This is a genomic window from Paenarthrobacter nitroguajacolicus (assembly GCF_007786235.1).
GTDB lineage: Bacteria > Actinomycetota > Actinomycetes > Actinomycetales > Micrococcaceae > Arthrobacter > Arthrobacter nitroguajacolicus_A.
In genome coordinates, this window is the sequence record NZ_VNFK01000017.1 from 1 (window position 1) to 56,269 (window position 56,269).

The 56,269-nt window shown below is 63.4% G+C and carries 52 protein-coding genes and 1 tRNA gene (1 of these 53 cut by a window edge); 26 read left to right on the forward strand and 27 right to left on the reverse strand.

Translation table 11 applies throughout. From position 1 onward, the window contains the following. The first annotated feature begins 134 nt into the window (after positions 1-134). Both FQP90_RS18160 and FQP90_RS18165 read left to right on the forward strand, forming a co-directional pair. Positions 135-629: an SRPBCC domain-containing protein gene (locus FQP90_RS18160; RefSeq protein ID WP_144652471.1), complete on the forward strand. Its 495-nt coding sequence runs from the start codon at positions 135-137 to the stop codon at positions 627-629. Then, entirely contained in the window at positions 622-1,143 is a 522-nt protein-coding gene (locus FQP90_RS18165; RefSeq protein ID WP_144652472.1) for a GNAT family N-acetyltransferase, read from the forward strand. The genes FQP90_RS18160 and FQP90_RS18165 overlap by 8 nt, the downstream gene beginning before the upstream one ends. A gap of 24 nt (positions 1,144-1,167) precedes the next feature. Here FQP90_RS18165 and FQP90_RS18170 read toward each other — a convergent pair whose 3' ends face one another. Both FQP90_RS18170 and FQP90_RS18175 read right to left on the reverse strand, forming a co-directional pair. Next, complete coding sequence (locus FQP90_RS18170) at positions 1,168-2,190, reverse strand: LacI family DNA-binding transcriptional regulator (RefSeq protein WP_144652473.1); 1,023 nt, start codon at positions 2,188-2,190, stop codon at positions 1,168-1,170. Positions 2,191-2,210: 20 nt separating this feature from the next. Further along, positions 2,211-3,956: a glycoside hydrolase family 13 protein gene (locus FQP90_RS18175; RefSeq protein WP_144652474.1), complete on the reverse strand. Its 1,746-nt coding sequence runs from the start codon at positions 3,954-3,956 to the stop codon at positions 2,211-2,213. Between the two features lie 212 nt (positions 3,957-4,168). Between FQP90_RS18175 and FQP90_RS18180 the strand changes: the two genes are divergently transcribed. The 7 genes from FQP90_RS18180 to FQP90_RS18210 all read left to right on the forward strand — a co-directional run bounded on the left by FQP90_RS18180 (position 4,169) and on the right by FQP90_RS18210 (position 14,117). Then, positions 4,169-5,467, forward strand: coding sequence for a sugar ABC transporter substrate-binding protein (locus tag FQP90_RS18180; RefSeq protein WP_144652569.1), 1,299 nt, complete (start codon positions 4,169-4,171; stop codon positions 5,465-5,467). Positions 5,468-5,565: 98 nt separating this feature from the next. Then, positions 5,566-7,203, forward strand: a complete 1,638-nt coding sequence (locus FQP90_RS18185; protein ID WP_144652475.1) for an ABC transporter permease subunit — start codon at positions 5,566-5,568, stop codon at positions 7,201-7,203. Continuing rightward, positions 7,203-8,135 carry a sugar ABC transporter permease gene (locus FQP90_RS18190; RefSeq protein WP_144652476.1) on the forward strand — a complete coding sequence of 311 codons (933 nt, stop codon included), beginning with the start codon at positions 7,203-7,205 and terminating at the stop codon, positions 8,133-8,135. The genes FQP90_RS18185 and FQP90_RS18190 overlap by 1 nt, the downstream gene beginning before the upstream one ends. A gap of 2 nt (positions 8,136-8,137) precedes the next feature. After that, positions 8,138-10,072: a glycoside hydrolase family 13 protein gene (locus FQP90_RS18195; RefSeq protein ID WP_144652477.1), complete on the forward strand. Its 1,935-nt coding sequence runs from the start codon at positions 8,138-8,140 to the stop codon at positions 10,070-10,072. Between the two features lie 130 nt (positions 10,073-10,202). Beyond that, the gene (locus FQP90_RS18200; RefSeq protein WP_144652478.1) at positions 10,203-11,648 is read left to right on the forward strand and encodes an FAD-binding oxidoreductase; all 1,446 of its coding nucleotides are present in this window, start codon (positions 10,203-10,205) and stop codon (positions 11,646-11,648) included. Positions 11,649-11,915: 267 nt separating this feature from the next. Then, positions 11,916-13,127, forward strand: a complete 1,212-nt coding sequence (locus FQP90_RS18205) for an MFS transporter (protein WP_244296839.1) — start codon at positions 11,916-11,918, stop codon at positions 13,125-13,127. Between the two features lie 501 nt (positions 13,128-13,628). Continuing rightward, positions 13,629-14,117, forward strand: a complete 489-nt coding sequence (locus tag FQP90_RS18210; protein ID WP_144652480.1) for a pyridoxamine 5'-phosphate oxidase family protein — start codon at positions 13,629-13,631, stop codon at positions 14,115-14,117. 56 nt (positions 14,118-14,173) lie between these two features. Here the strand turns inward: FQP90_RS18210 and FQP90_RS18215 are convergent, their stop codons facing one another. From FQP90_RS18215 to FQP90_RS18240, 6 genes are all read right to left on the reverse strand, one after another. Further along, positions 14,174-15,403 carry an amidohydrolase family protein gene (locus FQP90_RS18215; protein WP_144652481.1) on the reverse strand — a complete coding sequence of 410 codons (1,230 nt, stop codon included), beginning with the start codon at positions 15,401-15,403 and terminating at the stop codon, positions 14,174-14,176. 36 nt (positions 15,404-15,439) lie between these two features. Next, complete coding sequence (locus FQP90_RS18220) at positions 15,440-16,462, reverse strand: ABC transporter ATP-binding protein (protein WP_144652482.1); 1,023 nt, start codon at positions 16,460-16,462, stop codon at positions 15,440-15,442. Positions 16,463-16,470: 8 nt separating this feature from the next. Then, positions 16,471-17,523 carry an ABC transporter ATP-binding protein gene (locus FQP90_RS18225; RefSeq protein ID WP_144652483.1) on the reverse strand — a complete coding sequence of 351 codons (1,053 nt, stop codon included), beginning with the start codon at positions 17,521-17,523 and terminating at the stop codon, positions 16,471-16,473. Then, positions 17,520-18,521: an ABC transporter permease gene (locus tag FQP90_RS18230; RefSeq protein WP_144652484.1), complete on the reverse strand. Its 1,002-nt coding sequence runs from the start codon at positions 18,519-18,521 to the stop codon at positions 17,520-17,522. Before FQP90_RS18230 ends, FQP90_RS18225 begins: the two co-directional genes overlap by 4 nt. Positions 18,522-18,602: 81 nt before the next feature. After that, positions 18,603-20,327, reverse strand: a complete 1,725-nt coding sequence (locus tag FQP90_RS18235; protein ID WP_144652485.1) for an ABC transporter substrate-binding protein — start codon at positions 20,325-20,327, stop codon at positions 18,603-18,605. A 67-nt stretch (positions 20,328-20,394) separates the two neighbouring features. Next, positions 20,395-21,372 carry an ABC transporter permease gene (locus FQP90_RS18240; RefSeq protein WP_244296841.1) on the reverse strand — a complete coding sequence of 326 codons (978 nt, stop codon included), beginning with the start codon at positions 21,370-21,372 and terminating at the stop codon, positions 20,395-20,397. Positions 21,373-21,588: 216 nt separating this feature from the next. On the opposite strand from FQP90_RS18240, the gene FQP90_RS18245 reads away from it, so the two are divergent. Next, positions 21,589-23,055, forward strand: coding sequence for a chlorohydrolase family protein (locus tag FQP90_RS18245; RefSeq protein ID WP_144652486.1), 1,467 nt, complete (start codon positions 21,589-21,591; stop codon positions 23,053-23,055). A 52-nt stretch (positions 23,056-23,107) separates the two neighbouring features. After that, positions 23,108-23,791 (forward strand): GntR family transcriptional regulator, encoded by a 684-nt coding sequence (locus tag FQP90_RS18250; protein ID WP_244296843.1) that lies wholly within the window; start codon positions 23,108-23,110, stop codon positions 23,789-23,791. A 63-nt stretch (positions 23,792-23,854) separates the two neighbouring features. Here FQP90_RS18250 and FQP90_RS18255 read toward each other — a convergent pair whose 3' ends face one another. The 5 genes from FQP90_RS18255 to FQP90_RS18275 all read right to left on the reverse strand — a co-directional run bounded on the left by FQP90_RS18255 (position 23,855) and on the right by FQP90_RS18275 (position 30,549). Continuing rightward, positions 23,855-25,270: a DUF4032 domain-containing protein gene (locus FQP90_RS18255; RefSeq protein ID WP_144652488.1), complete on the reverse strand. Its 1,416-nt coding sequence runs from the start codon at positions 25,268-25,270 to the stop codon at positions 23,855-23,857. Beyond that, a complete protein-coding gene (locus tag FQP90_RS18260; RefSeq protein WP_144652489.1) occupies positions 25,267-26,862 on the reverse strand; it encodes a beta-N-acetylhexosaminidase in 1,596 nt (531 codons plus the stop codon). The genes FQP90_RS18255 and FQP90_RS18260 overlap by 4 nt, the downstream gene beginning before the upstream one ends. 111 nt (positions 26,863-26,973) lie before the next feature. Further along, the gene (locus FQP90_RS18265) at positions 26,974-28,056 is read right to left on the reverse strand and encodes an ABC transporter ATP-binding protein (protein ID WP_062070492.1); all 1,083 of its coding nucleotides are present in this window, start codon (positions 28,054-28,056) and stop codon (positions 26,974-26,976) included. 206 nt (positions 28,057-28,262) lie between these two features. Continuing rightward, on the reverse strand, positions 28,263-29,060 hold the full coding sequence (gene otsB, locus FQP90_RS18270) for a trehalose-phosphatase (protein WP_144652490.1): 798 nt from the start codon (positions 29,058-29,060) through the stop codon (positions 28,263-28,265). Beyond that, positions 29,050-30,549 carry an alpha,alpha-trehalose-phosphate synthase (UDP-forming) gene (locus FQP90_RS18275; RefSeq protein ID WP_144652491.1) on the reverse strand — a complete coding sequence of 500 codons (1,500 nt, stop codon included), beginning with the start codon at positions 30,547-30,549 and terminating at the stop codon, positions 29,050-29,052. The genes otsB and FQP90_RS18275 overlap by 11 nt, the downstream gene beginning before the upstream one ends. Positions 30,550-30,725: 176 nt before the next feature. Here FQP90_RS18275 and FQP90_RS18280 point away from each other — a divergent pair, with 176 nt between their 5' ends. From FQP90_RS18280 to FQP90_RS18290, 3 genes are all read left to right on the forward strand, one after another. Next, the gene (locus FQP90_RS18280; protein WP_144652492.1) at positions 30,726-31,604 is read left to right on the forward strand and encodes a DsbA family protein; all 879 of its coding nucleotides are present in this window, start codon (positions 30,726-30,728) and stop codon (positions 31,602-31,604) included. Between the two features lie 159 nt (positions 31,605-31,763). Beyond that, a tRNA-Thr gene (locus FQP90_RS18285) sits at positions 31,764-31,840 on the forward strand. A 159-nt stretch (positions 31,841-31,999) separates the two neighbouring features. Beyond that, a complete protein-coding gene (locus FQP90_RS18290) occupies positions 32,000-32,461 on the forward strand; it encodes a GNAT family N-acetyltransferase (protein ID WP_144652493.1) in 462 nt (153 codons plus the stop codon). A 180-nt stretch (positions 32,462-32,641) separates the two neighbouring features. Here the strand turns inward: FQP90_RS18290 and FQP90_RS18295 are convergent, their stop codons facing one another. Both FQP90_RS18295 and FQP90_RS23670 read right to left on the reverse strand, forming a co-directional pair. After that, positions 32,642-33,133, reverse strand: coding sequence for a DUF2306 domain-containing protein (locus FQP90_RS18295; protein ID WP_144652494.1), 492 nt, complete (start codon positions 33,131-33,133; stop codon positions 32,642-32,644). Positions 33,134-33,212: 79 nt separating this feature from the next. Then, a complete protein-coding gene (locus FQP90_RS23670; protein WP_244296845.1) occupies positions 33,213-33,479 on the reverse strand; it encodes a hypothetical protein in 267 nt (88 codons plus the stop codon). A 280-nt stretch (positions 33,480-33,759) separates the two neighbouring features. Here FQP90_RS23670 and arr point away from each other — a divergent pair, with 280 nt between their 5' ends. Next, positions 33,760-34,170 (forward strand): NAD(+)--rifampin ADP-ribosyltransferase, encoded by a 411-nt coding sequence (gene arr / locus FQP90_RS18305; protein ID WP_144652496.1) that lies wholly within the window; start codon positions 33,760-33,762, stop codon positions 34,168-34,170. A gap of 507 nt (positions 34,171-34,677) precedes the next feature. On the opposite strand, the gene FQP90_RS18310 is transcribed toward arr, so the two are convergent. The 6 genes from FQP90_RS18310 to FQP90_RS18335 all read right to left on the reverse strand — a co-directional run bounded on the left by FQP90_RS18310 (position 34,678) and on the right by FQP90_RS18335 (position 41,609). Continuing rightward, positions 34,678-35,571, reverse strand: a complete 894-nt coding sequence (locus FQP90_RS18310) for a glucose 1-dehydrogenase (RefSeq protein WP_144652497.1) — start codon at positions 35,569-35,571, stop codon at positions 34,678-34,680. Between the two features lie 264 nt (positions 35,572-35,835). Beyond that, positions 35,836-36,915 carry a LacI family DNA-binding transcriptional regulator gene (locus FQP90_RS18315; RefSeq protein ID WP_144652498.1) on the reverse strand — a complete coding sequence of 360 codons (1,080 nt, stop codon included), beginning with the start codon at positions 36,913-36,915 and terminating at the stop codon, positions 35,836-35,838. A gap of 38 nt (positions 36,916-36,953) precedes the next feature. Further along, positions 36,954-37,859 (reverse strand): carbohydrate ABC transporter permease, encoded by a 906-nt coding sequence (locus FQP90_RS18320; RefSeq protein ID WP_144652499.1) that lies wholly within the window; start codon positions 37,857-37,859, stop codon positions 36,954-36,956. Further along, the gene (locus tag FQP90_RS18325) at positions 37,856-38,737 is read right to left on the reverse strand and encodes a carbohydrate ABC transporter permease (protein ID WP_144652500.1); all 882 of its coding nucleotides are present in this window, start codon (positions 38,735-38,737) and stop codon (positions 37,856-37,858) included. The genes FQP90_RS18320 and FQP90_RS18325 overlap by 4 nt, the downstream gene beginning before the upstream one ends. 48 nt (positions 38,738-38,785) lie before the next feature. Continuing rightward, positions 38,786-40,123 (reverse strand): ABC transporter substrate-binding protein, encoded by a 1,338-nt coding sequence (locus tag FQP90_RS18330; protein ID WP_144652501.1) that lies wholly within the window; start codon positions 40,121-40,123, stop codon positions 38,786-38,788. 49 nt (positions 40,124-40,172) lie between these two features. Continuing rightward, positions 40,173-41,609 (reverse strand): GH32 C-terminal domain-containing protein, encoded by a 1,437-nt coding sequence (locus FQP90_RS18335; protein WP_144652502.1) that lies wholly within the window; start codon positions 41,607-41,609, stop codon positions 40,173-40,175. Between the two features lie 160 nt (positions 41,610-41,769). Between FQP90_RS18335 and FQP90_RS23795 the strand changes: the two genes are divergently transcribed. From FQP90_RS23795 to FQP90_RS18350, 4 genes are all read left to right on the forward strand, one after another. Then, positions 41,770-41,892 carry a hypothetical protein gene (locus FQP90_RS23795; RefSeq protein WP_280115991.1) on the forward strand — a complete coding sequence of 41 codons (123 nt, stop codon included), beginning with the start codon at positions 41,770-41,772 and terminating at the stop codon, positions 41,890-41,892. A 47-nt stretch (positions 41,893-41,939) separates the two neighbouring features. Further along, positions 41,940-43,502, forward strand: a complete 1,563-nt coding sequence (locus FQP90_RS18340; protein ID WP_144652503.1) for a glycoside hydrolase family 32 protein — start codon at positions 41,940-41,942, stop codon at positions 43,500-43,502. 68 nt (positions 43,503-43,570) lie between these two features. Next, positions 43,571-44,179, forward strand: a complete 609-nt coding sequence (locus FQP90_RS18345) for a dihydrofolate reductase family protein (protein ID WP_144652504.1) — start codon at positions 43,571-43,573, stop codon at positions 44,177-44,179. A gap of 141 nt (positions 44,180-44,320) precedes the next feature. Further along, complete coding sequence (locus FQP90_RS18350) at positions 44,321-45,988, forward strand: RecQ family ATP-dependent DNA helicase (protein ID WP_144652505.1); 1,668 nt, start codon at positions 44,321-44,323, stop codon at positions 45,986-45,988. A gap of 21 nt (positions 45,989-46,009) precedes the next feature. Here FQP90_RS18350 and FQP90_RS18355 read toward each other — a convergent pair whose 3' ends face one another. Further along, complete coding sequence (locus tag FQP90_RS18355) at positions 46,010-46,939, reverse strand: NAD(P)H-hydrate dehydratase (RefSeq protein ID WP_208760038.1); 930 nt, start codon at positions 46,937-46,939, stop codon at positions 46,010-46,012. Then, entirely contained in the window at positions 46,917-47,693 is a 777-nt protein-coding gene (locus FQP90_RS18360) for a histidine phosphatase family protein (RefSeq protein WP_144652506.1), read from the reverse strand. Before FQP90_RS18360 ends, FQP90_RS18355 begins: the two co-directional genes overlap by 23 nt. Before the next feature lie 133 nt (positions 47,694-47,826). Between FQP90_RS18360 and FQP90_RS18365 the strand changes: the two genes are divergently transcribed. Further along, positions 47,827-49,128, forward strand: coding sequence for an NAD(P)/FAD-dependent oxidoreductase (locus FQP90_RS18365; protein ID WP_144652507.1), 1,302 nt, complete (start codon positions 47,827-47,829; stop codon positions 49,126-49,128). Here FQP90_RS18365 and FQP90_RS18370 read toward each other — a convergent pair. After that, entirely contained in the window at positions 49,100-49,846 is a 747-nt protein-coding gene (locus FQP90_RS18370; protein WP_208760039.1) for a 3-keto-5-aminohexanoate cleavage protein, read from the reverse strand. The genes FQP90_RS18365 and FQP90_RS18370 overlap by 29 nt on opposite strands. Positions 49,847-49,887: 41 nt before the next feature. Between FQP90_RS18370 and FQP90_RS18375 the strand changes: the two genes are divergently transcribed. After that, positions 49,888-50,349 carry a GatB/YqeY domain-containing protein gene (locus FQP90_RS18375; protein WP_144652508.1) on the forward strand — a complete coding sequence of 154 codons (462 nt, stop codon included), beginning with the start codon at positions 49,888-49,890 and terminating at the stop codon, positions 50,347-50,349. Between the two features lie 23 nt (positions 50,350-50,372). On the opposite strand, the gene FQP90_RS18380 is transcribed toward FQP90_RS18375, so the two are convergent. From FQP90_RS18380 to FQP90_RS18390, 3 genes are all read right to left on the reverse strand, one after another. Then, complete coding sequence (locus tag FQP90_RS18380; RefSeq protein WP_144652509.1) at positions 50,373-51,104, reverse strand: DUF72 domain-containing protein; 732 nt, start codon at positions 51,102-51,104, stop codon at positions 50,373-50,375. Between the two features lie 41 nt (positions 51,105-51,145). Further along, on the reverse strand, positions 51,146-51,376 hold the full coding sequence (locus FQP90_RS18385; protein ID WP_144652510.1) for a hypothetical protein: 231 nt from the start codon (positions 51,374-51,376) through the stop codon (positions 51,146-51,148). 101 nt (positions 51,377-51,477) lie between these two features. Then, positions 51,478-51,936: a MarR family winged helix-turn-helix transcriptional regulator gene (locus FQP90_RS18390; RefSeq protein ID WP_144652511.1), complete on the reverse strand. Its 459-nt coding sequence runs from the start codon at positions 51,934-51,936 to the stop codon at positions 51,478-51,480. A gap of 139 nt (positions 51,937-52,075) precedes the next feature. Here FQP90_RS18390 and FQP90_RS18395 point away from each other — a divergent pair, with 139 nt between their 5' ends. The 5 genes in view from FQP90_RS18395 to FQP90_RS18415 are tightly spaced (at most 45 nt apart) and all read left to right on the forward strand, a layout consistent with a single transcriptional unit that may run on beyond the window. Then, positions 52,076-53,020 carry an SDR family NAD(P)-dependent oxidoreductase gene (locus tag FQP90_RS18395; RefSeq protein ID WP_144652512.1) on the forward strand — a complete coding sequence of 315 codons (945 nt, stop codon included), beginning with the start codon at positions 52,076-52,078 and terminating at the stop codon, positions 53,018-53,020. Positions 53,021-53,022: 2 nt separating this feature from the next. Continuing rightward, on the forward strand, positions 53,023-53,913 hold the full coding sequence (locus FQP90_RS18400) for an amidohydrolase family protein (protein WP_144652513.1): 891 nt from the start codon (positions 53,023-53,025) through the stop codon (positions 53,911-53,913). A gap of 1 nt (position 53,914) precedes the next feature. Further along, on the forward strand, positions 53,915-55,150 hold the full coding sequence (locus tag FQP90_RS18405) for an acyl-CoA dehydrogenase family protein (RefSeq protein ID WP_144652514.1): 1,236 nt from the start codon (positions 53,915-53,917) through the stop codon (positions 55,148-55,150). A 30-nt stretch (positions 55,151-55,180) separates the two neighbouring features. Further along, a complete protein-coding gene (locus FQP90_RS18410) occupies positions 55,181-55,636 on the forward strand; it encodes a MaoC family dehydratase (protein ID WP_144652515.1) in 456 nt (151 codons plus the stop codon). A gap of 45 nt (positions 55,637-55,681) precedes the next feature. Further along, positions 55,682-56,269, forward strand: the start of a protein-coding gene (locus tag FQP90_RS18415; RefSeq protein ID WP_144652516.1) for an MFS transporter. 738 nt of this gene lie beyond the right edge of the window; 588 of the gene's 1,326 nt are visible here — the first part of the coding sequence; its start codon is at positions 55,682-55,684; its stop codon lies off the right edge, out of view.

A 56,269-nucleotide genomic window follows, 5' to 3' on the forward strand; every position in this document is an offset into this window, starting at 1 on the left:
AGAGTAGGACACCGCCGGACATAAATTAGGAAGAGCCCCGACCACAGGTCGGGGCTCTTCACCTTTAACACCCACACACCAGGCAGGCAGACCCCGGGCCCGCTAACCCCGAGCCACCGGTAGAGTTGGTGGTCATGGAAAACCTCTTCAGCCACCCCGCGTCGGAGCCCGAGTCGTCCCAGCCGGCCAGCGCCGACCTGGAGCCGCTCATCATCACCGTCGTGGTCCCAAGCAACGTATCGCACGCCTTCCAGGGATTCACGGACCACCCCCACTTGTGGTGGCCGCTGGAACAGGAGAGCGTCTTCGGCGCTGGATCCCACGTCGAGTTCGAGGAGAACCTGATCCTGGAAACCGCCGAAGACGGCCGTACGTCCGTGTGGGGGACCATCGACGATTGGCAGCCTCCGTTGTCTTTCCACGCCAGCTGGTACCCGGCGAGCACCCCTCTGTGGTCCACCGAGATCCGCGTGGCCTTCCGGTCCGTGGAGGAGGGCACTGAGGTGCGGTTGGTGCACGACGGTTGGGAAGGCGCGGAAGACCCTGCCGCTTCCAGGGCTTCCTACGCTGAGGGTTGGCCGCGTGTCTTGGAGCGCTACGTGAGATTCATGGGCGGAGCAGTTGCCTAGGGTCCGCCGGCTCCGCGCAGACGACTGGCAGCTGTTGCGGACAGTACGGTTGGAGATGCTGGCGGACACTCCCATGGCATACGTCGAAAGCCTTGACGCTGCCCGCCGGCAAACCGATACGCAATGGCAGGAACGCGCTGCCGCGATGTCCGGCGACTCGAACGTTACCCTGGTGGCTGATGGCGGCGAGGACGGCAGCAAGCTCTCCGGTTTGATGCGTGTGGTGGTCCAACACCCGCAGGACCCGGAGAAGCCCCTCCAAGCGATGCTCATCAGCGTGTACGTGGCGCCGGAGCATCGGGGACTGGGGTTGGCAGATGAACTCCTCAACCAGGCATGCAAAGCCGCCGGCGAAGACCTCGGCGCCGAACACCTCGAGCTTGGAGTGCATCAGGACAATTCCCGAGCCCTGGCGTTCTACCGGCGGCATGGATTCGAGACCACGGGCGCCAGCAGGCCCTACCCGCAGGACACGAGCAAGCTGGAGCTCGTCATGGAGCGCCCTCTGCCGTAAGGTCCGGCGGCATCGCGTGCAGCGCTACGAGGCGCTTGTTTTGGGGACGGCCGTGCTGGTGCGCACCACCAGCTTGGTGGGGTGCTCCGTGTCGGCAGGCTCCAGGATCAAGCCGTTGTTGATGGCGCCCAGCAGGGTCCGGACTGCCAGCGCACCTTGCCCTTTGGCATCCTGGTCGATGGTGGTGAGGCCCATGACATTCCCAAGATCGTGCCCATCGATGCCCATGACCGAGAGATCGTCCGGGATGCGCAGCCCGAAGTCCCGGGCAGCCAGGATGGTGCCGATGGCCATTTCGTCAGAGGCAGCGAACACTGCCGTGGGGCGCTCCGGGGCGCTGGCCAACAACTGGCGGGCCGCGGCGTAGGCGCCTTCAATGGTGAAGTCAGCCGAAACGATCCATTCGGGCCTGACTGGACAGCCGGCGTCGTTCATTGCTTTTTGGAAGCCGCTGCGGCGGGTTCCCGGCAAGTGGAAGTCTTGGTCGTACGCCTCATGCCCGGTGATATGGGCGATCTTGGTGTGTCCCAGGCCCAGAAGGTGGTTGGTTGCCTTCAACGCGATCGCTGTGTCGTCGATCCTGATGGTGGAGGCTCCGGGAAGGGGGCCGCCGATGCCCACGATCGGCCTGTGGACTGCGTGGAGCTGCTGGATCTCCTCTTCGCTGAGCTCCAATGACACCGCTATGACCGCGTCCACGCGTTTGCGCAGCAGGAAGTCGTTGAAGACGCTGTGCCGATGGGTGGGGTTTTCGCCGATGTTGTAGAGGGTGAGGTCGTAACCGGCCTCGAGCAATGCCGCGGAGGCACCCTCGATCACCGCTGAGAAGAACCAGCGGTGGACCGAGGGAACCACCAAGCCAACGTTGTGCGTCCGGCCGGAAGCCAGGCTCGACGCATGGTAGGACAGCACGAAGCCCAATTCGGCAGCTGCGGCGCGGGCCCGCTCCCGGCTGGTGGGGGAGACGTTACCTTTGCCGCTGAGCGCCCGTGAAACAGTGGCAACGGACAGCCCTGCGCGCTCGGCCACGTCCTTGATGCCGGTCATGCCGCTCCTTGGTGGAAAAGTTAGCTGGCTGTTAGCCAGATTGTCTCCCCTGAGCCTAGTAGATCCGCGCCTAGTAGATCCGCGCCTGCTTCCGGTGCGGAGCTGCGCAGGATCGTCTCACCTGCCGGGAGTGGCATGGCTTCGGTCCCGACGTTCATGATCACCAGAGTGTTGCCGTTGAGATAGGCCAGCGAAGAGTCGGTGCAGTAGTCCTCTACCCAGGCGAGGGATCCTTCGCCGAGCCGGTGTGTTGCCCGCACAGCGAGCATCTCCCGGTACAGAGCGAGGTGCGACGCCGGATCTGACTCCTGCTTGTCCCTCGCCAGGGCGGGCCAGGACTCGGGCTGCGGGAGCCAGGGATCCAGGCCGCTGCCGAAGCCGGCGTGCGGCTCGGCGGACCGCCAGGGGAGCGGGACCCGGCAGCCGTCACGGCCGATCCGGGCGCCACCTGTGCGGGCGAAGGTGGGATCCTGGCGGAAGCTGCCGGGAATGCTGGAGGAATCGGGAAGGCCCAGCTCTTCACCTTGGTAGAGGTAGGCGCCGCCAGGGAGGCCGAGCATGAACATGGTGGCCGCGGCAGCCCGGCGTCGTCCCAGTTCTTCGTTGGGCTGAACGTCGTCGGGACCGATGCCGTCGCCGTCGCGTGGTCCCGGACCGTCGTAGCCGAAGCGTGAAACGTGCCGGACAACGTCGTGGTTGGACAGTACCCAGGTGCTCGGGGCGCCCACTGCGTCCAAGGAGATCAACGAGTCGGTGATGATGTGGCGTAGTCGGTTCACGTCCAGGCCGGCATGCAGGTACGGGAAGTTGAAGGCTTGGTGCATCTCGTCGGGACGGACCCACTGTGCCAGCCGGGGGAGGGGGTCCACGTTGGCTTCGGCGCACAGGATGCGGTCAGGACCGTACTCTTCCAGGATGGAGCGCCAGCGGCGGTAGATGTCGTGCAGGGCGGGCTGGCCGAACATGGGAGCATCCTCGCCGGGGAAACCTTCGGAGCTGTTGCCGTCCGCTCGTCCACCCCAGTTGGGGAGCCCGGCGGCTTTGACCAATGCGTGGGCGACGTCCACCCGGAAACCGGAGATGCCGCGGTCCAGCCAGAAGCGGAGGACGCGTTCGAACTCGGCGTGGACGGCAGGGTTGTCCCAGTTGAAGTCCGGCTGCGATGAGTCGAAGAGGTGGAGGAACCACTGGCCGGGCTGGCCATTCGGCTCGATGATCCGCGTCCATGCCGGTCCACCAAAGTGGGACTGCCAGTTGTTGGGCGGCTGGTTGCCGTCAGGTCCTTGGCCGTCACGGAAGATGAACATATCCCGCTCCGGGCTGTTGACGCCTGCCGCGAGTGCCGCCTGGAATGCGACGTGCTGGTCTGAACAGTGGTTGGGGACGAGGTCCGCGATGACGCGCAGGTTGAGCCGGTTGGCCTCTGCGATCAGGGCGTCGAAGTCGGCCAGGGTGCCGAACAGGGGATCCACGTCGCAGTAGTCGCTGACGTCGTACCCTGCGTCCCGTTGGGGGGAGCGGTAGAACGGCGACAACCACACGGCGTCGACCCCCAGGTCCGAAAGCTGTGAGAGCTCAGCCGTGATGCCCGCAAGGTCTCCTACGCCGTCCCCATTGAGGTCGCGGAAGGATCGCGGATAGATCTGGTAGATCACGGCGGAACGCCACCATCCGTGTGCCTTCGAAGCGTCATGGACAGGGGTGAGCTGCGTGAAGGCTGCTGTGGGCTCGTGGGCCGCAACCGGGAGCAATGAATCAACGGACATGCACACATCGTAGAAGAGACTGGAACAAATTGAAAGCGCTTCCAATTCTCAGTACCCTTTCATCACGCATTGAAGATGGCTCGGGGTTTTCAAAGGAGCATCCCGGCATGTATTGTGTGGAAGCGCTTGCAGTTGTGAGCCACATCACCGACGACGCCACCGGGGGCAGAGCCCTTGCCGTCGTCGACGCAGAAGAAACGAAAGGGACACCAATGAAGGTGCACAACACCCTCGCGACTCAAACCACCCGCCGCGTTTTCGCCACCGGCGCGATCTCCGTGGTTGCAGCCCTGGCCCTGAGCGCCTGTGGCGGCAGCGCCTCCACCGCTCCCAGCTCGGACGCTGCCAAGCCCGACCTGAAAGCTGCCGGCGCCGGCACCATCACCATGTGGGTGGATGCAGAGCGTTCCCCGGCGTTGAAGGACATCACCGAAAAGTTCAAGACGGACACCGGCATCGATGTGAAGCTCGTGGTCAAGGACTTCGCCGCGGTCCGCGATGACTTCATCACCCAAGTGCCAACAGGCCAGGGACCGGACCTCATCGTTGGACCGCACGACTGGATCGGCAAGTTCGTCCAGAACGGCGTGATTGCACCCGTGGAACTGGGCGACAAGGCCAGCCAGTTCCAGGATTCCTCCATCAAAGCCATGACCTACAACGGTGCCGTCTACGGTGTACCGTACGCCATCGAAAACATCGCCCTCCTGCGCAACACCAGCATCGTGGACAGCAAAGCCGCCACCTTGGACGAGGTGGTGGCCAACGGCAAGAAGGCAGTAGCGGACGGCAAAGCCACCTTCCCTTTCCTGGTGGGCATGGATCCGAAGCAGGGCGACCCGTACCACCTGTACCCGCTGCAGTCCTCCATGGGTTCCCAGGTGTTTGGCAAGAATGCCGACGGCGGCTATGACGCCAAGCGGCTCCTCATCGGTGACGCTGCCGGCGTCGAATTTGCCAAGAAGCTGGCCGCTTGGGGCGATGCCGGCGAGAAGATCATCAACTCCAACATCACCGGCGACATCGCCAAGGAGAAGTTCCTGGCCGGTGAATCCCCGTACTTCCTGACGGGCCCGTGGAACGTGCCGGACGTGCAGAAGAAGGGCATCACGTTCGCCGTGGACGAGCTCCCTGCCGCTGGTGGCGAACCTGCGCAGCCGTTCATCGGCGTCAACGGCTTCTTTATCAGCGCCAAGAGCGCCAACGCACTGGCCACCAATGAATTCGTGACAAACTACCTCACCTCCGAGTCTGCCCAGGACTCCATGTACGCGGCGGGTGGCCGTCCGCCGGCGCTGAAGGCATCGTTCGAGAAGGCTGCCAGCGACCCCGTGGTTGAAGCCTTCGGCAAGATCGGCGCCACCGGCGTGCCCATGCCGGCCATCCCGGAAATGAGCGCGGTGTGGGCTGACTGGGGAGCTACCGAACTCGCCATCATCAAGGGCCAGGGTGACCCGGCTGAGGCGTGGACCAAGATGGCCGCCAGCATCAAGTCCAAGATCGGCGGCTAGTACCGCAACCGGGTTATTCCACCGGTCTGCCCTGGGTCGGGCGGCATTCCACCGCCCGGCCCCTGCCTGCCGCCAACCGCTTTACCCAAGGATCCACAATGCCAAAGCCAGATCTCCAAGAACTGCCGTCCACCGTAGCCAGCCCGGCGCCGACGCAGCCGCCTCGCGCAAAAGCCCGCCGCGCACCCGTCAAGCGCCACCCCGACTCCCTCAAGGGCACCCTCCTCAAGATTGTCCTGTTGGGCCTCGTGGACGCTTTCGCCGTGTACGTCCTGATGATGCTCTTCCTGAGCCAGTCGTGGGCTGCGCTGGCGGTTTCCTCCCTGGTGGTTCTTGCCATCAACTGGATCTACCTCCGCAAGGGCGGACTGCCAGCCAAGTACTTGGCTCCGGGCGTGCTGTTCTTGCTGGTGTTCCAGGTCTTGGTGGTGGTTTTCAGCGGCTACATCGCATTCACCAACTACGGCGACGGGCACAACAGCACCAAGGACGATGCCATCTCTGCCATCCAGCTGACGGCCCAGAAGCGTGTCCCGGATTCACCTGCGTACAAGGCCTCCGTCCTCACCAAGGGCAACGATTTCTACCTACTGTTCACGGATCCGTCCGGGAAGGCGCAGATCGGCAGCACGGAACAGCCCCTCACCGAGGCAACAGGCGCGGGCAAGGATTCCACCGGCAAAGCAAACTCCCTGCCCGGCTACCAAACCTTGAAGTTCCAGGAGATTGTGGCCAATCAGCAGGAGATCCTGAAGATCACGGTCCCGGTTTCGGACAATCCCGCTGATGGGACGCTCCGCACTGCGGACGGCAGCACGGCCTACCAGTTCAAGCCCGCGCTCAATTACGACGCCGCCACGGATACCTTCACGGACACCGAGACCGGCACCCAATACCGCGACAACGGCAAGGGCGCGTTTGCCGACGCCAACGGCGGGACACTGGCCACCGGCTGGAAGATCGACGTCGGCATGGACAACTTCGCCCGTGCCTTCACGGACCCCAGCCTCCGCGGACCACTCCTGGGCGTGATCCTGTGGACCTTCACCTTCTCCATTGCATCGGTGGCATTGACCTTCGTTATGGGCCTCTTCCTGGCCATCACGTTCAACCGCGAGGACCTCCGCGGCAAGAAGGTGTACCGGATCCTCATGATCCTGCCCTATGCCTTCCCAGCTTTCCTGTCCGGACTGGTGTGGTCCGGCATCCTGAACCCCGAGTTCGGCTGGCTCAACCAGACCCTGCTGGGCGGTGCGAACATCGGGTGGCTCACAGACCCTGTCCTGGCCAAGATCAGCGTGCTGGTGGTCAACGTGTGGCTCGGCTTCCCCTATATGTTCCTGGTCTGCACGGGGGCGCTGCAGTCGCTGCCCTCTGAGATTGACGAGGCCGCACGCATGGACGGTGCATCCGCCTGGAGGGTGTTCCGTTCCATCAAGCTGCCGCTGCTGCTGGTGTCCGTGGCACCCCTGCTGATCTCATCCTTCGCCTTCAACTTCAACAACTTCAACGTCATCTACATGCTCACCGGCGGTGGGCCACGCTTCGCGGACACCGACCGTGACATCGGATCCACCGACATCCTGATCACGCTGGTCTACAAGGTGGCGTTCGGCCAGGGAACGGGTCGCGACTACGGCCTGGCCAGCGCACTGGCCATCATCATCTTCATCATCGTGGCCACCATTTCGGCCATCAGCTTCAAGCAGACCAAAGCACTCGAGGACGTGAACTGATGAGCGTACGCACTCTCGCCGCCAGCAAGGAAACAGCGTCCGACGGCGGCCCCTCGCCGCTGGTGCCCAAGCGCCGTCCGTTCGCGGTCTGGTTCAAGGACAAGGGGTGGCGGCACGTGGTGGGCGTCGCCACGACGATCTTCGCCGTGTTCCCCCTCCTGTACGTGCTGTCCGCTGCACTGGATTCCAACGGCACCCTGGTGGGCTCCAACGGGCTGTTCTCCAGGTTCGACACCGGCAACTTCGTGGCACTTTTCAGCGATCCGAGCCGCCCGTTCGGCCGCTGGTTCGTGAACACCCTGGTAGTTGGCCTGGTGACATCGGCCGCCACCGTCTTCCTCGGAGCCATGGCCGCGTACGCCTTCTCCCGCATGCGCTTCAAAGGCCGCCGGATGGGACTCCTGACCCTGCTCCTGCTGCAGATGTTCCCGCAACTGTTGGCCGTCGTCGCGATCTTCCTGCTCCTGAGCGGCATCTCCCAAGTGATCCCCGCGCTGGGGCTCGGCAGCCAGTTGGGCCTCATCATGGTGTACCTCGGCGGCGCACTGGGCGTGAACACCTACCTCATGTACGGGTTCTTCAACACGGTCCCGCAGTCCTTGGATGAGGCCGCCAAGATCGATGGTGCCAGCCATGTGCAGATCTTCTTCGGCATTATCCTCCGCCTGGTGACACCGATCCTGGCTGTTGTGGGGCTGCTGGCCTTCATCGGCATCTCCAGCGAGTTCGTCATTGCCAGCGTGGTGTTGACCGATCCGGACAGCCAGACACTCGCCGTCGGGCTTTACTCCTACGTGGCCCAGCAGCGTTCCGAAAACTGGGGCGTCTTCGCGGCAGGTGCCGTGATCGCCGCGCTCCCTGTGATGGCCCTGTTCCTCTTCCTGCAGAAGTACATCGTCAGCGGACTCACCGCTGGCTCAGTGAAAGGCTGATCATGCCCATCGCCCTTCCCCACCACGACGGCTCCAGTCTCTTCGTATCCAAAACTGCGTCCGAGTCCGTGTCCCTTGGCGATACCGTCCGGCTCCGGGTGCGTGTCCCGCAGCGGTGGGGTCCGGCGTTGAGGGTTTGGGTCCGCTCCGTCCAGGACGGCGAGCCGCGCTACGACGCTGCCATCCGGCTGGGCGCAGCCGACGGCTGGGAGTGGTGGGAAGCGGCGATGCTGGTAGCCAACCCCGTGGCCCAGTACCGCTTCCTGCTGGAAGTCGCTGAAACGCACGACGACGGTGCTGCCGCCAGCGCAGCGATCGGCAGCACCGTCGGACGGAGCTACTGGAACCTGAACGCCCAGGGCCTGTACCGCCGGGACGTGTCCGATGCCGCGGATTTCCGGCTGACGGCGTTTGCCCCGGCCCCGGAGTGGCTGCACAAGGGCACCATGTACCAGGTGTTCCCGGACAGGTTCGCCCGCTCGGAGCAGGCGGACCACCATCCCACCCCCGACTGGGCCATCGCATGTTCCTGGGACACCCCGGTAGTCGGGACGGGCGAACAGGCCTCCACACAGTTCTACGGGGGAGACCTGCCGGGAATCACGGGCAAACTGGACCACCTGCAGGAACTGGGCGTCGATGTCCTCTATCTGACCCCGTTCTTCCCCGCACGTTCCAACCACCGCTACGACGCCTCCACCTTCGACTCGGTGGACCCGCTCCTGGGAGGGGACCAGGCCTTGGTGGACCTGGTTGAAGCCGCACACGCGCGCGGGATCAAAGTGATGGGCGACCTCACTGCGAACCACTCCGGCGACGCACACGAGTGGTTCGTTAAAGCGCTCGCCGATCCAGGTTCGGAGGAAGCCGGGTACTACTACTTCAGCGCCGACCATTCGAGCTACGAATCTTGGTGGGGTGTGCCGTCGCTGCCCAAGTTCAACTGGTCCTCGGATGCCCTGCGCCGACGCTTCATCGCCGACGATGATTCCGTGGTGGCACGCTGGCTCAAACCGCCATTCAGCCTGGATGGTTGGCGCATCGACGTCGGCAACATGACCGGGCGCCTCGGATCGGTGGACCTTAATCACGAAGTAGCCCGACTCATTGCGGACCGGGTCCGCGAGATCAACCCGGACGCCGCCCTGCTGGCCGAGTCCACGTCCGACGCAGCCCCCGATGTCACCGGCGAGCACTGGCAGGGCGCCATGACGTACTCCAACCTCACCCGCCCGTTGTGGTCCTGGCTCGCCAAGGATGCTCCCAATGTGAACTTCTTCGGCTCACCCCAAGCGGGACCCAACAGGATCGAGGCCGAGGAGTTCCTTGCGACGCACCAGGACCTCGCCTCGGGATTTAGCTGGGGTGTGCGACAAAACAATATGAACGCCCTGAACACCCATGACACCGCGCGGGCCACAACGGTGATGGTCGACGGCGGCCCGGAAGTGGGCGCTGCGCTCACGTACTGCCTGCCGGGCGTGCCCGTGGTGTTCGCCGGCGATGAATTCGGCTTGGAGGGGTTCAATGGAGAAGACTCCAGGACTCCCATGCCGTGGGATGCTGCCGAGCGCGCGCTCACGGACCTGCGATCCGTCCACGCCAACCTGGGGCGGCTCCGCAAGGATCTTCCAGCGCTCACGGAAGGCGGGGTGCGCTGGCTCCACGCCGAGGGCGACGCCTTGGCCTTCGTCCGGGAGACGGCAGAGTCCTCAGTGCTGGTGTTCGTTGCGAGGGACGCTGCCGAGGTCCTCCTCGACCATTCGGTCCTCTCCACCGGGCAGCTCGAAGCGTTGCTGGCCGCCCCCGTGCACCGCTCCGGAGCGGTAACGTCGGCACCCTCCCAGCCATCCGCCGTCGAGGGTGTCCGCCTCCGCGCAGAAGGCATCTCCGCCGGAATCTGGGAGCTGCCAGGGACGGTGATCCCCGCTCCGTAGCCGGAGCCTGTCGCCGTGCTGCGGCGTCCCGTGCTGGCTAGACTGTGAGCACTAAAACACTGCGAAGACTGCCGGTTTGGCGTGTCCGCGGTGCGTACGTGGAGGGACCACTGTGTCGGACGAAACGGCTATGGCCGGAACATCAGAGGAAAGCATCAAGGGCCGGACGGCGGGCCACGGAGAAGCCACCCAGCCCTCAACAGGGCAGCAGATATTCCTGAAGGAGCTCGCGGCCGGACTCCGTGCCGGGCAGATGGCGGAGGATGAAGAAACCCTCACCGTGTACTCCATCGATCAAGGACCGCTGCTGGAGCGGCACCTACCTCTTGCTGTCGTCTGGGCCGAATCGGTGGAGGACGTCCAGCATATCGTTCGAAGCTGCGCGGCCCACCAGGTGCCCATCGTCGCCCGGGGAGCCGGAACCGGCGTCTCCGGCGGCGCACATGCCACCGAAGGCTGCATCGTCCTGGGCCTTGAACGGATGAACCGCATCCTGGACCTCAGCCCGGACGACGAGACCGCCGTCGTCGAACCCGGCGTCATCAACGCCGACCTGAACGCTGCTGCCGCCGAATACGGCCTCATGTACGCGCCGGACCCGGCGAGCTACAAAATGTCCACCGTCGGCGGCAACGTGGCCACCAACGCAGGAGGGCTGCGATGCGCCAAATACGGCGTGACACGCGACTCCGTGCTGGCCCTGGATGTGGTCATGGCGGATGGTTCGCTGATGCACACCGGCCACCAGACCTTCAAGGGCGTGGCTGGGTACGACCTCACCGCCCTGCTGGTGGGTTCGGAAGGAACGCTGGGCATTGTGGTGGGTGTGACGGTTCGCCTGAAGTACCTGCCGCGGGAGGTCCACACCATCGCTGCCTTCTATCAGGACTTCCGAAGCGCAGCCGCTGGAGTGCTGGCCGTAGGCAAGGCCCGCGTGCAGCCCGCCATCATGGAGCTCCTGGACAACGGCACCCTGGTCCAGCTCGACGAGCTCAACGGCGGCGACCTCCAAGCGCGGGGAAAGTCCTTGCTGCTGATCCAGACCGACGGCTTCGGAGCGGCCGCAGAAGCCGACGTCGTCCGGCAAGTACTTGCCGACGGCGGCGCCACCGTGACCACGGAAGCCAGTGAAGAAGCCGAAATGCTGGTGGAACTGCGCCGCAACAGCCGCGGCGTGGAAGTGGATGACGAATTCAGGGTGGGCGAGGACATCGCCGTCCCGCGTTCCAGGCTGGTGGACTTCGTGGCCGAGCTCGAGGCCATGGCTGAGCGATTCCAGGTTCGGCTCAAAGTGGTGGCCCACGCCGGCGATGGCAACCTCCACCCCACGTTCTGGATGGACCGGGTAGACCCCGCTACCGACGCTGACGCCTTGCTGCGCCTCAACGCGGCCCTTGATGAGTCCATCCGGGTAGGGCTGGCGATGGGTGGGACGATCACGGGAGAACATGGGGTGGGGCAGTACAAGCTCCGGTGGCTCGGCTTGGAGCAGCCGGAGCCGGTCCGGGAGCTACAGCGGCGGATCAAGGAGTTATTTGATCCGCAGGGGATCCTGAATCCGGGGAAGGCTATCTAGGGTAGTCCGTGGGCGTGTAGGCTGCCCACCTTAGACGCGCGCTGCCGCGTTCCGGCCCTTCTGTTCGGTGCGCCTTGGGCACCCACTGGTATCCCAAATGTTACCTACCGCTTATTACCCCCCGCCTTTCTCTGCATTTACTTTCCGTCAATCACCTCATAGTCTTACTTGGTATACCAAAGTGGCTATGAGGAGATTGACGTGCAAGAACGGCGCAGAGCTGGTGTCCTACCTTCGGGGAGTGGGGGCCGACTCGCTACGGGGCTCGTGTTGCTTGCACTCGTTGTGGTCTCCGTTAATCTTCGGCCGGCCATTACTACCGTCGCCGGGGTGATGAACCAGGTTCCGGGTGTGTTCGGGCTGGATCCGGCGTTGCTTCCGCTGTTGGGGACCTTGCCGGTGCTGGCCTTTGGTATCTCGGGGCCGATCGGACCTTGGCTGGCTCGACGGGTCGGGACTGGGCGTGCCGTTGCCGTGGCGTTGTTAGTGCTGGCTGCGGCCCTGATCGTTCGGGCGACGGTGCCTGCGCTGCTGTTGCCCGGCACATTCCTGGCGGGCTCGGCGATCATGACCGCAAGTGTCCTGGTGCCCCAGATCGTTAAGGCAAACCGCGGCACCGGGTGGTGGACCGGCCTGTGCACCATGGGATTCGGTCTCGGCGCTGCGCTGGGCGCTGGACTGGTTCAGCCACTGGAGCAGGCCTTCGGCGGAAACCTGCCCTCAGCGCTCGCGGTGTGGGCGGTACCGGCCCTGGTCGGCGCGTTCCTCATCCACCGCTCCGGAGGACGCCCCACGGTGGTGACCACCACCGCCGGGACGGCTATCGGAGCCCCCGGCACAGCCACGCCGCTTCGGAAGCAGCGGACAGCATGGGCAGTCACCGCCTTCTTCGGCCTGCAGGCCATGCTCTACTTCGCCATCACGTCCTGGTTGGCCGTGTACTTAGTGTCCCGGGGTCTTTCATCCGCCGACGCCGCTGCCTTGCTGGCCTGGTTCAGTCTCGCGGGACTCCCCGCCAGTTTGCTGGCCCCTGTGCTCGCAGGACGTCCCCGCATCCTGAAAATTATGGCGCCGGGTCTTGGTTTGTCAGTGGCGTGCGCACTCCTGGGAGTCCTCGCAGCACCTACGGAACTTCAGTTCGTCGCCGTCGGTGTTCTCGGGATTGTCCAGAGTGCTGGCTTCGGCCTGGCCATGGCCCTGGTGGTGATCCGGTCAGACGGGCCCCAGTCCGCCGGGAGGCTCTCAGCCATGAGCCAGGGCTTCGGATTCGCCCTGGCATCCCTTGGCCCATTGGTCGCTGGGCTGCTGCACGCAATGACCGGTGCTTGGGAAGTGACATTCTGGGCGCTCGCCGCCGAAGCCGTAGTGCTGGCTGGTGCCGGATTCTTTGCCATCCGCGGACCGCTGGTGAGGGTTGACGAGGGTGGGATGGTGGCGGCGTCCGGCACTAAGCGCGCAGATTCCAACGCTCCTGCTTGATTGCTGTTGGTGGAATCTACGTTTGGGATGCCAGGGGCATGGGGGCCAATTGCTGTTGGTGGGGCCGTACTCCTCGATAACCCATTCTTGGACCTGGTCCGCCACCGATACCAGTTGGTCGGACAGTGCGAGATCGCCCCTGACCGACACGCCTTGTCCGGTGGAATCGCGGGTGCTGTAGATCATCGCCGAGAGCATCTGAGGGTCGTCGTCCCAGTCGCTTTCTTCAACGCGGGGTTCCGCCAGCCCGCTGTAACTCACATCCCGCAAGACGTGACTGATTATCCCTGCAATCTCTGCCGCCATGGAAGCCTCTCCCACTACCGCCTTGTGACCGCTTCCACCGTAAAGGCCTGTTCAGTTGTTGCTGGATTACCTCTGACCGGAACCACGACGTCGACGTGACGGCGCACCGGTAATCGAAAAGTCAATCCTACTGCTGGCCCGCGCGAGTCAGTGTAGCCCTGTTGGCGCGCAACCCTGCGGCGTATCCTCGGCGATATGACGAACTCACCATCAGGGACAAATCAGCCAAGCACACCCGCTACGGAGATCCTTGAAACCAACGAATGCTGGGAGCTCCTCCGTGGCGTCTCAGTGGGCAGGCTCGCCGTAGTAGTGGATGACCATCCGGATATCTTCCCCGTGAATTACAAGGTTGACCACGGAACCATGGTGTTCCGGACAGGCGAGGGCACCAAGCTCCATGCGGCGTTGGGCGATGCCCCTGTGGCCATCGAAGCCGATGGTGTGAATGCCGAAACCGGGGTGGCATGGAGCGTAGTGGTTAAGGGCCAAGCGTCCGCCGTGACGCTGACGCAGGACGTGTTGGATACCATCGGCCTCTTGCTTTTCCCGTGGGAGGCCGGACAGAAAGACCAATTCATCCGCATCACCCCCAGTAAAGTCACGGGACGGCGCTTTACTGTCACTCCTGCCGTGACTTGGTGGACGCCCCTCGATGACGCTCCCACGGCACGCGGCGAGTAAGGAAAAGGCCGGTTCCCCCGCGGCGAAGCGGTGGAACCGGCCTTCCTTGTCAGTGCCTAGACGAGTTCCAGCTGGTCGGCTACAACCCGACCGGCGTGAATGACCGTGCGGTCCTTGCCGCGGTCCATCACCGTGGAGGCCACTGTTTCGCCGTCCACCAAGAGAAGATCCGCCGGATCCCCAACCTCGACGCCGGGACGGTGGGCCGTGTCCTTCAGCCGGGTCGCGCTGGGGTCCAGGATGCTGGCGCCACCTATGGTGGCGATAGCCAGGCAGTGCTCGATCAATTCGTCCTTGCGGAAGCCATGGGTAAAGGCGAGCTGCCACGTCCGGTCCAGCATGTCGGTGTTGCCGTAGGGGGACCAGTAGTCGCGTTGGCCGTCCTCGCCCAGGCCAAGCCGTACCCCGGCCTCGGTCAGAAGCGGGATGGGCAACTGGCCTGCGGCAGAGGGTGCCACCGAAGCCAGGGAGACATCAAGCTCTGCGAAGGCGTCAATCAGCCTCCGCGTGGTGGCCTCATTGACGCTGCCCAGTTGGTAAGCATGGGACATGGTCACCTTGCCCTGCATCCCCAGGGACCGCGTCCGTTCCAGCACGAGGTCCGTGCTGAAGACGCCGAGTTCGCCGGGTTCGTGAAGGTGGATATCGATGGGGACCTGGTACTTCTCGGCGAGGCCGAAAACGATGTCGAGGTGCCTCGCAGGGTCCCGGTCCAGGGTGCAGGGATCAATGCCACCCATCACGTTGGCGCCGGCCTTGAGCGCTTCCTCCATGAGTTCCACCGTCCCTTCCTCCAGTAACAAGCCGGCTTGGGGGAAAGCAATAATGTCCACCGCAGCCTGGCCGGCGAACTTCTCCTTGGCGGCAGCCACGGCGTCGAAGCGTTCCAGCCTGCAGTCCACGTCAACCTGTGCGTAGGAGCGGACCCGGGTGGTGCCCCGCGCGATCATCCTTCCCAGGGTGTCGTTCACGCGATCCTGCAGTGGCACCTCGGCGTTGCGCCAGTTCTGCCGGTCGTTCATCATCATGGTCCACACGCCCGGGCCGCCGGTGTGCTCGCGGAACGGCAAACCGATCCGGGTGGAATCGAGGTGGACATGGACGTCGGAGAAGGAGGGCAGCAGCAAGCGTCCGCGGCCCTCCACTACGGTCACGCCGGCTGGAACGGCGCGGTCCGGGTCATGAGGTTCGACGCCGGTGATCTTGCCGCCTGCTTCACCCGCGACGATGGTGACATCGCTGAGCGCTTGCCCCCACGGGCGGGCGGCACGGATCAGGGTATTCAATGGTTGCTCCTTTGGTTGTGAATCCATGGCCTGCTTCTATTGCACGCCCGCCAGGGCCTTTGCGGCCATACCTGCGTGGTGGCAGGCCGGTGCGGCGGGCGTGGCTGGTGTCGGAATCTCGTTGATGCACCGTTGGCGTTGTTCTTCCGGAAGGGTGCCGATCAAGGGGCAACGGGTCCGGAACACACAGCCGCTGGGCGGATTGGCCGGTGACGGCAGGTCGCCGCGAAGCCGGATCTTCACCTGTTCCCGAGCAGCCCTTGGATCCGGCAGGGGCACGGCGGAGAGCAGGGCCTTGGTGTAGGGATGCAGGGGGTTCTGGAAGAGCTCGTCCCGGGGTCCCTGTTCCACGATCTTGCCCAAGTACATCACTGCGACCTCGTGGGAGATGTGCCGGACCACGGAGAGATCATGGGCAATGAAGATGTAGGAAACGCCGGTGTCCCGCTGGATCTGCTGCAAGAGGTTAACCACCTGCGCCTGCACGGAGACGTCCAACGCGGAGACAGGCTCGTCGCACACGATGACGGACGGGCTCAGGGAAATGGCCCGGGCAATGCCCACGCGTTGCCGTTGTCCGCCGGAGAACTCATGCGGGAAACGGTTGTAGTGCTCCGGCTTCAGGCCAACCTGGTCCAGGAGCTCCTTGACACGGTTCTTGAGGCCACCCGGAGGGTTGATCTTCTGCGCCACCATGGGAGCCGCGATGGCCGTGCCCACGGTCTGCCGCGGGTTCAGGGAAGCGAAAGGATCCTGGAAGATCATCTGGACTTTTCGCCGGAAGTTATACAGATCCCGGCCGCGCAGCTGGCTGATGTCGACGCCGTCGATCACAATCCGTCCACCCGTCGGGTCCATGAGTCGTGCCACCATGCGTCCGGTGGTCGACTTACCGCAACCGGACTCACCCACGAGGCCCAAAGTCTGGCCTCGGGCAAGACTGAACGACACGCCGTCGACCGCTTTGACAGATCGTTTGGCGGCGCCCGGCAGCAGGCCGCCCTTCAACGGGAAGTGCTTTTTCAGGTTCTCCACCTGGAGAATTGGCTGATGTTCCATGGCGGGTCCTAACGCGAATTCCGGATGGTGACGATCTGTGGGCCGCTCAGGTGGCAGCGCTTGCCGTGCCCGTCGTCGACCCTCGGTTCGGGCCGCTGGCTGGCGCACACGCCGTCACCGACGAGTTCGGCGTACTGGCACCGCGCGCTGAAGATGCAGCCTCTAGGCAGGTCAAGGAGCGACGGCGGCTGGCCGGGTATGGGGTTCAGCTGGCCGGCGGCGCTGTTCAGCGTGGGCATGGAGTTGAGCAGGCCCAAGGTGTACGGGTGCTGGGTGTCGTAGAAGATGTTGTCCACCGGCCCGGATTCGACGCATTGCCCGCCGTACATGACCAGCACGTCGTCGCAGACTTCGGCCACCACGCCAAGGTCATGCGTGATGAGGATGAGGGCCGAGTTGGTTTCCTCCTGGAGTTCTGACATGAGGTCCAGGATCTGCGCCTGAACGGTCACGTCCAAAGCGGTGGTGGGCTCGTCGGCGATCAGCAGCTCGGGTTCGCAGATCAACGCCATCGCGATCATGGCACGCTGGCGCATGCCGCCGGAGAAGTGGTGTGGGTACTCGTCGTAGCGCTGCTCCGGGCTGGGGATACCCACCCTTCCCAGCATGTCGACGGCGGCCGCCCGGGCTTGCTTCTTGCTCGCCTTGTTGTGGACGAGGTACGCCTCGGCGATCTGGTGTCCCACCGTGTAAAAGGGGTGCAAGGCTGAGAGCGGATCCTGGAAGATCATGCCGATGTTGCGGCCGCGGAGTTGGCGCATTGCCGACTCGGGCAGTGTTACCAGATCCTTGCCTTGGAACACGGCCTGGCCGGTGACCTGGGCGGACGTGCCTTTGAGCAGGCCCATCAGTGCCTGGCTGGTGACGGATTTTCCGGAGCCGGATTCGCCCACGATACCCAGGGTCTGGCCGCGATCCAGGGCGAAATCCATGCCGTTCACGGCGGAGACAACGCCGTCATCCGTCGGGAACTTCACTGTGAGGCCGCGGACTTCAAGGAAAGCAGCGGTTGCTGTGCTTCCGGCAGTAGCGCTCGCGGTGTTGGTCTGCAGCTGGGTCATTGGAGCCTCACTCGGGGATCGATGGCGGCGTAGGCGAGGTCCACGGCGACGTTCGCAACGATGACGAAGAACGCGGCCAGCATGGTGATGGCCATGGTGACTGGAAGGTCGCCGGAGATGGCGGCGTGCACTGCCGTGAAGCCCAGGCCCGGGACGGAGAAGATCTGCTCGGTGAGGACCGCGCCGCCGAGCAGCAGGCCGATGTCCATTCCGAGCATGGTGACAACCGGGGTGATGCCCGCACGGACGCCGTGCTTGAACGTGACCGTCCGGGGTGCCAGGCCTTTCGCACGTGCGGTCCTGATGAAGTCCTCGCCAAAGGTTTCAATCATGTTGGTTCGGGTGACACGGATATAGGAGGCGCTGAACAGGACAGCCAAGGCGATCCATGGCAACAGGTAGTTGGCCACCCAGGCTCCCGGGCCCTGTGGTCCGAAGGGGCTATTGATTTCGTTGGTGGTGAACGGCAGAAGATGCAGCTGGTTGACGAACAGGAGCAGCAGGAACAAGCCGGTGACCGGGATGGGAAGTGAGACGCCCACCGAAGCCGCACCCACGATGAACTTGTCCACCGGCGTTCCTTTGCGAAGGGCGGCCAGCAGCCCCAGCCCGACGCCGGTGATGGTCCACAGGACCAGTGCGCCGATGGCCATGGAGAAGGTGTAGGGGAGCGAGCGGCCGATGATGTCGGCAACGTTCTCATTGGTTTGGAACGACTTGCCGAGGCAGGGCCATTCACAGAGCGTCTGGGCTCCCGGAGCGCCGATCATGCGCGAAGAGAAGAATCCCCGGATGTAGTCGATGTACTGCACCAGGAAGGGCTGGTCCATGCCCAGCGCTACACGTGCCTCCGCCACGCGTTCGGGAGTGCACTCCTGACCGCAGGCGGCGGCAGCGGGATCGGACGGACCAAGCTGGAAGAGCGTGAAAGTAATGAAACTGACCGCGGCGAGAAGCAGGACCAGCGATCCGGTTCGGCGAAGAATGAAAGTCATCATGGTGGTGGTTGCGGGCCGCCCGCCGGGGCAGGCGGCCCGCTTCTCCTTCTGGACTATGCCCGAATAGTTTTCGAAGCCCGGTTATTGCTCGACGCCGACGATCGAGAGGTCGATGCCGCCGAAGAAGTAGCCCACCTGGGCATTGCGGACGTTGGAACCCACCACGCTGTTGGTGTGGCTGCGGATGAGCGGGACGATCGGGTAGGTCTTCAAGGCTGAGCCGAAGGCTTCGGACCACTTCTTGCCGAGTTCCTCCGAGGTTCCGTCCGTGTTGCGCAAATCGAACATGGCCTTGGAGACTACGGGGTCGAAGTAACGGGAGGTGTTGGAGAAGCCGTAGCTGGTGCCGTCGTTGTTCGGTCCCAGCAGGGGATCAGCGGACGTGCGGATCGATGCCGGGTCAGCGCCACCGCACCAGCCGGAGCGGCCCATGTCCGGGAGCTGTTCGCTGGCGAGGATCGAGTAGTAGTTCGGGGCAGGAATCGGAACCAGCTCCACCTCGATGCCCAAGGCTTTGAGGTTTTGCTGGACCACGGTGCCCGTGTTCTTGAAGGCGTCCCTGTTGTTGGCGTAGCCGTACGTCAGGGTCTTGGGGTAGTCCTTGCCTTCCAGGAGCTTCTTGGCTTCCTCGAGCTTGGGCTTGCCTGCGGGGTCCAGCTCCAGCTCCGTTTCCACGTAGCCGCGCATCTTGGAGTTCAGTGGGCTCTGGGTGATCTCGCCGAAGCGGCGTCCGCCGTACTGCACCAGGATGGACTGGCGGTCCAGGGCCAAGGCGATCGCCTTGCGGACATCCGGGTCAGTGATCTTCTGCGTGTTCAGGCTCAGGACGTCGTTGCAGCCCAGCAGGCCGGACGCTACGCGATCCTTCACCTTGGCGTCGGCAAGCTTGGCGGAGTCGGAAGTTTGCAGGGCGCCATTGGAGTCGAGCGTGATGGCGTTGGGGTCCGAGTCGGCAAGCAACTGCTGGCTGATGGTGGCTTGCGAGGTGGACAGAGAGAAGCTGAAGGTGTCCGGCAGGGCGGAGCGGTTGGGGTCGGTGGCGGGATCCCAATGCGGGTTGCGGACCAACTTGAGGGACTTGCCGCGGTTGTAGGACTCCACCATGTAGGGGCCCGAGGAGACGGGGTGGTTGGTGTAATCCAGCTTGGTGTCCTTGGCTTTGGGGACCGGCGCCGTGTTGGAGCGGGACGCCAACGCAGGGAATTCCGCGAAGGGCTTCTTCAGGTGGAAAACCACCGTGCGCTCATCGGGCGTTTCAACGGCCTGAAGCACGGCGGCAGGATCCTTGTACGGCCCCTTGTACCCGCCGGCGTCGAGCGCTGCATTTAGTTCCTGCGGCGCCTGGGTGAAGACGTCCTGCGCGAAAGTACGCTCCACGCCGTACTTGATGTCGGCAGAGGTGATGGGTGTGCCGTCCTCGAACTTCACGCCGTCCTTGAGGGTGAACGTCCAGCTGAGGCCGTCATCGGAGACCTTGCCCGTGTCCGTGGCGAGGTCCGGGACCACTGTGGGAGGCTGGCCGGCGGTTTCCTTGGCCATGGTCAGCGTGCGGTAGTACAGCTGGCCGACGTTGGCCGTCTGGACGTAATTGCTGTTCCCGGGATCGAGGGTCTGGAAGTCCGAAGACATCAGGACGTTGATGTTTCCGCCCTTGGCGTTGAAGCCGGACTTGACCACGTTGGGGGCAAGCTCGGTGACCGACTCGGCAGGCTTGGAACTGCTGGGCTGGTTCTGGCCTGCGCCGCAGCCGGTGGCTGCCATGGCGATCAACACGGAAAGAGCCAGGGCTCTTGCGGGGGTTTTCATGATGCTCCTTGTGAGGGGTGGAGGGCGATGCGCGGAATGGTACGGAATTTGTCAGCGGGATTTTTTGTCAGCGGGAGGACTTGGGGTCAAGCGCATCCCGGACGGCGTCGCCCAGGAGGTTGAAGGCCAGCACGGTGATGATGAGCATGAGGCCGGGGACAGCCAGGAACCACGGATCACTGAGGTACCAGTTGCCGGACTGGGCAGCGTTGAGCATCTGTCCCCACGACGGTGTGGGGTCCTTGACGCCGACGCCAAGGAAGGACAACGCTGCTTCCGCTGAGATGTTGGTGGGGATCAGCATGGTGGCATACACCAGGACGACGCCCATGACGTTGGGGATGATCTGCCGGAACAGGACGCTGAGGTGCGAGGCGCCGAAGGACCGGGCCGCTTCAACGAATTCGCGCTCGCGGAGGCTCAGCACCTGGCCGCGGACGATGCGTGCGAGGTAGGCCCAGCCGAAGAAGCCCAGGATGATCACCAGCGAGGCCATGGGCAGGAAGCTGCCCTCACCCAGCGGGGTATCCCGGAGCCTTGACTGCAGGATGGGCGTCAGGGAGAGCACCAGGAGGAGGTGCGGGAACGCGAGGAACAGGTCCATGATCCGGCTGATGATGGCATCGGTCTTGCCACCGAAGTAGCCGGCGGCTGCGCCGAGTACCGTCCCGAGGACCACGGAGACTGCTGTGGAAAGCAGGGCAATGGTGAGGGAAACCTGGCCGCCATGGGCGAGCCGCGCGAAGAGATCCCGCCCCAGTCCGGGCTCTACCCCCAACCAATGCTGCGCCGAGGGGTACATGTAGCCGGGGAGGGGCAGCCCGGGTGTTTGGAAGTCGTCCAGAACCTCGGGGCTGGTGTTGGACGTGTAGGGGTCGTTGCCGGACATGGCGCTGAGCACTGGGGCCAGGATGGCGAACAGCAGGATGGCCACCACGACACACAGGCTGAGGAGCGCCACCTTGCTGCGCCGGATCCTCATCCACGCGGTGGCGAGCAGAGAGCGCGCCTCGGCCGGCGCGGCCACTTTGTTCTCAGGCGTCATTGCCGGAGGGGGCGGGGGGCTGCCGGTGTTTGGTTCGACGGACTGTAACTGGGTCAACGGTTCTGCTCGTTTCATGATCAGGAGCTGGCTCCGGAGTTCTTGTATACCAAAATAGATTAGAGCAGGATCGATGCGATGTAAATCACAAATAATGTACTGTTTGGAATACCAGAGAGTAATACGAGCTGTCCCTGCGGACAGGAAACAGGAGTCGCCGTGCCCACCAAGGTCACCGCCCGCTACGTGCTGGGCCATCACGACGGACACCACGTGCTGCTGGAAAACGCGTGCGTTGTCTACAGCGGCCACACCATCGACTACGTGGGCCACCAGTACGAAGGTCCGGTGGACGAGGAACGTCACGTGGGCGACGCCGTACTGATGCCGGGCCTGATCGACCTCGATGCCCTCACCGACATTGACCACCTCATTCTGGATAGCTGGGCCGGCGCTGAGCAGGCCAAAGGCCACCAATGGTCCGAGGACTACTTCCGGAACCGCCGCGCGGACGTCTTTACCGCCGAGGAACGCCAGCAGATCCGTGAGTACGCCCTGATCCAACTTGTCCTGCATGGCATCACCACCTACATGCCCATCGCCTCCGAGGTGCACTCCGAATGGGCAGAACCCTTCGAGGAACTGGTGGGCATGGCGGAGACCAGTCGGCGGCTGGGCCTGCGCGGCTACCTCGGTCCGGCCTACCGCTCAGGCGTGAACGTCGTGTTGCAGGACGGCGAGCGTTCGGTGATGTTCGACGACGGCCGCGGCCGTGAGGGTCTGGCCGACGCCTTGCGCTTCATTGACCATGCGACGGACCTCGACGATCCCCTGATCAGCGGCGTCCTGCTCCCGTGCCGGATCGAGACGCTGGACATCGAGCTGCTCAAAGCCACCGCAGCAGCCTCCAACGAGCGGGACGTGCTGGTACGCCTGCACTCGTTGCAGGGACTCGTGGAGCGGCAGCTCATCCTGGACTGGCACGGCGTGACACCCCTGGAACTCCTGGACCAGGTGGGCCTCCTCAACGAGCGGCTCCTGATTCCCCATGCCACCTACACGGACAGGAACCCTGCCGTGCATGGCGAGGACCGCGGCGACCTCGCGCGGTTGGCGGACAGCGGCGCCAGCATCATCCACTGCCCCCTGACCTCCATGCGCTACGGCAGCACACTGGATTCCTTTACCGCGTACAAGAATGCGGGCATCAACATTTCCTTGGGCACGGACTCGTTCCCGCCGGACCTCATCCGGGGCATCGATGCTGGAGTGCAGCTCGCCAAGATCCTCGCCGGGACCAACGACGCCGGTGATGTTGCCGGATACTTCGACGCCGCTACGCTGGGCGGTGCCCAGGCTTTGAGGCGCCCGGACCTCGGCCGGCTTGAGCCAGGCGCCCAGGCCGACCTGGTGGCGTTCTCCTTGGGAGACTTCCGCGACGGCGTCCACGAGGACCCGCTGCGGACCCTGCTTCTGAACGGATCAGCGCGCCAAACGGTGCTGTCCGTCGTGGCGGGCCGGACCATCATGGCCGACGGCGTGATCGACGGCGTCGACCTCGGATATTGGCGGTCCAAGGGCCAGGAATTGTTCGACAAGATGCGTCGCGCCTACAGTGCCCGTGACATCAAGAACCGTCCTGCCGATGAGCTGTTTCCTCCCGTGTATGCTCGGTTGGAACGCTGACCGGCGCCTCCCGGCGATGGGAGCGCACGCAGGGATGAAGGGAAGTTCCACAGTGGCTGAGGCAGTGCCGGAGACCGGGAATGGCCGCGATGACGAGGCCCGCGCGGACAACGTCTACCAACTGGTGTTGGAGGGCATAGTCACGGGCAAGTACGCCCAAGGCATGCGGCTGCGTGAACGGGAACTTTCCGAGGTTTACAACGTCTCCCGCATCCCCGTCCGGGAAGCCATCCAGAGGCTGGAGCAGGACGGCTTCGTGGCCACCTTCCCGCGGCGCGGTGCCGTGGTGAGGCAACTGACATTGACCGACGTCAACGAACTCTTCGACGTCCGGCTCTGCTTGGAGACTTTCGCCGCAAGGATGGCCGCCACCCGTGTGGCCGAAGGGAGCGACGGCGGCAGGCTGGCGGAACTCATGGAGGCCTCCAAGGCTGCCATCGATGACGAACGCACTGAGGATGTCGCCCTGATCAGCGCCGAACTTCACGCCGAGATCGTGCGCCTTTCCGGCAACAGACTGTTGATCGAATCCGTGAAGCCGCTGTTCGGGCGGATGCGCTGGATCTTCGGACTGGCCCACAACCGCAGCAACGAACTCCAGCGCGACGAGCATACGGAACTGTGCAACGCGATCCTGAAGGGCCGTCCGGACCTTGCCTACTCGCTGGCGTATTCACACATCGAGCTGGGCCGCGAGCCCGTGCTGAACGGGCTCGCGGAAACCCTGGAACCCTGAGTTTTTGTCCAGATAACGCCCTTTAGGAGCCGTCTAAGGGGCGTTAGCTGTACAAAAACTCCATTAATCGTCCGCGTCCGGGTACTCGTCCTCGTCGTCGTACCGGCCGGATTCCTCCACCTCCACCTCAAGGATCTTCAGCAGCTCGGTGTCCGGGTTCAGCATGATGGCGGCCTCGTCACGGCGGTGCTGCAGCACGGTGTCCAGGTAGGACTGCACCGTCTCCGCCAACGGGACGTACCTGTCCTGCTTCTGGCTCATGTACCAGCGGTGTTCCAGGACTTCGTGCACCACTTCCGCCGGCTCCAGTTTCCCGGCCAAGTGACGCGGGATGGAACGCACGATTGGCTCGAAGATCTGGCTGACCCAGATGTGCGCGCTGATTTCCTCGTCCAGGTCCGGGTTGTTGTCTGCCCGGAACTGGTCCATGTCGTTGAGGAGCCTGCGGGCCTGGTTCTCCTGGGCGTCCAGGCCGGTCAGGCGCAGCAATCGCCGCTGGTGGTGGCCGGCGTCCACCACCTTGGGCTGGAGCTGGATGGTGGAGCCGTCCGCCGTGGTCTTGATGGCGTATTCCTCCACGTCGAACCCGAGCTCGTTGAGGCGGCGGATGCGGGCACCCACGCGCCAGCGTTCACCGAGTTCGAAGGATTCCTTCTCCGTGAGCTCAGTCCACAGCCTGCGGTAGCTGTCCATGATCAGCTCACTGGTGGCTACGGGATCCACCTTTTCCTCGATGAGCCCGCCGTCCAGAAGGTCCATCAGCTCGCCGGCGATGTTCACCCGGGCGATCTCGAGGTCGTATTCGCGCTGCCCCATGGACAGGTCCGGGTAGAGCTCGCCGGTTTCGGCGTCCACCAAGTAGGCGGCGAAGGCGCCGGCGTCACGGCGGAACAGGGTGTTGGACAGCGAGACATCGCCCCAGTAGAAGCCGATGAGGTGCAAGCGGACCAAGAGCAGCGCCTGCGCGTCAATGAGGCGCGTCAGGGTGTCCTTGCGGAGCATTTGCGAGAACAACGCCCGGTACGGCATGGAGAACTTCAGGTGCCGTGTGACCAGTACCGGGTTGAGCGGCCTGCCGTCCGCCGTGGTGCGTCCGGTAATGACAGCCACTGGTTCCACGCAGGGAACGTCCAGCCGTGCCAGCTTCCGCAGCATGTGATACTCGTGGCGTGCAACGTGCTCGGACGTTTCCTTGATGGCAATGACCGAACCGCCAAGGTGGGCGAAGCGCACGATGTGCCGGGAGATACCGCGGGGGAGCGCGGCAAGGTTTTCAGCCGGCCAGTCCTCCAAGGCGATGTGCCATGGCAAATCCAGCAACTCCGGATCCGCCGCAGCTGCGGTGATGTTCAGGGAACCGATGACGCTGGCGGGCGGCGTGGTGTCCTGTGCACTCGCAGCTTCAGTCCTGGGGAGCTTGCCGATCTGCCCGTAGTCGGTAGGTTCGTCGTGCCACTGGGCTTCGTTTTGCTCGCTCATGCCTCAATTGTTCCGTACTTGGACTCGCTACCGGCTATCGGGTCTGGAAAGGGATACTCCGGCTTCGCGGACCACTCGACGTCGGGGGCTTCCTGGAACACGACACCTTGCTGGGCGAGCCGCTCGCCCAGGGCGCCCAGCCGACGTCGGAAGTCACCGGCGTTGCGGACCTCCTGGCCGGACCAAGCGACTTCAGCCAGCGAAACGGCCCTGGGGTACAGGAGCCACTGGGCCTGCTGGTTGTTGCGGACAGTTTCGGTCCACAGGGGGCCTTCGACGCCGAGGATCTGCTGGTCCTGCAGCCCGCCTTGGGCAGGGTCCCAGTTGTAGTACTCGGACCAGGTGAAAGGCCCGCCTTCCACCCATTCGAGGCCGACAGGGCTGTCCGAGGCATACTTCTGGTCCAGGTAGGTGTTGGCCGCGGGGGACATCATCACCCGTGACCCGCTCTGTTCAGCCTGCCGCACGGTGGGCTCGAAATCGCCGTGCCAGTACTGGATGACGCTACCTTCCGGAAGCTCGACGGCGGCGAACTCGTTCCAGCCCACCACGGATTTGCCGGTCTCGGCGCCGATCCTCACGAACCGCTGCACCATGGCCACGTAGTCATCGTGTCCCGTGACATGGGCCTCGTCGCCACCGATGTGGAGATACGGGCCGTCAGTGATGGCAGCGAGCTGGCTGAGGACTTCACGGACGAACTCGTACGTGGCGGGCAGCTCCACGCTCAAGGTTGACCATCCCACCTCCGAGGTGGTGCTCATGGGCTTGGCCAGGCCATCGGGATTGAGCTGCGGGATGGCGGCGAGGGCGGCGTTGACGTGGCCCGGAAGATCGATTTCCGGGATGACCAGCACGTTCTTGGTGGCGGCGTAGGCCTGGATGTCCCTGAAATCCTGCTGCGTGTAGAAGCCGGAGTTGCCGCGCGGAGGTACCGCGGTGGGCACCTCCACCGCGCCCTGGCCGCCCACTTCGGTCAGTTTGGCGTAGGGCAACCCGGAAGGGTTCTCTGCGGGCTCGTGTATTTCGATGCGCCACGCTTGGTCGTCCGTAAGGTGCAGGTGCAAGGCGTTGAACTTGAACTGCGTCATCACATCGATCTGCTCCTTCACCTCCTCCACCGTGAAGAAGCTGCGGGCGACGTCCAACATGAGGCCGCGGTACGCAAAGCGCGGAGCATCCGCAATCTCGACGGCGGGAATCACCCAAGTGCCGGCGTCACGGTTCTCGGCGGCGCCGGCTTCCTCGATCGCTGCGGGGAAAAGCTGCCGGAGCGTCTGCACACCGTTAAACAGTCCTGCCGGGGTGGAGGCGGTAAGCCGGATTTCATCCTCGGCGACGGTCAGTGTGTAAGCCTCACGGCCGCCGTCGAACGATTCCACCAACTCCAGGGATATGTCTCCGGGCCGGTGTTCTTCGACCAGCGGCAGGGCAAAGCCGGTGGCAGTTCGGAGCAGCGCGGCCAACTGCTCGGCTACCTGAGCGGCGGCGTGGCCGGCCGCGATCCTGGCGCCGGGGGAGAGGAGGAAGGCCGGCCCGTCCCCGGGCGCGACGTGCGAAGGACGGGGGATCAGGTTATCTGTGGTGTTCATGCCGATCTTTCTGAGAGAAAGGTTAACGCGAGAGCGGCCCGACCGGGAGAGGTCGGGCCGCTATCTAAATGCGGAACGTACAGACGCCGTAGCGCCGGGTGCCGGTGGGGACTAGTCGCCCAGGCGCAGGCCGGTCTTGGTGTCGAACAGGTGCACGTGGCCGGACTGCGGACGAACGAAGATGGACTCGCCCTTCATCGGGGGGCGACGACCGTCGACGCGTGCAACGATGTCGTGGCTCTTGCCATCGAGGATGGTGTGGCCGTAGACGTAAGCGTCGGCGCCGAGTTCTTCCACCACGTCAACCTCAACCTGGAGGCCTTCGCCGTTGCCGACAGTCTCGAGGTCTTCCGGACGGGAACCGACGGTGACGGTCTGGCCGTGGGCCTCTTCGAGGACGTCGCGCGGCACGGGGTAAACCGTTCCGCCGAACTGGACGCCGCCGTCGACGACGGGGAGTTCCAGGAGGTTCATGGCCGGGGAGCCGATGAAGCCTGCGACGAAGACGTTCTGCGGGCGGTCGTAGAGGTTGCGCGGGGTATCAACCTGCTGGAGCAGGCCGTCCTTCAGGACTGCCACGCGGTCACCCATGGTCATGGCCTCGACCTGGTCGTGCGTCACGTAAACCGTGGTGACGCCGAGGCGGCGGGTCAGGGATGCGATCTGCGTACGGGTCTGGACGCGAAGCTTGGCATCAAGGTTGGAGAGGGGCTCATCCATGAGGAAGACCTGGGGGTTACGGACGATTGCGCGGCCCATGGCAACACGCTGACGCTGACCACCGGAGAGTGCCTTCGGCTTGCGGTCCAGGTATGCCTCAAGGTCAAGAAGCTTGGCGGCTTCGCGAACACGCTCGGCGCGCTCTTCCTTGGAAACGCCAGCGATCTTGAGAGCGAAGCCCATGTTGTCCGCAACGGTCATGTGCGGGTAGAGGGCGTAGTTCTGGAAGACCATTGCGATGTCGCGGTCCTTCGGCGGAACGTCCGTGACGTCGCGGTCACCGATCAGGATGCGGCCTGCGTTGACGTCCTCAAGGCCTGCGAGCATGCGGAGCGAGGTGGACTTACCGCAACCGGAGGGTCCAACGAGGACCAGGAATTCGCCATCGGCGATGTCGATGTTGAGCTTGTCGACGGCGGGCTTATCTGTGCCCGGGTACAGACGCGTAGCGTTATCAAAAGTAACTGTAGCCACAGTTATCAATCCCTTCACCGGCAGGTACGTGCCGGACGATCCGTTGTGAATGGTTCATTTTCTTCAGTTGAACTCCCCGGCCAATGGCCGGGGAGGATCGTGTGACGTCGCACGGTACTGTGCGTCACATCACATCCAAGAGTATGTCAGACTTTTGGACTTACTACCTAAATGTTACGAACGTCACACGTGTGACTGCTCACGCATCAGGCCTCAGCGGTGACCCGGCGCCGTTCCCGCAGCAATGCTTCCAACAGCTCAGCCACGTGCACGGGAGCCTCCACGCGGTACTGCGCCTGCGTGAAGTCCAAACCCACCTTGATGCCGACGTCGTCGCCCATCAGCCTGCCCAAGGCGTCCTCATCAGTAACGTCGTCACCAGCGAAAAGGATGGCAGTGGCACCCGTGGCCTGTCGAAGGAACTCCACCGCCTCCCCCTTGGAAGCGTGGACCACTGACGTCTCCAACACGCGCTTGCCCGTCTTCAGGTAGACGCCGGGATGCTCGCGCAGCACGCGCAGGGCAGCCTCGACGGCGTCTTCCGCAACGTCGTCGTCGGCCATCCTGGTGTGGAGAACGACGCCGGCGGGCTTGTCTTCGAGCAACGTCCCGGGAGCGATGTTCACGATCTCCATGAGGACCTCGCGGACTGCGGCCAGCTTCGCGCGCTGCTCATCGTCCAGTTCCAGGCCCAGAGACCCTTCACCGAGCCACACCTCGGCCCCGTGGCTGCCGATCAGCAGCGTGGTGGCCGGAGGTGAGGCGACCAGCCGCAGGCTGTCCAGTGCCCGGCCTGAAATGAGTGCCGTCGTCGTGCGTGGCAGTTCGGCAAGAGCCTCCAACGCCGCGGCCGAGCGCGGAAGAGGGCGTGCATCTTCAGCGCGATCAACGATGGGGGAGAGCGTTCCGTCGAAATCGAGGGCCACCAGGAGCTGTTCAGTGCTGGAAATGCGCCGGACGGCCTCCAGCAATTCCGGTGAGAGGGACAGATTCTCAGCTGTCATCGCGCACCACCTTTTCCTCCAGTGCGGCCAGGAACTCGGCGGACCAATGATCGACGTCGTGGTCCAGGATCTGCTTGCGCATCAGCTTCATGCGGCGGCGTGCTTCCTTGGGGGAAAGGTTGATGGCGCGCAGGATCGTGGACTTGAGACCGTCGATATCGTGCGGGTTGATCAGCAGGGCCTGCTTGAGTTGATCGGCTGCGCCGGCGAATTCACTGAGGACCAGCGCGCCGTCGTCTTCTGAACGGGCCGTGACGTATTCCTTGGCCACCAGGTTCATGCCGTCGCGCAGCGCCGTCACCAACATGACGTCCGCCGCGAGATACATGGCCACCATTTCTTCCACCGGGTAGCTGTGGTGCAGGTAGCGTACGGCCGTGTTCTGGATGGTGTCGTACGTGCCGTTGATGTGGCCTACGGTGCCCTCGATTTCCTCGCGCAACAGCCTGTACTGCTCCACGCGCTCCCGGCTGGGGCTGGCCACCTGGATGAGGGTAGCGTCCTCCACCTTGATGTGGCCGTCCGCCAGGAGTTCCTCAAAAGCCTTAAGCCTGTGCCGGATGCCCTTGGTGTAGTCGAGCCGGTCCACGCCCAGGAGGATGGTCTTGGGGTTGCCCAGGTCCTTGCGGATCTGCTGGGCCCGCTCAATGATGTCCGGCCTGGCGGCGAGCTCGCGGATCTGGTCCACATCGATGGAGATGGGGAAAGCCTGCGCCCTGGCGATATGGGTCACTTCCCCGTCCGGGCCCTTCACATGAACCTGCTGCTGCTTCACGCTGGCGCCCAGGAAGCGGCGGGCGGAGCGCATGAAGTTGCCGGCGTCGCTGGGGCGCTGGAAGCCCAGCAGGTCAGCGCCAAGCAGGCCGTCGATGATTTCGCGGCGCCACGGCAGCTGGGCAAAGATCTCCGGCGGCGGGAAGGGAATGTGGTTGAAGAAGCCGATCTTGAGGTCCGGCCGGGCTTCCCGCAGCAAACGCGGAACCAGCTGGAGTTGGTAGTCCTGCACCCACACAGTGGCGTCCTGGGCGGCGTGCCGGGCTACGGCGTCAGCGAACTTCTTGTTGACCTTGCGATACGAATCCCACCAAGTCCTGTGGAACTCCGGCGGTGCAATGACATCGTGATACAGCGGCCAAATGGTCGCGTTGGAGAAGCCCTCGTAGAAGAGTTCAACGTCGTCGCTGCTTAACTGCACGGGGATGAGGTCCATGCCTTCATGGCTGAAGGGGCGCACGGTCTCGTCCGGAGCGCCATGCCAACCTACCCACGCGCCGTCGGACTTTGTCATCATCGGCGCGAGCGCCGTAACCAAGCCGCCGGGCGAACGCCGCCACCCGTCGTTGCCGTGGCCGTTGTCATCGCTGATGCGGTCCACGGGCAACCTGTTGGAGACCACCATGAAGTCGAACTTGGTTGCCGTGGGCCTCTTGACGGGAGAAGCCCGAACGCCTTCTTCGGTCTTGAGTTTTTCGCTTGCCAAATCCTGCATTAATGCTCCCTGGGGTTGCTGTGACTCAACTCCCAGCCTACCGGCGGAATCTTCACGGGCAGTTGATCGTTCAACAACCGGCAGGAAGGGTGTGCGGTGGAGCTCCAAGTTGGCTCCCGTAAACTGTCCCCGTTGCCCTAGCTATGCACTACGACGTCGAGTAACCCGAGGAACTGATGAGCCCCGCAAACGAATCCCGCCTGTCCAAGGCTGAACGCACCGCACAGGCGCGGGAAAAAGCGCGCGCAATCCGCGAAGAACAGTTGAAGAAGGACAAGCGCAACAAGCTTCTGGTCGGCTGGGGCATTGTGGTTGCCATCGTCGTCATCATCGCTGTGGTGGCGTTCGTCGTTGTTGGCAATGTCCAGAACAACGCCCCCATTGCCGACCAAGGCCCCACTCCGGCCAACGGTAACGTGCATGGCGGCGTGACGTTGCTGGCAAACACCGAAGTTGTTAAGTCCGAGCCAGCTACCGTCAACGTCGCTGATGTCCCTGCACCTCCGGCCACCAAGCCGGCCACCGTGACGGTTCCCGGCGGCGAGGCCGAAGCCGGCAAGCCGGTCAAGGTCATCGCCTACATCGACTTCATCTGCCCGGTGTGCAAGCGGTTCGAGACCACCTACGGGGAGTCTCTGACCAACCTCCGGAACGAAGGAAAAATCTCCCTCGAGTACCGGCCGCTTGGCTTCCTGGACCAGCAGTCCTCCACCAACTATTCTTCCCGCGCAGCCAACGCAGCTGCTTGCGTGGTGAACTCCTCCCCTGAGAAGTACGCCGAATTCTTCAACCTGCTCTTTGAGCGCCAGCCCGCTGAAGGCGGCGCCGGTATCTCCGACAAGGACCTGAAGGCGATGGCCACCGAAATCGGGGCCGCGAACATCGACTCGTGTGTCGACAGCAAGCAGTTCCGTCCGTGGGTGAAGGTCGCCACGCAGGAAGCTGCCGCAATCGGCATCACGGGCACCCCCACCATCTTCATCGATGGCAAGCAGTGGGACGGCACCACCGACCTGAACGCTGATATCCAGACCGCGATCGACGCCAAGGGCTAAGCCCTAAAGCACGACGGCGGCCGGTCACCCTTTGACTCATGGGTGGCTGGCCGCTGTTGTACTTGCGGCTGGTACTGTGGGCGAATTTCCGTGACGGGGAGGGTCTGGGCTACCCTTATCTAGCGCTGATTTGCGCGACGCGCCGTGTTACCGGCGCATGCCTCCTTAGCTCAGTTGGCCAGAGCACCGCTCTTGTAAAGCGGGGGTCGTCGGTTCGAATCCGACAGGGGGCTCCACGAACCCCTCCATTCCGGCGATTTTGCCCGGGGATGGAGGGGTTTTTGTGTCTGAAATGCGGGGCACTCCACGTCGACGACACGCTTTCAAGAAGCCAGACGACACCAGCGGGCGGTTTCTCAAGAACCCGAGACCCTGCTGGCCAGTATGCTCTCGCTATGATTTCCATTCAAGCCGTCGACGCCGGCGATTACCCCGCACTCCTGGCCCTGTGGCGGCGCTCGGTCGAGGCCACCCATGCTTTCCTGACAGCAGCTGATGTCGACGAGATCGAGCAGGACGTAGCCGCTTACCTGCCGCAGATGCCGGATCTCAGGGTCGCCGTTGAGGGCGGGACGCTCGTAGGGTTCATCGCTGTCTCGGGGGCCACTGTCGAAATGTTGTTTGTTGACTCTGACGCGCAAGGGCGCGGAATCGGGTCTGCGCTGTTGCAAGCGGCAGCAGCCGGGCATGATGCTGTGCGGGTCGATGTGAACGAACAGAACGCCTCCGGACGGGCGTTCTACGCCGCGCGGGGGTTCTCCGAAGTGGGCCGGTCCGAAGTTGACGGCGAGGGCCGCCCCTTCCCCATCCTGCACCTGCAGTTGCTTGTACTGGAACCACCTGCACGTCCGGCCTAAAAGTTTCTCGCTTTTTCGCGTCACGATCCGGCCGGAGCTGACACTGTTCCTTTAGGAGGGTCCATTCCTTTAGGAGGGGTCCATCCTCGTCTGGTCGTGAAGAGTGGCAACTGACCGAGGTCGCACTCTAACCCAGGGCGCCCAACCATGCAGAACAGGATCGTCCGGGTTCGTAACCGGTTAATGTTCCGCCCTGGCTGGGACGGTCCTCTGTCGCATTTGCCGGAGTCCGGCGATGGTCAGCCCGGCGGTAAGTGCGAGGGCGGCCACCCAGAGCGTGAGACCGGCGAGGTCGTGAATGGCCATTTGGGGGAGTCTGCGATCCGGCACGGCAACGACGCCGATGAACGCGCCGACAAGTCCGAAGTAGCTGCCGGTCATGAAGCGCTGGTGCGCCCGGATGTTGCCGCGGCGGACGGTCACCAGTCCCATCGTCAGGGTGCAAAACGTCAGCAGGGAAAGCGCGTGGAGCCAGTTGAATCCGCCGTCGATGGTCCGGATCCCGAAGGACGTGAGGACCACGACGTACATGGCCACCGCCCAGATGCGGCCCAGGACCTTGTGCGCTGCAGTGCCTTTGTTGCGGCGGAGCAGATTCACGGCACCGAAGATCAGGGCATAGCCCGCTGCGATGGCGTGCAGGGCGATCAGGAGAGTCCAGGGCGACGGCATACGGCCAGCCTAGTGGCCGTCAGCTTCACCTTTGCACATGTGTTGGCGGATGACTCCCTTAACGGAACATGCCAACCCTTCAGCCATCCGAGACCAGGATGTTGGCATGTACTTTCGTGAATCCGGAGGCTTCCAGATCCTTTGTGTCGAAGCCGTCAGAGACGAGAACGGATGCTTTCTGGTCAGGTCCGGACGTCTTCAGGATCTCGCCGCGTCCTGTCCCTCCCACTGAGCAACTGCTGTGCCAGCCGGCAGGGTTGTCAACAGGATAAACAGCCAGGCAGGCGGTGCGCCCTTCCTCATCTTGTCCGAGGAAGTGCTTCTTGCCATTGGCCTCGGCAACCATGAGTACTTTTGCCAGGTGCGTTTCCGGTCCGAAATTCACACCTTCGGGAAGGTCGTCGCTCGCTGCGGATGGGCGCTCAAGCGCTGTGAAACCGGATGCCCCGGAGCACCCTGTGAGCAACAAGCCCCCTACGACGGTTGTGACCAGGAATGCGAACTTTGAATTCTTGATGGCGCTGCCCCCTCAGGCTCTAGTGTGTTGATTCTAACCAGGCGCCTGGCCGCACGGGCGAACCCGAAAACGTCCCACGGAACAAGTGACGTCGGCTTAGGCTTTAGCTGTGACGAAACCCCTGGACGATGGCCCCTTCTTTCACGGCACCAAAGCAGACCTTCGGGAAGGAGACCTCCTGAGTGCAGGCAACAGGTCGAATTACCGTCCCGAAGTCGTCATGAATCACATCTACTTCACTGCACTGCCGGACGGCGCGGGACTCGCTGCGGAGCTCGCAGCAGGTGACGATGAACCGCGCGTCTACGAGGTGGAGCCCACCGGGGCGTTCGAGAACGATCCGAACGTGACGGACAAGAAATTCCCGGGGAATCCCACACGGTCGTATCGCAGCCGCGATCCGCTCCGGGTAGTCGGCGAAGTCACCGACTGGACGCGCCTGACGCCCGAAGCGTTGCAGGCGTGGAAAGACCGCTTGGCGGCGATTCTGGCCGATGAACGCGGCGAGATCATCAACTGACAAGGGCCCATGAGAGCTAGCGAGTCGAAAAACAGACTCGTTCTGCGACCGAATTTGCCTTGAAGTACATGCGCAGGAGCAGCACCACCAGGACGGCAGTGAAGCCAAGCCCGATGCAAAAGATCCAAACCACGCTGCTGTCATCCTTGGGCAGTACACCGAAGATCACCCATAGAGCTGGTTGCCTTGGACCGGATGCCGAAAGTGTAATTTGGCCTGGACTCTCCCGCCTCCACTTGGGAAGCAAGCATCTTCAAGAGTCCGGCCACCACCAGGAAAGCGATGCTGAACATGGCCGTACTGAATGCCAACCCCAAGATGTGCCCCCATCCACGCCGTGCTTGCTGGAACTGTTCACGGTAGCCAGCGCCTTTGGAAGGCACAACTCAAACCAACCGGGACGAGCCTTCCGTCCTGTTCGGCAGCGTCGCACGAACTGAATTAACGACGACGGCGACGCTCCCGCGCGTGGGGGCGTCGCCGTCGTGCTTCTCATCAGGGTGACGCCTAAGGCGTGGGGCTGCCGCCGTTGACATTCAGCGTCTCACCGACGACGTAGCTGGATTCCGGCGAGGCGAGGAAGACGTACGCCGGGGCAAGTTCGGCCGGCTGGCCGGCGCGGCCCAAAGGAGTCGACTGTCCGAACTCGGGCAGTTCTTCCTTCGGCTGGCCGCTGCTGACCTGCAGGGGCGTCCAGATGGGGCCCGGTGCCACGGCGTTGACCCGGATGCCCTTCGGCGCCAACTGCTGTGCCAAGCCCTTGGTGAAGTTGTTGATGCTGGCTTTGGTGGTTGCATAATCCACCAGGGTGGGCGAGGGGTTGTAGGCCTGAATGGACGTGGTGTTGATGATGGTGGAGCCGGCCGGGAGATGGGGGAGGGCAGCCTTGGTAAGCCAGAACATGGCGTACACATTGGTTTTCTGCGTGTGGTCGAACTGCTCATCGGTGATGTCCGCGAGGTCCTTCTGCGCCACCTGCTTGCCCGCGTTGTTGACCAGGATGTCAATCCCGCCCAAGACAGCGACGGCAGTGTCCACCACTTCCTGGCACGTTGCGGAGTCCTTGAGGTCACCGGGGACTTTAACAGCCTTACGGCCGGCGGCCTCGATGATCCCGGCAATCCGGGCAGCGTCCTCTTCTTCTTCGGGCAGGTAGGAAAGGACGACGTCGGCTCCCTCACGGGCGAACGCGATGGCGGTGGCCGCTCCGATTCCCGAGTCGGCTCCGGTGATGATCGCCTTGCGGCCTTCGAGTCGTCCGGTTCCGCGATAGCTATCCTCACCGAGGTCAGCCTTTGGTGTCAGTTCAGCGTCGAGCCCGGGCTCGGGCTGGTGCTGTTTCGGCGGGGAGATGTGCTCGTAAGCGGTGACCGGGTTTCGGAAGGTGTACTGGTCAGTCATGCTGGTCCTCCTGATGGTTAGGCGTGGAGCATGGAAAAGCTAAGTAAGCTTATGATTTCCAGCCTAAGCAAGGAGAGGTGGCTCTGCCAAGTCGGACGGAAGTTCCGCCAGCAGCTCCTCCGCCGTCGGAGGTGCCGTGTTCGCGCCGAGCCGGCCGAGCCCGTAGGCAACGTTCATGGGGGAGCCGCCGGGGCATGGGCGGCCGGCGGTCGCGATGAAAGTGGGTGAAGGTTGTCAGCTGAAAGTCAGCCAGGTGAAGCTGGGCTACGCGGCGGAGTGCACAGCCACAGAGGCCCGCTCAACGGCAGGGCACGAGATTTTCACGAGGTTGCCGTCAGGGGACTTGTCCAGGCCGAGCAGCATGCGGACACCGGCGGCGCCGAGTTCATAGTGGGGCAGGGACACGGTGGAGAGCGGCGGCCGAAGGTGGGCCGCAATGACTTCCTGGTTGTCGAATCCCACTACGGCGATGTCGTCCGGAATGGAGAGGCCGTTCTCCCTTAGCCCGTCGTAGAGGCCCATGGCCATGCGGTCGTTGTAGCAATAGACGGCGGAAACGTTGCGCTTGAGGAGTTCTTCCGTAGCACCGTAACCACCTTCCTGGTCCGGGTAGGCCTCCAGAACCAAGGAGGGGTCGAACGGAATGCCCGCGGCTTCCAGAGCATCCTGGTAACCCTTGAGTCGTCCGTCCTTGGCTGGAGCGGGCGTGGTGGTATTGATGAAGGCAATGCGCCGGTGGCCGCCGCGGAGCAGGATTTCTGTTGCCGATTGCCCGCCCTGGGCTTCGTCGGGAACCACAGCACGGGATGTCGACGAATCCGGGGAGAAGCAATTGACCAGGACGAAGTCGGACTCACGCAGGGTTTCCGGGACATCCGTGGGCCGGTGGAACCACGTTGAGTAAAGGATCCCGCGAACCTTGTACTCGAGCATCATGGCGATCGCATCTTTTTCCAGGTCGAGGTTGCCCTCGGTATTGGCGATCAACAGGGCGTAACCGTGCTTCCAAGCCTCATCCTGCGCTCCGTGGATGATCTGGCCGGCGAAAGGGGTGGTGGCAACGCCGTCGGCGACGAGTCCGATGAACTTGGACGTTCCACTGACGAGGTTCTTGGCCATGGCGTTGGGCCGGTATCCGAGGTGGCGGATCGCGTCCTTGACGCGTTCGCGCGTCTCCTCTGCGATGCGGGCGTTCTTTTTCTTGTTGATGACCAGCGAGACCGTGGCGGTGGAAACGCCTGCGGCTTCAGCGACTTCGCGGAGGGTCACTGGATGGGCACGGTCGATTTTGACAGGAACGTCGGGGGTGGCCGCGCTGCCTGAATTTTTCTCCTGCGAAATCATCTGTCCTCCACCAGGAGTATATCCGTCTGCCATGGCAGTCATCCCTTGTTCGCCCCGCTCTCCAGGCCTTGGATCATGGCCTTGTTCAGGACAAGGAACACCAGCAGCAACGGCGTGATGGTGACGCACACAGCGGCGAAGGTGGCTGTCCAGTCCACCTTTCCCATGGCCCCGATGTAATTCTGCAGGCCCAGCGGAATGGTCTTCAGTTCTTCGGAAAGGACAAAGGTGTTGGCGAAGATGAAGTCATTCCAAATGAAGATGCTGTTGACCAGGACCACGGTGACCACGGTGTTCAAGGACAACGGCAAGGTGATCAGTCCAAAGATCCGGTAAGGGCCTGCGCCGTCGAGGGAAGCGGCCTCGTACGTCTCCCGCGGGATGTATTCGAAGAATGAAGAGAACAGATAGATGGACATGGGGAGGGCAAAACCGGCCAGGGGGATGATCATTGACTGGTAGGTGTCCAGCAGGTTCACGGTGGAGTAGTCGATAAACAGCGGAACCAGCGCAATCTGGACAGGCACGATAATGCCCACCAGGAACAGCCCACGAACGAACTTGCTGAAGCGGAAGCCAAGGACCTGGATGGCGTAGGCGGCCATCATGCCAAACAGGACGATCAGGATGTTGGCGCCCATGGTGACGATGAAGCTGTTGAGGATATTCCGGCCAAGGTCGCCCGTTTCGAACGCCCGGGCATAGTTCTCCCACGTCAGCGAACTGGGCAGGGCGAACGGGTCACCGGTGGCGAAGTCCTGTTCAGTGCGGAGACTGGTCAGGAACAGCCATGCAAGAGGGTAGACCTGGACGATCACGATCAGCATGATCAGGACCCGGGACAGAGTCCGGTACAGGCTGGGCTTGCGGCGTCGCTTCTGGACCGCTGGCGCGGGAGGCGTAGTGGTGGGTGGGGTGTGAACCGGGGCTGTCTGGGCGATCATGAGTCTGCCTTCCGCTTGAGCATGAACAGGATGAGGCCGACGGCGACGAGGCACTCGATCACGATGAACACGGAGATGGTGCTGGCGTACCCAAAGTCCGTACTGGTGAAGGCTGTCTTGTACATGTAGGTGGTGAGCAGCTCGGAGGATTGTCCCGGGCCGCCGTTGGTCATGAGGTAGGGAATATCGAAACCACGCAGGCCATATGTGGTGGCCATGATGGTGGTGGTGATCCAGACGGGCCGAATGTAGGGGAAGCGGATCTTGGTGAACAGCGTCCACTTGTTGGCACCGTCCAGGACTGCGGCTTCTTCGAGTTCCTTGGGAACGGCAATCAGGGCGGCGTAGATGATGAGCATGTAGAGCCCGGTGAACCGCCAACCTTCCGGCGCGGATACGGCCGCCAGCACAGTGTTCACATCGGAGAGCCAGGCACGTTCAAACGCACCGAGTCCCACCCAGTGCAGCAGTTGGTTCAGCAGGCCCACGGGATCGATCGAGTAGATGCGCACGAAGAGGAAAGCGATGGCTACCGTGGAGATCACGGCCGGCAGCAGGTACAGGGTCTTGATGAGTTCCCGGCCGCGGCGCAAGGACGTCAGAAGGCTGGCTACCACCAGTGCGCCGCCCAGTTGCAGGACCAAGCAGATGGCCAGGTAGATGAGGGCGTTGAAGAAAGAGCGCCAAAAGATGTCGTCGGCAGTGAGCATCCTGACGTAGTTGGAGAGGCCGACGAACTCCATATCGCTGATGCCGTTCCACGAGAAGAAGCTCAGGAACAGCGATTGGAGAATGGGAAAGAGTACGGCTGCGCAGTAGAGGAGCAGCGGCGGAAGCAGGAAGACCAGGACTGATGTCCTTGACCGGTTGGGAAGCATGGCGGGGCCTTTCAAGCGGGGGGCCTTGCGGCCCCCCGCTGCTACGTTTTATTTGAAGAACTTGGGGGCGTTCTGTTCGATGGCGTTGTCCATGGTTTGCGTGAACTGCTCCGGCGTGATGTTGCCCTGGACGAGGAGCACCAGCTCCTGCTGCAGCCTGCCGTTGGTGGTGGGGTCCAATTGGGTGTCCCACGGCATGGCCTGCTTGCTGCCGAGGCCGTTGGCCGTCTCCAGGGCCTTCTTGTACAGCGGGGTGGCATTCGCCGGAATGGTGGTCTGCACATTGGTGGTGGGGGAGAGTGCACCCGTGGCGGCGTACTCAGCCGGGTACTTCTCCAGCGCGAATTTCAGGAAGTCGCTGACCAGAGGATCGTAGGTCTTGGAGTTCACGGCCATGCCGATGCCGGACGGGGAGACGAACTCGTTGGCTGCCGTCACGGACCCTTCAGTGGTGGGAAGGGTGAAGAAATCGATGTCGTCCCGAACCGCTGGGTTGAGCTTGTCTGTGGCGAGGCTGGGGAGTTCCCACGTTCCGATGTTGTACATGGCCGCTTGGCCGGACGTGAACTGGTTCTGCGCATCCGAGTAACCCTGCGCTGAGAAGCCGTCCTGGAAGCACTTGGCCTTTCCAAGTTCTGCCATCCATGTCACGGTCTTTTGTCCGGCGGCGTCCTTGAAGGACGCGTCACCCTTCTTGAGTTTTTGGACGAAGTCCGGGCCGGCTTCACGGAAGGGCTGGTATGCAACGTAGCGTTCCAATGGCCACCGATCCTGCCCATCGATGGCGATCGGCGTAATTCCAGCGCTCCTCAGCGCCGTGCACATGGCAGGGATGTCATCGAGGGATTTCGGCACGGAGACGCCGGCTTTTTCCAGCAGCGCCTTGTTGTACCAGATGAACTCCAATTCGAACTGGAAAGGAATCATGTACAAGGAGCCGTCGTCGAAGCGCTGATAGTCCAAGGCGCCGGGACGGTAGTCGTCGTAGATGTCCAAGGACTTCAGCAACTTGTCGGCGTCCACCATCTTGCCCTGCTTCGCCAGCTGCTGTGCGAACGGGGTGGCATCCGTATCAAACAGCTCCGGGAGCTTATTGGCCGCGGCCAAGGTTTCGAGCTTCTGGATGTAGGAGGGCCGGTCCGGCGTGGTGATCAGGTTCAGGGCGAAGCCCGGGTGGTCCTTGGCATAGTCATCGGCGAGCTTTTTCATGATGTTGATGACCGCCCCGTCGGCAGGCCTGGAGAGAAGCCACGATATTTCGCGGGGTTTGACCTCGCCCGTGGGGCTGACATTGGCGGGATCGGTGGTGCCTCCGCCGCCGCCACAGGCTGTCAAAGCCAAGGCTGCGGCGGCTGCGACGGCGGCAGCGCGGAGTAGTTTCTTCATTGCGGCAATCTCCCTTGATTGGAACAGAGGTTGGGGTGGGGTGGGGTATTCAGTTGTCGGTTCGTTGACGTATTTCAAGGTCTGTGACGGTGGCGGATCCTTCGCCGGCGAAAACGCCGATCCGTCCCTCGGCCAGGTCGTAGATCCTGGCGCTGAGCGCAACCTGGCGGTCGACGACGGCGACGCAAGTGTCGCCGTCGACGATGACTTCAAGGGTGTGCTCGCCCGGGGCGAGGTTGCAGGCTCGCTCGAGTTCGACGTCGAACGGGACGTCCCCGGAAACGTGCCACTGAGCATCGCCGGTGATGGCGCGCGGCCACCGATCAAAGACGAGCCGCCCGCGCTTGGGTTCCACACGCAAAATGTAGGAATGGTCGCCGTCGGGGCTGGAGCGCAGCAGCAGCCCGCATTCGGTGGTGTTGGGAGCGATGTCCAGTATCACTTTGGCGTAGAACTGGCTGGGCAGGTCCTCGTCGGAGACAAGGGCCGTGTATCCGTCAGGTGCTTCCAGTCGGGTGGGCAGGTTGTTGGTCAGGGAGACCGGGACGTCGTCCCAGAAGCTGTCCACCAATTCGTCGGCAAAGGAGAATCCGAGCGTACCGTCCGGGTTCTGGCGGGCCTCCAGGACAGACATGGTGCCGGCCCATTCCCAAGGGCCGTGGTCCCTGTTGCCTTCCTTGCTGGCGATCCAGCCGAAGAAGAAGCGGCGCCCGTCGCGCTCTGCTGTCTTGGAGGCGTAGAAGGCGCGGCCGTCGATGCTGTCCAGGGTCGGCACGGTCCACGGACCGTCGGGGCTCTTGGCCATCCGGTACCGGGTGGTGAACGACTCCGAGAACTCGGAGTAGACCATGTACCACCAATCGCCCCATTGGAAAACGTCCGGGCATTCGTGCGTGATGTACCGGCGCGGATCCCAGAAAGGCTCGGTGTGGTCCCAGGTCATCAGATCCGTGGACACGCACTGGGCGATGACGCCGCGGCGCCGCTCCGGCCCTTCCGAATGCCGCGCCGCGAGCAGCATCCGCCACTGGCCCTTGGCGTCATCTCGGAACACGAAGGGATCCCGCCAGTCCCCGGACTCGTACCCGTCGGGAGCTCCGAAGGTGAGCTCCGGGTGCTTGGTCCAGCTCTGCATTCCGTTAGTGCTGGTGGCGTGCATGACCAATTGGAGAGGGGCGCCGTCAGCGCCCAGGTTGCTGGGATTCTGGCCGGTGTAAAACAAGTGGTGGACGCCTGTTTCATCGACGACGACGCTGCCCGTGTACGCGTTGAAGTCACGTTCCGCTTCGGTGCCGTGAGGGAGGGCGACCCCGTGGTCCTCGAACTGCGTCAGGTCCTTGGTGGTGACGAGGTTCCATGACGTGCCCGGTTTCGGATGGGACCTTACTTCGTGGAGGTAGAAGAGCCAAAACTCCCCGTCTTTTTCGAAAGGGATGAGATCTCCAACCCATCCATCGGTGGGTTGGTAGAAGACTGAGCGTTTCATCTGCGCTGATGTCCATTCTGCTAAAGCGTTTGATCACTAGAAAGCTAGCGCGGAAGTTGGATGTGATCAAGCGTTTTAGCAAAATTAACCTGCGGGAAATTTTCCTACGCTAAAACGCTTGACCAGCGGGGACCGCTGGCACTAACGTCCTGCGTAGCCGATGAGCCAACGGCCCCTCAACGCGGGTTCGGCATCCATCACCGGTTTCTCCACCTCACATATTGGCCAGCTGGCTGCCGGGAACGTCGGCGTTCCCGCTTCTGCCGCTGCGCCCACCCAATGACGTTCGGCGGTCAACTGCGCCCGCCGAACTTGAGAGGAAACCCATCCATGACGCACCACATTTCACGACGCACCGTCCTGCAAGGCGCAGGCGCAGGGGCGCTGGCCCTTTCCTTCAGCGGCCTCCATCCTCTGGCAGCCGCGCACGCACAGACTTCCCTCCGGGCGGTCTATCACATGACGCCACCGTCCGGCTGGCTCTGCGATCCGCAGCGCCCGGTCCATACCAACGGCGCGTACCAGCTGTACTACTTGCACTCCGGGCAGAACAACGGTCCCGGCGGCTGGGACCACGCCACAACCAACGACGGCGTAGCGTTTACCCACCAGGGCGTTGTCATGCCCCTGCAACCCGACTTCCCTGTCTGGTCGGGATCGGCCGTCGTCGATACTGCCAACACGGCCGGCTTCGGTGCCGGAGCGGTGATCGCATTGGCCACACAGCCCACCGACGGAATCCGGAAGTACCAGGAGCAATATCTGTACTGGTCCACCGACGGCGGCTACACCTTCACGGCGCTCCCGGATCCTGTCATCGTCAACACCGACGGACGGACCGCGAGCACACCGGCCGAGATCGACAATGCGGAGTGGTTCCGCGACCCCAAGATCCACTGGGATGCCGTGCGCAGCGAGTGGGTGTGCGTGATTGGACGAGCACGCTACGCAGCCTTTTACACCTCTCCAAACCTGAGGGATTGGCAGTGGACCTCCAATTTCGACTACCCAAACCCCGCGCTCGGCGGGATCGAGTGCCCCGATCTGTTCGAGATGACTGCCGGCGACGGCTCTCGGCATTGGGTGTTTGCCGCGAGCATGGATGCCTACGGTGTCGGCTTGCCGATGACCTATGCATATTGGATGGGCACCTGGAACGGCACGGCCTTCATCGCCGACAACCTGACTCCACAGTGGCTCGACTGGGGCTGGGACTGGTACGCCGCCGTCACGTGGCCCTCCGTGGAGGCGCCGGAGACCAAGCGCCTGGCGGTCGCGTGGATGAACAACTGGAAGTATGCCGCACGGGACGTTCCCACCGACGCATCGGATGGCTACAACGGACAGAACTCGATCGTTCGCGAGTTGCGGCTGGAGCGTCAATCGGGAGGCTGGTACAGCCTGCTCAGTTCCCCGGTCGCCGCTCTCCAGGGATACGCAACAGCTACCACCACCCTCCCTGACCGCACAGTCAACGGCAGCGCCGTTCTGCCATGGAGTGGCCGCGCCTATGAGCTGGAGCTCGACATCGGGTGGGACGCAGCCACGAATGTTGGGGTCTCCGTAGGCCGCTCCGCTGATGGATCACGTCACACGAATGTGGGTAAGTATGGCGGCGAGCTGTATGTTGACCGTGCGCCGTCGGATCAAAGCGGCTACGCGCTGGCGCCTTACACGCGCGCCGCCGCGCCCATCGACTCCAGCGCCAGGTCGGTGCACCTGCGCATCTTCGTGGACACCCAGAGCGTGGAGGTGTTCGTGAATTCCGGACACACCGTGGTGTCGCAGCAGGTGCATTTTGCGGAGGGCGACACCGGTATTTCGCTCTACACGGATGGAGGCCCGGCTAACTTCACCGGCATCACCATCCGCGAGTTCGGGAACCCGATCTAACTGCAGGGGGGCGGGGTGCCGGGCCGCTGCGGCCTTGACATCCCGCCCGCCGCCAACACACTGGGTCCATGTACAAGAACAGCCGTGTTTCCGCCCAGTTTTCGGTGTCCCTTGACGGTTTCATCGCACGCGAGGATGACAGCGTAGGGCCCCTGTTCGATTGGTATGAGGCCGGAGAACGTGAAACCTGGATGCCCGGACATCCCCGGCCGTTCCATCTCAGCGAAGCCGATGCCGTCTACTGGAGCTCACTGCCGCGTGAGGGAGCGTTCATTGCCGGCCGCCGCATCTTCGACATGACGAAGGGGTGGGGAGGGCACCCGCCCAATGAGTCGCCGACCGTCGTCTTGACGCACCGCGAACCGCCAGCGGATTGGCCTCCGAGCCGTCGGGATGGAATGCCCGCGCCCTTCGAATTCGCAGGCGACCTCACAACGGCCCTCGATCGTGCTGCCGAACGTGCGGCCGGCGCGGAGATTGGGATCGCCGGCGCAGACGTCGTGCAGCAATGCTTGCGGTTGGGGGTGATGGACGAGCTCCGCGTCGACCTTGTACCTGTTCTGCTGGGTCGTGGAGTCCGCTGGTTTGGGCAACTGGACACGGACATCATGCTCGATGAACCCGTCGTTATTCCCGGAACGCGTGTGACCCATCTCAGCTACCGGGTGCGCACGTGAAGACCGTCCTGATTCCATAAGCGCAGACGTTATCCACAACCGGAAGAACAGCGGACGACGGCGGGTCCCGGCCCGGGTTAGGCTGGTCATCTCGGCTGATGCAAGTGGCCGCAGGAACCATTTATGCGGAGCCATAGTTTAATGTCCGATGATCTTGCCCTGGCGGCCCTTGCGGCGTCGTCATTTTCTTTGCCTGCTCTGCGCGACGGCCAACTCGCGGGAATGAGCGCCCTCGTTGAGGGCCGCGATGTCCTGGCCGTAATGCCCACTGGGTACGGCAAATCCGCTACTTACCAGGTCGCAGCCCGGTACCTTCACAACCAGACCGGACGCCCCGCCGTCGTGGTTTCTCCCCTGATTGCCCTGCAAGAGGACCAACTGGACGCGCTGACCGACCACTTAGGTGACGGAGCCGCCGTCGCCATCAATTCGTCCCGAAGCGACTCACAGGTGGAGGCGGCCTGGCAGGCAGTCGAGTCCGGCCAAGCCACGTTCCTGTTCCTGGCGCCGGAGCAGTTGGCCAAGCAGGAGACGGTGGACCGGCTGAAGAAGCTGGACATCACCATGTTCGTGGTGGACGAGGCGCATTGCGTCTCGGCCTGGGGCCATGACTTCCGCCCTGACTACCTCGATGTGGGCAGCGTTCGCGAGCGTCTGGGCAACCCGCCCGTAGTGGGACTGACGGCCACCGCGTCCCCACCTGTCAGGGACGAGATTGTGGATCGGCTTGGCATGAAGGACCCGCTTATTCTGGTCCGCGGCTTCGACCGGCCCAACATCAGCCTCGACGTCATCCGCCATCAGGAAGACAAGGGCAAACGCAAAGCCGTGCTGGAGCAGGTCTCCGCGCTGGCGAAGACGGAAGGAATGGGGCTGCTGTACGCGGCCACCCGCAAAGATACAGAGAAGTACGCAGCCAAACTGGTGGAGAACGGCCTGCGTGCCGAGGCCTACCACGCGGGTCGACCGGCCGCTGAGCGCGAGCGTATTCACCAGCAGTTCCAGGATGACCACCTGGACGTAGTAGTAGCCACCACGGCGTTCGGGATGGGCATCGACAAACCAAACGTGAGGTTCGTGGTGCACGCCGACATTCCTGAGTCCCTGGATGCCTACTACCAGGAGATCGGCCGAGCCGGCCGCGACGGGGAGCCTGCCTCAGCCATTTTGCATTACCGCGCGGAGGACCTTGGCCTGCGGAAGTTCTTCGGCACGCACGCTCCCGACCCCGAGGCGCTCCTGGCGGTGTTGAAGGTCATAAAGAATGCCGGTGCGCCTGCTCCAAAGACCGCGCTGGCGGAGCTCACAGGCTTTCCCGCCCGCCGCGTCACGGCGCTGGTGAACCAATTGGAGGACGCGGGCGCTGTCACCACGGGCAAGCGCGGGATCAGGCTCGGTTCCAAAGCCAAGCTTCCCGCGCTGGTGGGGCGCGCCGTCGACATTGCCGAGGCCCGGCAGCGCGTGGACGAGTCCCGGCTCACCATGCTGCGCGCCTATGCGGAGACGGACGGTTGCCGCCGCCAGTTCGTGCTGGCCTACTTCGGTGAGGACATGCCGGAGCCCTGCGGCAACTGTGACGCCTGCATTGACGCTGCAAACGACGCCGGCGGACCCGGTTCCACAGAACACCTCGCCTCATCGGACGACGAGACGTTCCCGCTGCAGTCCACCGTGATCCACAAGGAGTGGGGGCAGGGCCTGGTGATGCGTTATGAGGACGATGTCATCACTGTCTTGTTCGAGCAGGAGGGGTACAAGACCCTTTCCCGAACCGCCGTCGTGGAGCATGACCTGCTGAAGCCCGCTTAGAAGGTACGGACTTGGGATGGTTTACGTGTTCAGCTCCAGCATCAAAGCGGGCAGTTCGTCGGCGAGCTCGCGGGCCAGGAACCCGAGCGGGCCGAGCTTGCTGGCCAACCGGTCTGCAGCGGCTGCGTGAAGATGGGTGCCCCAGCAGGCAGCCTGGGAGTCGCTGGTTCCCCGCGCCCGCAGCCCCGCGATGGCACCCGCCAATACATCCCCACTGCCCGATGTTCCCAACCCGCCGTACCCGGTGGTGATCTTCCACAGCTCAGTGTCCTGAGCTGCTTCGGCTGACGGCCCCGCGATATAGCCCTGGCAACTCACCACTGCATCGAACCGCCGCGCAATGTCCACTACCGCAGTTTCCAGGTCCTCCACGTCGCGGCCCAGCAGGATCCCAGCTTCCGTGGGATTGGGCGTGAGGATCAGGCGGCCCCGCCATGGTCCAAGCCGGTCCTCCACCTTGCCCAGCGCTCCCAAAGCATAGGCGTCCAGAACGACGGCGGCTCCTCCTCCGGCGTCGGTGACACCGGCGGTGACCTCCCGCTCAAGCAGCGCTCGCAGGAGAGCCTCGGCAAGGTCGAGGTCGTCCAAGCCCGGCCCGATCAGCAGGGCGTCGGCGCGCTCCAAGTACGGCGAGATCCGGTCCAGTCCCTCCCCGGTCACGGAACCGTCGGCGGTTTCGGGCAGACCCAGGGCGCCGCACTCGGGCAGCGCAACGCCCACCTGCACTGCCGCCGACTCGGCAACAGCCAGGGTAAGTTTTCCGGCCCCCGCACGAAGCGCCGCGGTACCGGCAAGCAGGGCCGCGCCCGGGGTTGCCCGCGCCCCACCGACAACCAGCACTGCTCCGCGCGAGTACTTGTCATCGCCGGGGGCAGGCAGCGGCCAGTCCCGCAGCAGCGACGGTGTCACCAAAGTGAGGGCGCTTGAATCACTGGGGGTGGACACTGGCATCCCCCGCATGCTCGGTGACAGTGACGCCCTGTTCCGTCAGGTGGTCCGCCACATTGAAGCTCTCCAGCGTCCACGGCCCGGCACCCGATGGACGCACGTACCGGGTGATCGAGGCATTCAAAACCGACGTCGTCGCGGCAAGGTCCAGAATCTCCTCTTCGGACATGCCCTCCAAAACGTATCGAACCAGAAGGATCACGGCGTCATGGCAGACCAGCATCACTCTTTGCCCCGTTCCCAGGGTGTTGAGTTCGTCCAGGATCGAGCGAAGGCGGAGCGCCACGTCGGCCCACGACTCCCCACCCGGCGGACGGTAGTACAGCTTGCCCAGCCAGAGTCGACGTTCGGCCTCGTCCGGGTACCGCGTCTCCACGCCCAGCCGGGTCAGCCTGTCCAGGATGCCCAGCTCCCGGTCCCGGAGGCGTTCGTCGGTGAGTACCTTCACGGGCCAGCCGGCAGCCTCGACGGCGATTTCCGCCGTCTGCCAGGCACGAGCGTAGGGGGAGGAGACCACAGCGTCCGGCCTGGATTCTGCCGCGATCCGGGCCAATGCTGTCCCCAGGGCCTTGGCCTGCTCCTGCCCGGTGCCTGACAGATTCACGTCGGGGTCCCTGGCCGGAACATCGATGATCTCCGCCCCCGCTAGACGTGCTTCAGTTGCAGCTAGGTTGCCTTCGCTCTCACCATGCCTGATCAGCAGCAACTCCACAGCACCGGCCTCCTGCACCGCGTCTGTCAGCCCGTCCTCGTTCACAAAAGATCACCCCTCCGCGCGCCTTGCCGAATGCAGAACACTACCCACTGAGTACCCACCGGTCCAGAGAATAAACGCACGACGGCGGTTGGGAACCCTGTCGCCCGGCCCGCCAGTGAAGTAAGTTGCTCGCATGAAGGACACATACCAAGTCATTGTGGTCGGTGCCGGATTTGCAGGCGTTGCAGCAGCCAAGGAACTTGGCCGCAAAGGCATACGCGTCTTGCTCATCGACTCAAACAACTACCACCAGTTCCAGCCCCTTCTTTACCAGGTAGCTACTTCGCAGATCGGGGTCTCGGCGATTGCCCGGCCACTCCGATCCGTATTCCGACGCTTCAAGACGGTCAAAGTTCTCACCGCCAAGGTGGAGTCCGTGGATGCAGCACAGCGGTCCGTCACGACGGAGGACGGCCAGACCCTGCGGGCGGAGATCCTGGTCATCGCAGTTGGCGCAGTCCCCAATTTCTTCAACACTCCGGGCGCGGAGGAGTTGGCCTTCCCGCTGTACTCCGTCACCGATGCCACCAGACTTGGCACGGGGCTCACCCGGCTCCTGGACGAGGCCGACCGGAACCCTGACATCTTCGTGGACGTGGTGGTGGTGGGAGGTGGTCCCACGGGTGTTGAGACTGCCGGAGCAATGGCTGAGAACGTCAAATACGTGGTGCGGAAGTACTTCTCCCCGGAGCTCGCAGCGCGGTGCCGCGTGCATTTGGTAGACATGGTGCCCAGCGTCCTGAATATGTTCTCGTCGAAGTCCCAGAAGTATGCAACTGAGCATTTAAAGAAGGTCGGTGTTCAACTGCATATGGGAGTGGGCGTCACCGAGGTTCGGGAGGACGGCGTGACCCTGGCAGACGGGAGTTCCGTACCGGGACAGATCGTCGTGTGGGCTGGCGGCCTGAAAGCGGGCGATATTATTGCCGGCTCGGGGCTGACCCAAGGGCGAGGTGGTCGCATCGATGTTCACCCGGATCTCACCGCGCCGGACGTCGAGGGCGTGTATGTGATCGGCGATGCTGCCAACATCACTGATTCCACCGGGGCAAAATTGCCTCAGTTGGGTTCGGTCGCTCAACAAGCAGGGAAATGGGCTGCCACCAACATCCTCGCGGACCTCAGCGGGGGCACCCGCATGCCATTCCGATACCTCGACAAGGGCTACATGGCGATGGTCGGACGAGGTGCTGCTGTGGCGGAACTTGGCCGCAAACGCCTCCAGCTTCAGGGGATTTTCGCCTTTTTGTCCTGGCTCCTGGTCCACCTCGCACTGTTGTCCGGACTCCAGCAAAAGGTACGTGCATTGTTCTCCTGGCTCAACGGTTACATCCTGCACAGCCCTGCCCAGGTGGTGGTGAGCGGGCCCATGGAGAAAGAACCGCCCGCGCCGGAGGAAACGGGAATCAGGGGGCTGCCTGACCCGCGTCTATAGCGTTGGCGGCAGCAGCAACAAGCTGGGCATTTCCCGTGGCCAGTGTCCCGTCCGGCAACAGGAGTGTGTCCTCCAACCCGATACGTGAGTCCAGACCCCATCGAGCAGCAAGGCCCAATGCCGGCCACGCCGAACGATCCTCACCGTGAAGCAGAATAGGCGTGGTCCCAGCGCGTGTGCGTGCGAATGCCACCAGGCTTTCAGCTTCCGCCGTCACATTCTCAGCGGGGATGTCTTGGATTTCCACCAGGACCCTCAGGCACTTGTTGTGCAGTGGCGATGCAGCCCATTGACGTGCGCCCTCCGCATGCCAGATGCCGGCTTCGATCCCGATTCCCCGCGCGTGAAGGGCACGGGCCACATCTTCTGCGCCGTGTTCATGCCAGTTCACGGAGGCGAAATCGGGTAGTTCAACCCACGACTCGATCATCTTCAAACGTGTTGCTGGGTCAGGCACGATCCAGGCGCCCGTGGTCACGCCCAAGGGAATACCCGGGCACGCTGCACGAAGGGCTTTCAGCCAAGAAGCCACGTGGCGTGCTTCCAGGCTGTCTTCGCCTCGATGATTCTTCGGATGGACGTGCAAGGACTGGGCGCCCGCCGCTGCAGCTTCCGCCGCTTCGTGGGCAAAATCAACCGGATGCGCCGTCAGGCGAGGGTGTTCGGCTACGGGGCGGTCACCGTTGAGGCAAGCCTGGAGCAACACTCGTGTCCTCATGCTGGGAAGATAGCAGGAGGAACCCGGAAACAAGGAGCATCATGACACTCAAAGAACGCTTGAAAGCTGACGTCGTCGACCATATGAAGGCCGGCAATAAAATCGCGTTGACCACTGTGCGTAATGTGTTGGGCGAGATCACTACCCGGGAGAAATCAGGCAAGACACCGGTGGAACTCGACGATGCGCAGGTGACGTCGCTGCTCCAGAAGGAGGCTGCCAAGCGCCGGGACACCGCCCGCATCTACACGGAAGCCGGAGAAGCTGACCGTGCTGCGGCCGAAGTCGCAGAGGCGGAAATCATCGAGGCTTACCTCCCCAAGGCGCTCACCCGCGAAGAGGTGGAAGCGATCGTGGACCAGGCCATCGCTGCGTTGAAGGCCGACGGGCAGGAACTCTCCATGCGTTCCATTGGTGCCGTCATGAAGCCGGTCACTGCCAAGGTGGCAGGTCGTTTCGATGGCAAGACCGTCAGCGAGATTGTTCGCGGACGCCTGGCCTGATTATTACCAGTTGCATCAGCGACTTAGCTGAGCCCAAGCAGCCGCCGCAAAGTGTCAGCGTTCCGCACGGCGTTGCCGCCGCCGTCGTTGTTGAAGTAGGCGTATACGTCCTTGCCGGACCCGCTCCACTCGCGAATCCGGTCAGCCCACCAGCGTAGATCGTCGTCCGAATAGGAGCCGCCGTAAAGATGCTGGTGGTCCGGGCCGTGCAGTCGAACATAGACGAACGGCGCGGTGGCCCGCAGGATGCAGGGCAGGTTGGCGCCACTCATGATGCAGTAGGCCGCCCCGTGGCGTTCCAGCAGTGAATACACATCGGGGTGGTCCCAACTGTCATGCCGGAACTCAACGGCAACGCGGATCCAGTGGGGCAAGGCGGCCAGGAAGTAGTCCAAACGGGCGTCGTCGCGGGCAAAACCGGGTGGGAGCTGGACCAGCAGCACGGCACGTTTGTCGCCAAGTTCGTGCCAGCAGCGGATGATCCGTTCCACCCACACCTCCGGACCGTAGAGCTTCTTGGCGTGCGTGAGTCCCCTTGGCGCTTTGACGGACATGGCAAAGCCCGCGGGTAGGCGGTCTCGCCAACTCGCAAATGAAGTGTCCCGGGGCCAACGATAAAAGCTCGCGTTGAGCTCCACCGTGTTGAACCTGGCCACGTATTGGGCCAGGCGCTTCGAAGCCGGAAGCCCCGGCGGGTAGAGCACATTTTCCCAGTGGTCGTAGCTCCAACCCGACGTACCGATGTGGATGCCCATGCTGTGAATGTACCCCGGCCGGATGGTCGCTAACGGAAGGGCTACTGCTGGTGGGCTGTCCTCGCCATCAACGCCTGGAGATCTTCGGCCACCTTGGCGACTTCGCGCTGCCGGGCGCTGTGCGTTGGGTTGGAACTGGGTTTGGCACTGCGCGTTGCCGGGTGTGCCTGCCGTCGGGTTGTGTGGGCCGGGCGGCGGAGCTGGGGATCGCGCGAGGGCGCGTCGACAGTGACGGCTCCTTGCAGGGGATCGTGGAAGAGTGGGAGGTTCATACTTCCCGATCCTGACAGATGCGCCGCCATGCCGGTATGGACAGGTGCATACGCCGGTACTGCGCGGCTGTGCAGATGTCCATCCGGACCGCGGCAGGAAGCTAGCCCCAGAGGGCCTTCTTCAGCAGGGCTCTTAGCTGGGCATTCTCGTCTTCGCTGAGTCCGGCGAGTTGCGTCTGCTCGCACACTTCAAGCGCCGCCCGCGCCTTGTTGTGGATCCTGCGGCCCTCGGCGGTGGAGACGATGATTTTCGCGCGCCGGTCTTGCTTGCCCTGGGCTCGTTTGACCAGGCCGCGGTGTTCAAGGTCGTCCACCAGGCTGACCACTTGGCTGGGGTCCAGGCTGAGGAAGTCGGCGAGCTCGCGCTGCGTCGGTTCCAGCCCGCTGCAGGCGAGTGTCAGCACGGAGAAGGACCGCTCCCGGAGGCCGTAGTCCGCCAGCGCCTTGTTGTTCAGCAGTGAGCCCGTGGCATGCAGCTTGGCCAGCAGCAGGCCCACGTCGTTGCCGATTTTGGCCTCGGCCAGGCGCGGGGTTTCCACTTCGGTGCTTTGCGGGCCCATGACAACTCCAATAGTAATGAAAAACAATCGTTGACTTTTTCAATGATCCGTATTCTCATTGATCATGACAAGGATCTCACGCCGCAGTGGGATCGGCCCCACCGGCTCCGGCCGGTTACTGCATGCGAAGGAGCACGCCATGAGCTTGAACGGCAAGGTTGCAATCGTCACCGGGAGTGGACAGGGTCTTGGCCTCGCTTACGCGAGGGAACTCGCCCGCCACGGTGCCGCCGTCGTGATCAACGACGTGAACGCCGAGACCGCAGCGCAAGCAGTCGCGCAGATTGAGGCCGACGGCGGACGGGCCACCGCCGTCGTCGTTCCAGTGGGCACCACGGACGCAGCCAAGGCGCTGGTTGCCGGCGCCGTTGAGGCGTTCGGTCGGCTGGACATCCTGGTCACCAACGCCGGCATCCTCCGCGATAAGAGCCTGTTGAAGATGACCGACGAGGACTTCGACCTGGTGATCAACGTCCACTTGAAGGGTACGTTCACCTGCGTTCGTGAAGCCTTCGCGTACTTCAAGGAAAACAACGTCGCGGGCCGCATCATCACCATCGGCTCGCCCACCGGCCAGCGCGGCAACTTCGGGCAGAGCAACTACGCGGCTGCCAAGGCCGGGATCGTGGGCATGGTCCGGACCTGGGCTTTGGAGATGAAGAGGGCCGGCGTGACGGTGAACTCCGTGATCCCCGTGGCTGCCACTGCCATGACCAAGACGGTCCCGTACTTCCAGAAAGCCGTCGAAGCCGACGAACGTGGCGAGGCCATGCCGTCCTTCTTCCGGCACGACCTCGGTTTCGGAACGGCCGACGACGTCGCTGGGCTCATTGCCTTCCTCGCCTCTGACGAAGCTGCCGGCATTACCGGCCAGGCGGTCGGCGCCGGTGGTGACCGGCTTCAGGTCTGGACGCACCCGACGGCGGCGAGCACGGAGTACCGCGACGGCGGCTGGAGCTACGAAGCGCTCCGCGAAAACGCTGGGTCCCTCTTCGGGCCGGACACGTTGCAGAGCTACGGTGAGGAATTCCTGCCCCTGCCTGCGGAACTGCAGCCCGAGCCGGCCAAGGCTGAGGCCCGCTGATCATGGCCGACCGTTACGAGCTGGGCATCGACGCCGCTGCCCTTGATGCGATCGACATGCACGTCCACCTCGAAGTGGACAGCTGCGGCCACGGCTCGCTCCCGGATGCCCTGACCGAAGCCTCGGCCAAGTACTTCAAAGCCGAGGACAGGACACCGTCCCTGGACAGGATCGCCGAGGTGTACCGCGAACTGAACATGGCCGCCGTCGTCTTTACCGTCGATGCCCGCACGCAGCTCAAGCACGAACCCAACAGCATCCCGGAGCTGATCGCAGGGGCTGCCCGGAACAATGATGTGCTGATTCCGTTCGGCAGCGTGGACCCGCGGACGGGGGAGGACGCGATCGCCGGGGCCAAGCACCAGGCCGTTGAGCTCGGTGCCCGCGGGTTCAAGTTCCACCCCTCGCTGCAAGGCTTCGATCCGTCCAATGAGCGGTTCTATCCGCTCTGGGAGACGCTCCAGGAGCTGGGACTGCCCTGCATTTTCCACACCGGCCAGAACGGTATGGGTGCCGGGCTTCCCGGCGGGTACGGCATCAAGCTGGCGTACTCGAACCCGCTCTTGCTCGACGCCGTGGCGGCTGATTTCCCGGGCCTGCAGATCGTCATGGCCCATCCTTCGGTGCCGTGGCAGGACGAGGCGAACTCGATAGCGACGCACAAATCGAACGTGTTCATAGACCTGTCCGGATGGTCGCCCAAGTACTTCCCGGAATCGCTGGTTCGGCTGTCCAATTCGGTGCTGCAGGACAAGGTCCTGTTCGGCACGGACTTCCCGCTGATCACCCCGCAAAAGTGGATGGGGGCGTTCGCGGACCTGCCCCTTAAGGACGAAGTCCGCTCGAAGATCCTCAAGGACAACGCGGCGCGGTTGCTGGGGTTGGGTGGTTGAGATGTCCACCACTGCGACACTGGGGACGGGCACGGATCAGCGGCTCTACGACGTAGCGGACTGGTACGACGCCGAAGCGCTGCTCACCACGGACGAGCGAACAGTGTTGGCCCGGTTGCGGAACTTCCTGGACGCCGAGGCCAAGCCCCTTCTGGCCGGGTACTGGGAACGGGGAGAGTTTCCCGAGCAGCTCAGTCAGCCGCTGATCGACCTTGACCTGATGGAACCCGCAGACCTCACAGTCAACGGCCCCGTACGCGGGATCTACCAAGGCTTCCGGATCTTCGAACTGGCCCGCACGGACGCTTCTTTGGCTACCTGGTACACGGCGCAGGCCGGACTGTTCCGGACAGCCATTCGGGTGGGAGCCTCGGCAGAGCAACAGCGCGAGTGGATGCCCAAGGTCATCGACTTCTCGCTCAAGGGCGTCTTTTCCCTCACCGAACCTGAGCACGGCTCGGACATCGCCGGAGGCCTGTCAACCACCGCCCGCTTCGAAACAAACTCCGCAGCAGGGCCCGACGGCGGCAGCTGGGTTTTGGACGGCGCCAAACGGTGGATCGGGGGAGCCTCCACAACCGATGTGCTGTGTGTGTTCGCCCGGGACATCGCCGATGGACAGGTCAAAGCGTTCCTTGTGGACCGAACCGCGGCAGGTGTCACCCTGGAGAAAATCCACGGCAAGACCTCGCTGCGGATGATGCAGAACGCCCACATCACCTTGGACGGTGTCCGCGTCCCGGAAGCTATGCGCCTTCACAATGTGGACTCCTTCAAGGACGTCGCGGCGATGCTGCGGGCCATGCGTTCGGATGTTGCCTGGATCGCCACCGGGATGCAGGCCGGTGCGTTCGAAGCCGCCCTGGCGTATGTGAAGGAGCGTCAGCAGTTCGGTCGCTCCTTGGGGTCCTTCCAACTCGTGCAGGAAAAGCTGGCGCGAATGCTCGGCAACATCACCGCTTCGCTGTCGCTGGTGGTCCGCCTGACCGAACAGCAGTCCGGGGGAGTTGTCCGGGACCAGGACTCGGCACTGGCAAAAATGCAGACGTCGCTAATGATGCGCGAAACCGTGGCTTTGGCCCGCGAAGTGGTGGGCGGCAACGGCATCTCGCTCGCGGCCGACGTCGCGCGTTTTCATGCCGACGCGGAAGCCGTCTATTCCTACGAAGGCACGCACGAGATCAACGCCCTCATCATTGGCCGCGCCCTCACGGGCGTCAGTGCTTTTACTAACTAAATCTCTTCAAACAACACACAGGAGGCAACCATGCCCAATCTCGTCGTCGATTTCGACACCCTGCTCACCATGTCCGGCAAGGACCTCGGCACCACCGACTACCGCGAAATCACCCAGCAGCAGATCAACCTGTTCGCGGACGCCACAGACGATCAGCAGTGGATCCACACCGATCCCGAACGCGCGAAGGACGGCCCCTTCGGCGCGCCCATCGCCCACGGCTTCCTCACCCTGTCCCTGATCATCCCGTTCTGGGGCGAGCTGTTCGACGTTGACGGCGTGACCACCAAGGTCAACTACGGGCTGGACAAGGTCCGCTTCACCTCCCCGGTGAAGGTGGGCTCCAAAGTCCGCATGCAGGGCTCAATCGCCGAGGTCATAGAGGTCAAGGGCGGCGCCCAGATCAAGGTCAACGCCACCATCGAAATCGAAGGCCAAGAACGGCCCGCCGTCGTCGCCGAATTCCTCGCGCGGTTCTACAAATAGAACGCATCTCCAAGTAACCCCTTCCCTCCTCTCCAAGGAACAGCCATGTCAGGACACACTGCGCTCGCACCAACGAGCACGGCCGCAAAGCGCAAAGAGGCGCGCACGGTCATCATGTCCAGCTATCTGGGCAGCACCATCGAGTTCTACGACTTCCTGCTGTACGCAACGGCCGCAGCGGTTGCCTTCCCCAAAGTGTTCTTCGCCGGAACAGATGAGTGGGTGGGCGTCGTCGCAGCCTACGCAACGTTCGCCGCCGGCTACATCGCCAGGCCCTTGGGCGGCATCATCTTCGGACACTTCGGAGACCGCATCGGGCGCAAGGGAATGCTCATCATTTCCATGGCAATGATGGGCATCGCCTCAACCCTGATCGGCCTGATTCCGGGAGCCGGCGTCATTGGCCCCTGGGGAGCCGTGATCCTGGTGATCCTGCGTGTATGCCAGGGCATCGCCGTCGGCGGTGAGTGGGGTGGGGCCGCGCTGATGGCCCTGGAACACGCAGATCCCAAGCGGCGCGGCTTTGCGGCATCATTCGTGAATGCGGGTGCACCCACAGGCGCTGTCCTGGGCACCGTGGTCATGGGCATCTTCTCCGCCCTTCCCCAGGAGGCTTTCCTGGCTTGGGGTTGG

What these genes read in the sequence shown, in the direction of transcription:
- FQP90_RS18160 (WP_144652471.1), top strand. Translation starts at nt 135, where the DNA reads ATGGAAAACCTCTTCAGCCACCCCGCGTCGGAGCCCGAGTCGTCCCAG.
- FQP90_RS18170 (WP_144652473.1), bottom strand. Translation starts at nt 2,190, where the DNA reads ATGACCGGCATCAAGGACGTGGCCGAGCGCGCAGGGCTGTCCGTTGCC.
- FQP90_RS18175 (WP_144652474.1), bottom strand. Translation starts at nt 3,956, where the DNA reads ATGTCCGTTGATTCATTGCTCCCGGTTGCGGCCCACGAGCCCACAGCA.
- FQP90_RS18180 (WP_144652569.1), top strand. Translation starts at nt 4,169, where the DNA reads ATGAAGGTGCACAACACCCTCGCGACTCAAACCACCCGCCGCGTTTTC.
- FQP90_RS18185 (WP_144652475.1), top strand. Translation starts at nt 5,566, where the DNA reads ATGCCAAAGCCAGATCTCCAAGAACTGCCGTCCACCGTAGCCAGCCCG.
- FQP90_RS18190 (WP_144652476.1), top strand. Translation starts at nt 7,203, where the DNA reads ATGAGCGTACGCACTCTCGCCGCCAGCAAGGAAACAGCGTCCGACGGC.
- FQP90_RS18195 (WP_144652477.1), top strand. Translation starts at nt 8,138, where the DNA reads ATGCCCATCGCCCTTCCCCACCACGACGGCTCCAGTCTCTTCGTATCC.
- FQP90_RS18200 (WP_144652478.1), top strand. Translation starts at nt 10,203, where the DNA reads ATGGCCGGAACATCAGAGGAAAGCATCAAGGGCCGGACGGCGGGCCAC.
- FQP90_RS18210 (WP_144652480.1), top strand. Translation starts at nt 13,629, where the DNA reads ATGACGAACTCACCATCAGGGACAAATCAGCCAAGCACACCCGCTACG.
- FQP90_RS18220 (WP_144652482.1), bottom strand. Translation starts at nt 16,462, where the DNA reads ATGGAACATCAGCCAATTCTCCAGGTGGAGAACCTGAAAAAGCACTTC.
- FQP90_RS18225 (WP_144652483.1), bottom strand. Translation starts at nt 17,523, where the DNA reads ATGACCCAGCTGCAGACCAACACCGCGAGCGCTACTGCCGGAAGCACA.
- FQP90_RS18230 (WP_144652484.1), bottom strand. Translation starts at nt 18,521, where the DNA reads ATGATGACTTTCATTCTTCGCCGAACCGGATCGCTGGTCCTGCTTCTC.
- FQP90_RS18235 (WP_144652485.1), bottom strand. Translation starts at nt 20,327, where the DNA reads ATGAAAACCCCCGCAAGAGCCCTGGCTCTTTCCGTGTTGATCGCCATG.
- FQP90_RS18240 (WP_244296841.1), bottom strand. Translation starts at nt 21,372, where the DNA reads ATGACGCCTGAGAACAAAGTGGCCGCGCCGGCCGAGGCGCGCTCTCTG.
- FQP90_RS18255 (WP_144652488.1), bottom strand. Translation starts at nt 25,270, where the DNA reads ATGAGCGAGCAAAACGAAGCCCAGTGGCACGACGAACCTACCGACTAC.
- FQP90_RS18260 (WP_144652489.1), bottom strand. Translation starts at nt 26,862, where the DNA reads ATGAACACCACAGATAACCTGATCCCCCGTCCTTCGCACGTCGCGCCC.
- otsB (WP_144652490.1), bottom strand. Translation starts at nt 29,060, where the DNA reads ATGACAGCTGAGAATCTGTCCCTCTCACCGGAATTGCTGGAGGCCGTC.
- FQP90_RS18275 (WP_144652491.1), bottom strand. Translation starts at nt 30,549, where the DNA reads ATGCAGGATTTGGCAAGCGAAAAACTCAAGACCGAAGAAGGCGTTCGG.
- FQP90_RS18280 (WP_144652492.1), top strand. Translation starts at nt 30,726, where the DNA reads ATGAGCCCCGCAAACGAATCCCGCCTGTCCAAGGCTGAACGCACCGCA.
- FQP90_RS18290 (WP_144652493.1), top strand. Translation starts at nt 32,000, where the DNA reads ATGATTTCCATTCAAGCCGTCGACGCCGGCGATTACCCCGCACTCCTG.
- FQP90_RS18295 (WP_144652494.1), bottom strand. Translation starts at nt 33,133, where the DNA reads ATGCCGTCGCCCTGGACTCTCCTGATCGCCCTGCACGCCATCGCAGCG.
- FQP90_RS23670 (WP_244296845.1), bottom strand. Translation starts at nt 33,479, where the DNA reads ATGGTTGCCGAGGCCAATGGCAAGAAGCACTTCCTCGGACAAGATGAG.
- FQP90_RS18310 (WP_144652497.1), bottom strand. Translation starts at nt 35,571, where the DNA reads ATGACTGACCAGTACACCTTCCGAAACCCGGTCACCGCTTACGAGCAC.
- FQP90_RS18315 (WP_144652498.1), bottom strand. Translation starts at nt 36,915, where the DNA reads ATGATTTCGCAGGAGAAAAATTCAGGCAGCGCGGCCACCCCCGACGTT.
- FQP90_RS18320 (WP_144652499.1), bottom strand. Translation starts at nt 37,859, where the DNA reads ATGATCGCCCAGACAGCCCCGGTTCACACCCCACCCACCACTACGCCT.
- FQP90_RS18325 (WP_144652500.1), bottom strand. Translation starts at nt 38,737, where the DNA reads ATGCTTCCCAACCGGTCAAGGACATCAGTCCTGGTCTTCCTGCTTCCG.
- FQP90_RS18330 (WP_144652501.1), bottom strand. Translation starts at nt 40,123, where the DNA reads ATGAAGAAACTACTCCGCGCTGCCGCCGTCGCAGCCGCCGCAGCCTTG.
- FQP90_RS18335 (WP_144652502.1), bottom strand. Translation starts at nt 41,609, where the DNA reads ATGAAACGCTCAGTCTTCTACCAACCCACCGATGGATGGGTTGGAGAT.
- FQP90_RS23795 (WP_280115991.1), top strand. Translation starts at nt 41,770, where the DNA reads ATGAGCCAACGGCCCCTCAACGCGGGTTCGGCATCCATCACCGGTTTC.
- FQP90_RS18340 (WP_144652503.1), top strand. Translation starts at nt 41,940, where the DNA reads ATGACGCACCACATTTCACGACGCACCGTCCTGCAAGGCGCAGGCGCA.
- FQP90_RS18345 (WP_144652504.1), top strand. Translation starts at nt 43,571, where the DNA reads ATGTACAAGAACAGCCGTGTTTCCGCCCAGTTTTCGGTGTCCCTTGAC.
- FQP90_RS18350 (WP_144652505.1), top strand. Translation starts at nt 44,321, where the DNA reads ATGTCCGATGATCTTGCCCTGGCGGCCCTTGCGGCGTCGTCATTTTCT.
- FQP90_RS18355 (WP_208760038.1), bottom strand. Translation starts at nt 46,939, where the DNA reads ATGCCAGTGTCCACCCCCAGTGATTCAAGCGCCCTCACTTTGGTGACA.
- FQP90_RS18365 (WP_144652507.1), top strand. Translation starts at nt 47,827, where the DNA reads ATGAAGGACACATACCAAGTCATTGTGGTCGGTGCCGGATTTGCAGGC.
- FQP90_RS18370 (WP_208760039.1), bottom strand. Translation starts at nt 49,846, where the DNA reads ATGAGGACACGAGTGTTGCTCCAGGCTTGCCTCAACGGTGACCGCCCC.
- FQP90_RS18375 (WP_144652508.1), top strand. Translation starts at nt 49,888, where the DNA reads ATGACACTCAAAGAACGCTTGAAAGCTGACGTCGTCGACCATATGAAG.
- FQP90_RS18380 (WP_144652509.1), bottom strand. Translation starts at nt 51,104, where the DNA reads ATGGGCATCCACATCGGTACGTCGGGTTGGAGCTACGACCACTGGGAA.
- FQP90_RS18385 (WP_144652510.1), bottom strand. Translation starts at nt 51,376, where the DNA reads ATGAACCTCCCACTCTTCCACGATCCCCTGCAAGGAGCCGTCACTGTC.
- FQP90_RS18390 (WP_144652511.1), bottom strand. Translation starts at nt 51,936, where the DNA reads ATGGGCCCGCAAAGCACCGAAGTGGAAACCCCGCGCCTGGCCGAGGCC.
- FQP90_RS18395 (WP_144652512.1), top strand. Translation starts at nt 52,076, where the DNA reads ATGAGCTTGAACGGCAAGGTTGCAATCGTCACCGGGAGTGGACAGGGT.
- FQP90_RS18400 (WP_144652513.1), top strand. Translation starts at nt 53,023, where the DNA reads ATGGCCGACCGTTACGAGCTGGGCATCGACGCCGCTGCCCTTGATGCG.
- FQP90_RS18405 (WP_144652514.1), top strand. Translation starts at nt 53,915, where the DNA reads ATGTCCACCACTGCGACACTGGGGACGGGCACGGATCAGCGGCTCTAC.
- FQP90_RS18410 (WP_144652515.1), top strand. Translation starts at nt 55,181, where the DNA reads ATGCCCAATCTCGTCGTCGATTTCGACACCCTGCTCACCATGTCCGGC.